This is a genomic window from Cupriavidus sp. 2SB (assembly GCF_005503625.1).
In the GTDB taxonomy this organism is placed as follows: domain Bacteria; phylum Pseudomonadota; class Gammaproteobacteria; order Burkholderiales; family Burkholderiaceae; genus Cupriavidus.
In genome coordinates this window covers 51,447-106,522 of the sequence record NZ_SCMX01000008.1, presented here as the reverse complement: position 1 = coordinate 106,522, position 55,076 = coordinate 51,447, and the positions used below count along the sequence as shown (strand labels likewise).

The following is a 55,076-nucleotide window of genomic DNA, read 5'->3' as shown; positions in this document are numbered from 1 at the left end:
GCCCGATGGCCGGCGCCAGCACCACGCCGAAGCCGAATAGCGACAGCGCCTTGCCTTGCTCGCGTTCCTCGAAGAAGCGCAGGATGAAAATATTGGGCAGCGGCTGAAGAATGCCGGCTGCGATGCCCTCGGCCACGCGCATCGCCAGCATGACACCGAAGGTCGGAGAGAATCCGCCGATCAGGCCCCCGGCGCCGAGCAGGATCAGCGTGCCGATGAACGTGCGGCGCAGGCCGTAGCGATTCAGCAGCCACGGCGTCAGCAGCATCGACAGCGTCATGGCAATCATGAAGCTGGCGGCCACCCACTGGGCGCGCTCCTGCCCCAGCGTGAAATGTCGGCTGAGGTCGGGAATGGCGACGTTGACGATGGTCGACGACACGATGGAAGACATCGTGCCGAGCATCAACGTCATCAGGATCAGCCAACGCAGGCGCGGACCATAGCGGGCGCGCAGCTCGGCGCGCGTGGGTCCGCCGCGTGGCGGCTCGGATTCACCACCCATGCCGCCGCTCCCTCCTCCGTTTGCATCCCCGCTGCCGGTACGTGCCGGCGCAGTGGATGGGCCGCTCACCCGAGTTGCCCCGTGGCGGCAATCTCGCGAATCTTGCGAACGGTGTCGAGGTCGGCCTCGTGATAGGCAGACTTCACGATCTCGGCGTAGCGGTCGTCGCCCATGGCATCCACATTGGGCATGGTCGTTTCGTAGATGAAGCGCACCAGCAACGCGACGGGCGTCGGGGTTTCGATGATCATCGAGAGCGAACCGCCTGCGTGTTCGGCGGTGGGCTTGGTTTCGTAACGCACCATGCGGCGCGGCTCGAATACCACGCGGTCGCGAATATTGGCCTGGCCGAAATGCAGCACGCGCTCGATCCAGCCTTCGCCCCGCTCGGTGACTTCCGCGCGGTCCAGGCCCAGCACGAACAGCTCGGGCGATTCGGCCCGCAGCACAAGCCCCTGCCAGAGTTGATCCGCCGAGAGCGGCTCCAGGCCAGGGTTGTTGGGGTCATTGATCTCAACCAGATGCTCGAAACGCAACTTCACTCTCCCAAATCGTAGTTCTCCGTATTATGCGGGTTTCGAGCGGGGGATGTGGTGGCGGTTGGGCTGTCTGGCTCCCCTCTCCCATGAAATGGGAGAGGGGTTGCAGGAGAGGGCTGGAGGGTCTGCTTGCCGACCACATCGCAAGTTGTACCGCTTGCCCTCACCCCCTGCCCCTCTCCCGCAAGCGGGAGAGGGGAGCAAACCGACAGAGATTGTCGATCAGACCTCTTCGTACAGCGGCAGCGTCAGGAACTCTGCAAAATCTTCCGACGTCGACATCTGTTCGAAGATCTGGGCGGCGCGGTCGTAGGTGGGGCCGGTGCCGGCCACTTCCTTGACCTTTGCCAGTTCTTCCGGAATCAGCGCGCGCACCAGTTCGGCGGTGACCTTGCGGCCATCTTCGAGCTTGCCCTTCGGCGAGCGGATCCACTGCCACACCTGCGAGCGCGAGATCTCTGCGGTAGCGGCGTCTTCCATCAGGTTGTGGATCGGCACGCAGCCGTTACCGGCCAGCCAGGCGCCCAGGTAATGGATGCCCACGTTGATGTTCATGCGCAGGCCGTGCTCGGTGATCGGCGTTTCGGGCTGGAAGTTCAGCAGGTCTGCCGCCTTCACTTCCACGTCCATGCGTTGCTTGCCGAACTGGTTGGGCTTGTCACCCAGCACATCCACGAACTCCTTCATGGCCGGTGCCACCAGGCCCGGGTGAGCCACCCAGCCGCCGTCGTAGCCGTCCGTGGCATCGCGACGCTTGTCGCTGATGATGCCTTCCATGGCGATGGCGTTCTTCTCCGGATCGTTCTTGATCGGGATCAGCGCGCTCATGCCGCCGATGGCCGGTGCACCGCGCTTGTGGCAGGTCTTCAGCAGCAGCAGTGCGTACGAGCGCATGAACGGCGCGGTCATCGTCACCTTGGCGCGGTCGGCCAGGCAGAAGTTCTTGTCCACCTTGAACTTCTTGATGCACGAGAAGATGTAGTCCCAACGGCCAGCGTTCAGGCCAGCGCTGTGGTCGCGCAGTTCGTACAGGATTTCTTCCATTTCGAACGCGGCCAGGATCGTTTCGATCAGCACCGTGGCCTTGACCGTACCTTGCGGCAGACCCACTTCCTTCTGCGCCATCACGAAGATGTCGTTCCAGAGGCGGGCTTCCAGATGGCTTTCCATCTTCGGCAGGTAGAAGAACGGGCCATCGCCGCGTGCGAGCTGCTCCTTCGCGTTGTGGAACAGGAACAGCGCGAAGTCGAAGATGCCGCCCGAGATGCGCTTGCCGTCGATGGTGACGTGCTTCTCTTCCAGGTGCCAGCCGCGCGGACGCACTTGCAGCGTGGCGATCTTGTCGTTCAGCTTGTAGTGCTTGCCGTTGCTGTCCAGCGTCAGCGTGCGGCGCACGGCAGCCTTCAGGTTGACCTGACCCTGCATCTGGTTGTGCCAGTTCGGGGTGTTCGAATCCTCGAAGTCGGTCATGTAGCTGTCAGCGCCCGAGTTGAAGGCGTTGATCACCATCTTGGCTTCGACCGGACCCGTGATTTCCACGCGGCGGCATTCCAGTGCCGGCGGCACCGGGGCCACTTGCCAGTCGCCTTCACGGATGTTCTTCGTTTCCGGCAGGAAGTCGGGGATTTCGCCGGCATCGAGGCGCTTGGCGCGCTCGACGCGCGCAGCCAGCAGTTCCTGGCGGCGCGGCTCGAAGGCGCGGTGCAGCTTGTCCACCAGGGCCAGGGCTTCCGGCGTGAGGATGTCTTCGTAGGCCGGCAGGATCTCGCCGGTAATCTTCATGCCCGCGGGCAGCGTGATAGCCATCAGTCTTCTCCTGTATGCGATGGTGATCGAGGGTTGGCCTGGCTCAGACCGTCACGCCAGCGGCAGTGACAAAGTCGAGCAGGTCGTTCATGTCGTGCCCGGTGCCGGTGGGCGCCACGTCGAGGCGCTCCGCCGGGTGTCCGGCACGGTTAATCCAGAAAGTGGTGTAGCCAAACCAGGTGGCGCCGCATGCGTCCCAGCAGTTCGACGACACAAACAAAATCTCGCTGGCCGGCAGGTTGAATGCCTGCGGACCGAGCGCATACGCTGCCGGCGCGGTCTTGTACTGGCGCACCGCATCCACCGACAGCACGTGGTCGAACAAGCCGTGCATACCTGCGCTCTTGACCGCGATGTCGAGCATCTGCGGATTGCCGTTGGACAGGATGCCCAGCGGCAGCTCCGCACGGCGCAGGCGCTTGAGCACGCTCAGATTCTCGGGGAATGCCGAGAGGCATGCGTACTCCTTGAGCATCTGCGCCTCGGTGGCCTCGTCGAGCTTCAAGCCCAGCCGATCCGCCGCATAGCGCAACGCGTCGATCGTGATGTCCCAGAACGGCTTGTAACGCGCCCCGTCCGGTGCGGCCAGCGAACGCAGGCGCGTGTAGTCGATCTGCCGTTCGCGCCAAAGCAGCGCCAGGGCCTCGCCCTTGCCCGGGAACAGTTGCTCCGCGCGCGCCGTGACGGAATACACGTCGAACAGCGTGCCGTAGGCATCGAAAACGACTGCGCGAATCTTGTTCATCGAAGGACTGAGTCAGCCTGTACACGTTTGAATGCAGTGCATTGTAGAGAGACGCTGCAGTGCGGCAAAGTCGGACCGGGTCACTTGATCTTTTACTTTTCCGCTACTAATCTTGGCCATCCTCATCAAGACTCGTATATCAGCGAGCTAACAATCGTGGATCATTTCAAGCAGCTCGAGACTTTTGTATCGGTAGCGTCACGTGGCAGCCTCTCTGCCGCCGCTGCCGCCGAAGGCGTGGCACCAGCGATCATCGGCCGCCGCATCGACGCGCTCGAAGAGCGTCTCGGCGTCAAGCTTCTGGTCCGCACCACCCGCAAGATCACGCTCACCTTCGAAGGCTCGGCCTTCCTCGAAGACTGCCAACGCATCCTGAACGACCTGCACAATGCCGAGGCCAGCGTCTCGGCCGGTGGCGTCAAGGCCAGTGGCCACCTGCGCGTGACGGCTCCGGCGGGCTTCGGCCGCAAGCACGTGGCGCCGCTGGTGCCGCTGTTCATCGAATCCCACCCGGACGTCACCCTGACGCTCGATCTTTCCGACCGCGTGGTCGACCTCGTCAACGAAGGGTTCGACTGCGCCATCCGCCTCGGCGACCTGCCCGATTCCAGCCTCGTCTCCATCCGGCTGGCCGAGAACCGCCGCGTCGTGGTGGCCTCGCCCGAATATCTGGCCCGCGCTGGCACGCCGCAACTGCCCGAAGACCTGTCGCGCCACAACTGCCTGGCCTTCGGCGCCAGCGCCAACGTGCAGCGCGGCTGGGTCTTCCAGCAGGATGGCCGCGCCGTCACCGTCAAGGTGGGCGGAACCATGGAATGCACCGACGGCGCCGTGCTTCACGCCTGGTGCCTGCAGGGCCACGGTCTGGCGTGGCGCTCCTGGTGGGAAGTTGGCCAGGAAATCGTCAGCGGCCACCTCGTGACCGTGCTCGACGAATTCCAGGCGCCACCCATCGGCATCCACGCCGTCTTCCCGCAGCGCAAGCACCTGCCGCTGCGCGTGCGTCTGTTCATCGACCATCTCAAGAACACCTACGGCAACCCCGCCTACTGGCGCCGCGCGGAACAGGCGCCGACCAGTGCCGCCGCCGAAGTGCACGCGGTGGTTGCCTGAACCACGTTTTAAATGCGTGCGCAATCGCATTTTCTTGATAAATGGCAATGACGCAGACTGCACACTGACTACAATCGAATCACACAGGCACGCACTGATCGCCTGCTTCCCCGTCCACTCGCGCAAGGAGGTCCGGTATGTTCAAGCACATCCTGTTACCCACCGACGGTTCGGAACTGTCGAAAAAAGCCATCGACGGTGGCCTGGAACTGGCCAAGGCCATTGGCGCACGCGTTACCGCCTACGTCTGCCTGGAGGAGTATCCGTATACGCCCTTCAGCGAGATCGTGGTCGAGGCCCCGCAAGCGTTCAAGGAACGCATCGAGAACCAGGCACGGCTCTACCTGAAGGAAATCGAAAGCGCCGCCGTGGCCGATGGCCTGCCCTTCGACGCCGACATGAGCACCTTCGCAGTGCCCTACCTCGGCATCATCGACGCGGCGGAGCGTCATGGCTGCGACGTGATCTTCATGGCGTCGCACGGCCGGCGCGGGCTATCGGGCCTGCTGCTCGGCAGCGAGACCCAGAAAGTCCTGACGCATACGGATATTCCAGTGATTGTTTATCGGTAACTGCACGCTTCACGAGACATCAGAAAAACGAAGCGCAGCGGTGCTGGCTAGGCGCCGCTGCCGCAGACAGTACAAACGGTACGGCGCGGCAGCGGCAACGGCAACGACGCCAGCATCGTTTTTATGATGTCTCGTAAAAAACCCGCGTCGGGGTTGCCGACGCGGGGCCAAACCAAGCGGCACGATGGTCGCGCGCCGCTTCCCGAATTACCCTTCTCTCTCCTGCTTTCCCCTTCCTCTCCCTGCCTTCCTGCCTAATTCGTCAGGCCACCTTCTTGTCTTCAAAGAACTGCTCGTCCTCGGTCGATCCCTTCAATGCGGTGGTCGATGACTGGCCGCCTTCGATGGTCTGCGTCACGGCGTCGAAGTAACCGGTGCCCACTTCGCGCTGGTGCTTGACGGCGGTGAAGCCCTTCTCGGCGGCGGCGAATTCCGACTCCTGCAACTCCACGAACGCCGACATCTGGTGGCGGGCGTAGCCGTACGCCAGATTGAACATCGAGTAGTTCAGCGAGTGGAAGCCAGCCAGCGTGATGAACTGGAACTTGTAGCCCATCGCACCCAGTTCGCGCTGGAACTTGGCGATGGTGGCATCGTCGAGGTTCTTCTTCCAGTTGAACGACGGCGAGCAGTTGTAGGCCAGCATCTTGCCCGGGAATTTCGCATGCACCGCATCGGCAAATTTCTTGGCGAACTCCAGGTCTGGCTTGCCGGTTTCGCACCAGACGAGGTCCGCCACTTCGGCGTAGGCCAGCGCGCGGGCGATCGACTGATCGATACCCGGCCTGGTGCGGTAGAACCCTTCCACGGTGCGCTCGCCGGTCAGGAACGGCTGGTCGCGCTCGTCCACGTCCGAGGTCAGCAGATCGGCCGCCTCGGCATCGGTACGGGCAATGACGAGGGTCGGCACGCCCGAGACATCGGCAGCCAGTCGCGCGGCGGTCAGCTTGGCCACGGCTTCGCGGGTGGGCACCAGCACCTTGCCGCCCATGTGGCCGCACTTCTTCACCGACGCCAGTTGATCTTCGAAGTGGACGCCTGCCGCGCCGGCTTCGATCATCGACTTCATCAGTTCGAACGCGTTGAGCACCCCGCCGAAACCGGCTTCGGCATCGGCCACGATCGGCGCAAAGAAATCGGTGTCGCCCTTGCCTTCGCTCCACTGAATTTGATCGGCGCGCTGGAACGTGTTGTTGATGCGCTTGACGACCATCGGCACCGAGTTGGCCGGATACAGCGACTGGTCGGGATACATCTCGCCAGCGAGATTGGCGTCGCCAGCCACTTGCCAGCCCGACAGGTAGATGGCCTTGAGACCCGCCTTCACCTGCTGCATGGCCTGATTACCGGTGAGCGCGCCGAGCGTATTGACGAACGGTTCGGTATTCAGCAAGTGCCAGAGTTTTTCGGCACCACGGCGGGCCAGCGTGTGCTCGATCTGGACGGAGCCGCGCAGTCGCACCACGTCCTCGGCAGTGAAATGACGTTGCACACCCTTCCAGCGCGGGTTCGTGTCCCAATCCTTCTGCAGGGCTTCGATCTGTTGTTGGCGCGACGACGTCATGTTCACTCTCCTGGGGGACGACCCTGGCGCCATCGTTTGCGGCGTCTCAGGTCATGTGTCTTATATAAGAGTGTAGGGAAGGCTTCCGCGTCGCAACAAGCCTCCCGTGCGTTTTCGCACAGGGAAAATAACTGCGTAGATTCAACGACTTACCGATGTAATTTCACGATGCGGCAAGCGCTCTTTCATGATGAGAAATGGCGCTTGTGCTACGCACCCATGTATTCCTGCAGACCAAAACATCATTCCACATCATGAAATTTTGGCAGCCTCAGAGGTCACGCGGGCGCGCTCCAGTGCGGGGGATGCCGGCGCGCCGCCGATATGGTCAACGAACTCCCCCACCATGGCCGCCATGCGCTGCGGTTGAGCCAGGGGGAGCCAGTGGTGGGCGTCGATCTGGCGGCGCCACAGTTGCGCGACCCATCGCCCAAGATCCTCGGTCAATGCGGGTCTGACGTAACGGTCCCGCGTGGGCACGATGACCTGGATCGGCGCATGCGGCCGGCGATCCCTCGGCGCGCGCAGCCGCGCGCGGAAATTGGCGCGATACAGGCGCAGGCCCTGCACCCCATCGGCGGTCTGCGTGGGGTTGGCGGCAGTGTGGAGCCCTTCGGTCATGCGTAGCCACGTGGGCCAGTGGCGGCCGAGCCAGAGCCGCCAGTGCCATTCGGGCAGCTTCGGAATATGGAAGAAAACGATGTACCAGGACGCCAGCGCCTGCCGCAGGGTGGCCGTCCATTGGCCCTTTTGGCGGCGCCCGCCTTGCCGCAGCGACTGCGCCGCGTAATCGAGACTCGGCCCCGAACATGAGGTGAACGACGCGATGCGCCCGTACAGTCGCGGATCGGTCACGAACTCCCAGCCCTGGATCGATCCCCAGTCGTGCCCGACCAGATGCACCGGGCGATTGGGCGAGACGGCATCGATCACCGCGATGAAATCGTCGGCCAGCCGCTCCAGCCGATAGTCGGCGACGTTCGGCGGTGCATCCGATGCACCGGCGCCGCGCACGTCATAGGCAATCACATGAAAGCGCGCGGCCAGCTCCTGCGCCACAGCCTGCCAGACATGGCGGTTGTCCGGATAGCCGTGGACCAGCACGACCACCGGCTGCGCGGGATCGCCCCAGGCCGAAGCCTCCAGACGGAGGGTGCCGGTATCGATGCGGAAACGGATGGGGATGAAGGCCATGGTCTCGACGGAAAGGAATGTCGGGAGCCATGCTAACGCCGCTGCAACGTGTGCACCGGCGTTTGAAACGAGGAAGTTTCAGGCTGCGGCTGCGGACGTGTCGCGTGCCTGTCGGTAAGCCACCCAGTCGCCGCTGTCGATACGCGCGAGGCCGGCTACGGCGGACTCGGCTACGGGATACAGCAGGCAGTCGGTGGCGACGCCGTTCAGCTTCACCACGCGAGATTCGCGGATGAACAGCGTGGCCTGACCGGGATACACCTCTTCGATTTCGTCGAGTACGGGCAGCAGCGTTTCGGGGATGTCGTAGATGTCACCGAAGACCGGGCCAGCGACAGGATCAAGCACGAGACCGGGATAGGTGCCGAAGTCATGGAGCCGCCCTGCCACGCTGCCCGTACCGAGCAAGGTCGGGGGTTCGATGCCGTGGCGTTCGGCAGCACGATTCAGATCGTTGACCTCGCCGGCACGGAGCGTGCCGTAGACGAATACGCGGGGCATGGAGGCTTCCTGGGTGGATGGATGGTGGGATTTTAGCTCCCCTCTCCCGGAGGGAGAGGGGAGAACACCCAGAGGCAAAATAAACATCCCTACATCTGCTTGAACAAATGCGCATACTGCCGCGCCACCGGCAGCGATTCCGGTCGATCACGCAGTTTCAGCGACAGCCGTCCCAGCGACTGATTCACCGCGCTCGCCACGCAATCGATGTTCACCACCGTTCCACGATGGATCTGCCAGAAGCGGTCCGGATCAAGCTGCTGCGTGAGTTCACGCAGGCTCGTGCGGATCAGTGCTTCGCCGCTGGTGGATACCACATTGACGTACTTGTCGGTGGCGGCGAGGTAGACCACTTCGTCCACCGGAATGATGCGTACCTCCTGCCCCACCAGCGCCTTGATGAACCGCAGGTACTGGCCACGTGCCGCAGCGGGACGCTCCAGCGATTCCAGCCGATGTAACAGTTGCGCGAGCCGGTCCGCATCGACCATCGTGCCGATGTCGGTGGTCGAAGCCTCCTCGTCTTCTTCAACCGCCTTGGCGGCCAGCCTTGCCTTGAGCCGATCCACCGTGGCTTCCAGCCGCTCGTGCTGCACCGGCTTGAGTACGTAGTCCACCGCAGCACGTTCAAATGCTTCGAGCGCAAACTGGTCGTACGCGGTGACGAAGACCACCAGCGGCGGGCGGTCGAACTCGATCAATTCGCGGGCCACGTCCATGCCGCTCATGCCCGGCATGCGGATATCGAGGAAGGCTACATCGGGTTGGTGCTCGCGCGCGGCGTCGAGGGCGGACACGCCGTCGTGCACCACGGCGGAGATCGTGGCGTCAGGCCACAGGGCTTTCAGTTCGGCCTCGAGGACACGGGCGAGCAGCAATTCGTCGTCGGCGATCAGCAGGGTCGGGGACATGGACAAAAAGGGGGCGAAATCGAAGGGGACGATCAGGGCGTGGCCGGCGTCGCACCGGTGGGTGCGGCAGCACGACCCGCATGCGTGGCGCGCATCGGGGCAATGGTCGGCTCTGCGCTGCGTGTGAGCGGCAGCGTCAGCCGCACCACCACGCCGCGCGGCGTGTTCTCTTCCATCTGCATGGTCGCCGCGGCACCAAAGATCCGCGCCAGGCGTTCGCGCACATGAGTCAGGCCAAGGCCAGAACCACCCTTGCTGCCCTGGCTATGCGTAAAGCCCACACCAGTGTCCGAAATCACCACCTCCAGGTTGCCCTCCCCGGCTTCACGGGCGGACAGCACGATGTTGCCGCCACGCATGCAGGGCTCGATCCCATGCGTCACCGCGTTCTCCACCAGCGGCTGGATCAGCATCGGCGGAATCTCGGCATCGGCCAATGCCGGCGGCAGGTCGATACGATAGTCGAGCCGCGCACCGAAGCGCATGCCCTGGATATCGAGATAGCTGCGCAGCAGTTCGAACTCCTGCGCCAGCGTGCAATGCTCGGCACGGGTGTGTGACAGCGACATGCGCAGGAATCCGATCAGCCGCTGCAGCAACTGGCGTGCTGCGCGCGGATCGGTGGCGATCAGACCGTCGAGGTTGGCCAGCGAGTTGAACAGGAAGTGGGGTTCGATCTGCGCCTGCAGCGCCATCAACTGGGCGCGCACGAGCTGTTTCTCGGCTTCCTCGCGCTGCAGGGCGTCGAGCGCGGCCTGCCGTTCGAGGTAGGCCAGCTTCTCGCGCGACCAGTAGAAATAGATCATGCTCGCCGATGCCAGCATGCCGACGATCAGGCACATGCGCAGCATGTCGCCCGTGGCGGCGGCGTCTTTCACCGGCAGGTTCAGCACCACGCGCGTGGCCCAGCTTCCGGCCACCACGCCCAGCGGCACGGCCACCACGGCCAGGCACATGAACGGCCAGCGGCGCGGCCGGTCGTTCCACCAGATCAGCACGCGCGGAATATCGATGAGTACCCAGATGGCCAGCCCGATCAACTGGCTATAGACAAAGTTCTGCACCAGCGAGCCGCCGGTCTGGAACCCGTAATTCAGGCTGACCGCGATCACCGTGTTCATGCAGAGCACGAACAGCAGGTCTCGTGCCAGGATATTGAGCCGTGACGGCACCGCGCACGACATGCGCATGGGGTCTCTCCCTCCCTTGGTTCCAGCCAGCCGCGTGTCATTCTGTGATGCACTGCAGCACAGGCGGCCCCGTGCATCGGGCTAAACCAGAGGGCCGCGTCGAGTGGACTGTACGCCGGAGCGTGACGCGAGGAAAGAGTCGTGCGACGAAGGGGCGGCAACGGGCGCCAGAGGGCCCGGCCCGCGACCGAAGGGTCTGCTTATGACCCCCGGCAGACTCGTCAGACAAACGATCGTTTCAACGCCGCTTGCCTGACCGCCGGACAGATCACGCCTCCACGACCGCCCGGTTCGATGCCTCGGCCAGCGCCGTGGACACCGTGTCGCGCGACAGATGCGGTGCAAACATGTTGATGAACGCATGCGCGTAGCCGCGCAGGTAGGCGCCCCGCCGCACCGCAACACTGGTGGTGTTGGGCGAGAACAGATGGCCGGCCTCGATCTTCACCAGACCGGCGTCCTTGCGTTGGTCATAGGCCATCGACGCGATGATGCCCACGCCCAGGTCCAGCTCGGCGTAAGTCTTGATCACATCGGCATCCATGGCGGTCAGTACGATCTCGGGCTGCAGTCCGGCTTCGGCAAAGGCGCCATCGATCTTGCGGCGGCCCGTGAAGCCGGCATCGTACGTGATGATCGGGAAATTGCTGAGGTCTTCGAGCGTGGGTTCGGGCAGGCGCGTCAGCGGATGCTCCGGCGACACCACAATCACGTGCTGCCAGCTATATGCCTCGAAGGAAGTCAGCCCGGCCTCGTTCGCCACGGCCTCGGTCGCGATGCCGATATCGGCCTGCCCCGTCAGCAACAATTCGACGATATGCGCGGGCGACGCCTCCTGCAGCGCCAGCGTCACATGGGGATACTCGCGGCGGAAGCTCTGCACTACCTTGGGCAAGGCGTAGCGTGCCTGCGTGTGGGTGGTGGCCACGGTCAGCCGGCCGGTATGTCGGCCAGCGAACTCGTCGCCGGCCTGCCGCAGGTTCTCCGCCTCCAGCAGCAGCCGCTCGACGATGCGCACGATCTCGCGGCCGGGTTCGGTCAGGCCGGTCAGACGCTTGCCATAGCGCTCGAAGATTTCCACACCGAGTTCTTCCTCAAGCTCGCGGATCTGGCGCGACACACCCGGCTGCGACGTGTACAGCGCGTTGGCGACTTCGGTCAGGTTGAACTGGCGGCGCACCGCCTCGCGGATCGATCGCAGTTGCTGGAAGTTCATTTCGCCGTTCCTTGTTCCTGTACTGCCTGCCCACGGTTGAAGACCCGCAACTGGCGCGGACGCACCGCCAGTAGTTCCCCTTCGCGGAAGCCCTGATGGCGGAAGCGTTCGAGCGGCAGCGCCACCTCGATCACATCCTGATTGTCCTCGCGCTCCAGTTCGAGCTGGGCCACCGGGCCCAGCGTCAGCGCGCGGCGCAGCGTGACGGCGATGCCGTCAGTACCCGGCGCATAGCGTTCGAGATCCAGGTCATGCGGCCGCACATAGGCCACCGCATCGCCAGCCGTCTCGTGGCCGCTGCCAATCACGGGCAGCACGGAGTCACCGGTGTGCAGCAGGCCGCCGCTATCGCCCACTTCCAGCCGGCCATGGAACAGGTTCACGTTGCCGAGGAAGCCGAACACGAACGGCGTGGCCGGATGGTTGTACACCGCTTCGGGCGTGCCGAACTGTTCGACGCTGCCCTTGTTCATCAACACGACCTGATCCGCCACTTCCAGCGCCTCTTCCTGGTCGTGCGTGACGAACACGCTGGTCACGTGCAGTTCGTCATGCAGGCGGCGCAGCCAGCGGCGCAGTTCCTTGCGCACCTTGGCGTCAAGCGCGCCGAACGGTTCGTCGAGCAGCAGCACGCGCGGCTCCACGGCCAGCGCGCGGGCCAGTGCAATCCGCTGACGCTGGCCACCAGACAACTGCGCCGGGTAGCGGTCGCCGAGCCAGTCCAGTTGCACCAGTTGCAGCAGCGACTTCACCTTCTCCTGAATCTTCGCTTCCGACGGACGCTCGTTACGCGGTTTCACGCGCAGGCCGAACGCCACGTTCTCGAACACGGTCATGTGCTTGAACAGCGCGTAGTGCTGGAACACAAAGCCCACGTTGCGCTGACGCACGTGCTGGGTGGAGGCATCCTGCCCGGACAGCACCACCTGTCCGGAGTCGGCACGTTCCAGGCCGGCGATGATGCGCAGCAGCGTGGTCTTGCCGCATCCGGACGGCCCCAGCAGCGCGGTCAGTTCACCTTCGGCGAAATCGAGCGAGACATCGTTGAGCGCCACGAAGTCGCCAAACTGCTTCTGTACGTTGCGGACCTGAATGCTCATGGTGCCTCCTGTTCCTTGCCGGCGCGGATTTCGACCAGCGTCTTGATACCCAGTGTGACCAATGCCAGCAGCGTCAGCAGGGACGCCACGGCGAACGCGGCCGCGAAGTTGTATTCGTTGTAGAGAATTTCCACGTGCAGCGGCATCGTGTTGGTCAGGCCGCGGATATGGCCCGAGACCACCGACACCGCGCCAAACTCGCCCATCGCCCGCGCGTTACACAGGATCACGCCGTACAGCAGGCCCCAGCGGATATTGGGCAGCGTCACGTGCCAGAAGGTCTGCCAGCCCGACGCGCCCAGCACGATGGCGGCTTCTTCTTCCTCGCTGCCCTGCGACTGCATCAGCGGAATCAGTTCGCGCGCCACGAACGGGAACGTGACGAAGATCGTGGCCAGCACGATGCCGGGCACCGCGTACAGGATCTTGATGTCGTGGGCTTCCAGCCACGGGCCGAACCAGCCCTGCGCGCCAAACATCAGCACGTAGATCAGACCCGAGATCACGGGCGACACCGAGAACGGCAGGTCGATCAGCGTGATCAGCAGGTTCTTGCCACGGAATTCAAACTTGGCGATGGCCCAGGCCGCCGCCACGCCGAACACGATGTTCAGCGGCACCGAGATGGCCGCCACCAGCAGCGTGAGCTGGATGGCGGAGACCGCGTCCGGCTCCACCAGTGCGGCCAGATAGGTGTCCACGCCCTTGCGCAGCGCTTCGTAGAACACCGAGGCCAGCGGGATGAACAGGAACAGGCCGAGGAACAGCACCGCAATCGTGATCAAGGTGTACTTCACCCAGGGCGACTCGGCAGTGGCTTCGCGCAGGTCAGCCGGGCTGCTTGCGCCAAGACGGGAAATTGCGCCGGCCATGTCAGTTCACCTCCGGGTTGCCATCGGGCAGTGCCGACGCACGCGCACCAGACTGGTGGCGGCGCGTCCACGCCTGCAGCAGGTTGATCAACAGCAGCAGCACGAACGAGATCACGAGCATCACCACGGCCACGGCGGTAGCACCCGCATAGTCATACTGTTCGAGCTTGGAATAAATCATCAGCGGCGCGATCTCGGACACCATCGGCATGTTTCCCGAGATGAAGACCACCGAGCCGTACTCGCCCGTGGCGCGGGCGAACGACAGCGCAAACCCGGTGAGCAGCGCGGGCAGGATGGCTGGCAGGATCACGCGGTAGAAGGTCTGCAGACGCGTGGCGCCCAGGCTGGCTGCCGCCTCCTCCAGTTCGCGCTCCACGTCTTCCAGCACGGGCTGCACGGTGCGCACCACAAACGGCAGGCCGATGAACGTCAGCGCCACCACGATGCCCAACGGGGTGAAGGCCACCTTGATGCCGAGCGGTTCGAGGTATCGGCCCAGCCAGCCGTTACCGGCGAACAGCGCGGTCAGCGCGATACCGGCCACGGCCGTAGGCAAGGCAAACGGCAGGTCAACCAATGCATCGATAAAGCGCTTGCCGAAGAAGCGGTAGCGCACCAGCACCCAGGCCACTATCAGGCCAAAGGCCGTGTTGATGATGGCCGCCACCAGCGAGGCGCCGAAGCTCAGTTCCAGGGAGGCCACGACGCGCGGGTTCGACACCGTTGTCCAGAACTGGTCCCACGTCATCGTGAACGTCTTGAGGAACGTGGCCGACAGCGGGATCAGGACGATCAACGTCAGGTAGAAAATCGTGAAACCCAGCGACAACCCGAAGCCGGGCAGCACCGTGAACCGCTGGGAGGCCGGAGCCAACCGCCTGGGCGCGTCTTGCACCGAGGGCGGCGGCGCATCCGACAGGGATATCGATGGGGGCATGTGTCTCGTCTATATGAAACCGGCGCATAAGGCGCCGGTGTACGAGACAAATTTTGCAGATGCGTCCTTATAAACAGAACGAATCTTTCCGAATTTTCTTAGATGTTTTAAATATAAGGCGATGTCGGGGTGACTTCCACGGAGGCTTCCCAGGTATCCGAGCCGTCACCTAACGCCAAAATTCGTCCATCGGAGTCGATTCGCTGCAACAAAGTGGCGAGCAAGCCCTGGCCGTTTGTCCAGTCCGCCAGTCCTGAATCGGCATTGATATGACCCAGCGCCCCGGCGTCGATCAGCTCGCTGCCCCAGAGCGTGCCCCAGCTAAACGCGGTGCGCTGCGACATCCACGGATCGTTGGTGCTGGCGACGAGAATGGTCGGAAACGGCAGCTTCCAGGTCGGGAGCAAGGCGCCGACGCCGAATTTGTCCGGATCGGCAGGCGCGACCAGCAAAGCCCCGGCGATGCCGACAGGATCGAGCGACGCCTGACGCAAGGTGGCGAGACATCCAAAACTGTGCGCCACGAGAACTGCGCCGCGCGAGGCCACGCGCAGCGCACGCGACACACCTTCGGAGACTCGCTCGGACCAGAGCGGCAGGCTTGGCCGGCCCCAGTCATGCTGTTCGATGCGTTGCCAATCGGGATACGCCGCTTCCCATCGGCTCTGCCAATGCGCTGGCCCGCTGCCATGCAGCCCCGGCACGGTCAGAATCTGCAACCCGCGTGGCACTTCGATCCGCGTAGCCGCACTGCCCGCTTTCGTCTCTCCTCGCGCGCCACGCTTGGCGCGTGGCCGTCCGCCTTCTTCCGCTCTTTCCCCTGCTCCTGCTGAAGCTCCCATGCTTTCCTCCTCCTGGCGTCTTACGTCCTGGAACTGCCTGCTTCGTGCACATGCAGATGTCGTGCCTGCACCGGGCCGCCGGCTACGGCCTCGCCCTGCCCCAGCGCGATGCCCGCATTCTGGAGCCGCTCCACGATCTCGTCGTCATTGAGCCGCCGACCGATCAGCGTCACGCCTGCCCCATCGGCACTGGCACGCAGGCCCGCGAGCTGGCGATCGGTCCACGTGCGGCGCATGTCGAGCTTGAGCCAGTCAGGCAACGCATGCGCCATCAGCGCGCCGGCTTCTGCCGGGTCCGATGCCTGCAGGCTCACGGCAAACCCGTTGCGGCGATAGTTGCCCACCACGTGCAGCAGCAGCGGCAGATCGTCGTTGGCGCTCGCCGGCACCTGGATCACAAAGCGATCGACGGGCAGCCCGAGAGATTCCAGCGCGCGCCGGAACGCGGCGCCGTGGTCATCGGCCACGGCCGCCAGCAGCCGGTTGTGAACGTTGAGCACGAGCCGGTGTTCACCGTGCGCCGCAAAGTAGTTCATCGCATGCACCAGCCGCGAGAGGCGGTCGAGCGACACCAGCGAGGCATCGTCCGCAGCCATCGCGAACAGCTTCCACGCGGCCAGCCCCACGCCGTCGCCGGCATAGGTGCGGATGGTGCCTTCGTGCGCCACCACCTGACGGTCGGCCAGCGTGGCCAGCGGCTCGAAGGCGCTCGTCAGCGAGCAGTTGAAGTACTGGCCCTGCACCTGGCCGCGCGCGTCGCGCCAAAGCTCGCGGCCAGGCACCGGCTCGCGTGGCAGGGTTTCGAGATATCGTTCGAGTGGCGCTAGAGCAGAAGCAGCGGAAGCAAGGGTCATGGGTCAAGTCCATGTCGATGCGCGAATCGCCTGATTGACCATCATAGGAGTTCCGCGACCACCGACGTGTGAAGATTCAGGGGCGTTTGATTGGGCGTCGACGGCTGGCGCATCACGCGGCGCAGCACGGCATCCTCAAGTTGCGCGAACGCCGCCGATCCCCGCTGGCGGGGTCGGTCCAGCGGCACGCGCTGATCCAGTGCAATGCGGCCATCCTCGATCAGGACCACGCGGTCCGCCAGCGCCACGGCCTCGGACACATCGTGTGTAACCAGCAGCGCCGTAAAGCCGAGCCGGCGCCACAGCGATTCGATCAATGCCTGCATGTCGATGCGCGTCAGCGCGTCGAGTGCACCGAGTGGCTCATCGAGTAGCAGCAGGCGCGGATGGTGGACCAGCGCCCGAGCGAGCGCCACGCGCTGACGCTGACCGCCGGAGAGCCGCGCCGGCCATTCTCCCGCGCGATCCGCCAGACCCACCTGTTCGAGCACGGCGGCGGCATCGTCGCGCCGTTCGCGCGGCAGGCCCAGCGCCGCGTTGTCCAGCACGCGCTTCCACGGCAGGAGCCGCGCGTCCTGGAACATCACGCGGATGCTGTCGCGCAGGGTCTTCTCCGTGCGACCCGACTGTCCATCGAGCGCGATGGTGCCGTCATCGGCCGCTTCCAGTCCGCCCACCAGCCGCAGCAGCGTGCTCTTGCCGCAGCCGCTCCGGCCGACGATGGCCACGAACTCGCCCGGCGTGACATCGAGGTCGATGCCGTGCAGCACCTCGCGGCCGTCATAACGCTTGACCACCTGCCGCACGTGCAGCGCAATGCCACCTTCAGCGCCTGCGTTCCCTTCATGGCGCTGCGCCTCGCGCGCCGTGCGCTGTTCGTCGCGAGCCGCCTCACGGGCCGCCAGCCCTGCGTCAATCCAGGCCACCGCAGCGGCTTCCATCGGATAGAGCGTTTGCATGGGGTTCTCCTAGTAATTAGTGAGCCTGGTAGCCCGGATGCCACCGCAGCCAGAACCGTTCCAGCGAGCGCGACAGCACATCGGCCAGCTTGCCCAGCAGCGCGTAGAGCAGGATGCCTACCAGCACCACATCGGTCTGCAGGAACTCGCGCGCATTCATCGTCATGTAGCCGATACCTGACTGCGCCGAAATCGTCTCGGCCACGATCAGGATCACCCACATCAACCCCAGCGAAAACCGCACGCCCACCAGGATGTTGGGCAGCGCGCCGGGCAGGATCACCTCGCGATACAGGCGCCAGCCAGACAACCCATAGCTGCGCGCCATCTCGACCAGCGCCGGATCCACCGCGCGGATGCCGTGGTACGTATTCAGGTACACCGGGAAGAACACGCCCAGCGCCACCAGGAACAGCTTGGCCGTCTCGTCGATGCCGAACCACAGGATCACCAGCGGAATCAGCGCCAGCGTGGGAATGTTGCGCACCATCTGCAGCGTGCTGTCGAGCAGTGTGGCCACCGGGCGGAATGTGCCGGTCAGCAGCCCCAGCAGCAGGCCAAGCCCGCCGCCCACCGCCAGCCCAACCAGCGCCCGCCACGTGCTGACCCAGACATGGCGCCACAGTTCGCCCGAGACGGCCAGGCCCCAGGCGGCTTCCACCACGGCCAACGGCGCGGGCAGCACGCGGTTCGACAGCCAGCCCAGTTGCGAGGCGGCCTGCCATCCGACGATTAGCAGCACGGGCACGATCCACGGCGCGATGGCCTGGCCGATGGCGTGCACGCTGCGTCGCGCAGTTGCGTCCGATCTTGCGTTCGTTCTTGTGTTGGGAATAGACATGGTGATGCCTCCCCTAGCTCTGCGACGCGCGCGGCACGATGCCCGTCGCCATCACTTCGCCAAACGGCCCGGACAGCACCTGCCCCGGCAGCTTGTCGCGCACGCGGCGCGGCAGCAGCGGGAACACGAGTTCGGCGAACCGGTACGCTTCCTCCAGATGCGGATAGCCCGAGAAGATGAAGGTATCGATACCGAGTTCTGCGTATTCCTCGATCCGCGCCGCAACAGTCTTGGGGTCGCCGACCAACGCCGTACCCGCCCCGCCGCGCACCAGCCCCACGCCAGCCCACAGGTTGGGGCTGATCTCCAGCGCCTCGCGCGAACGGTTGGCACCGCCAGCATGCAGCGCGGCCATGCGGCGCTGCCCTTCGGAATCCATCTTGGCGAACACGGCTTGCGCACGCGTAACGGTGGCATCGTCCAGGCGGCTGATCAGGTTGTCGGCAGCGGCCCAGGCTTCGTCCTCGGTCTCGCGCACGATCACGTGCAGGCGGATACCGAAGCTCACCTTGCGGCCATGCTTTTCCGCACGGGCGCGCACATCGGCCACCTTCTTTGCCACCTCGGCGGGCGGCTCGCCCCAGGTAAGGTACTTCTCCACCTGTTCGGCCGCCAGATCGTGTGCGGCTGCCGACGATCCGCCGAAATAAACCGGCGGATGCGGACGCTGCAACGGCGGGTACAGCACGCGCGCACCCTTCACCGTGATGTGCTTGCCTTCGAAACTTACCTCGCCGTTGTCATGGCTCGCGGCCAGTACGTCGCGCCAGACGCGGATGAATTCGGACGATGCCTCGTAGCGCTCGGCATGATCGAGGAACAGGCCATCGCCTTCCAGTTCGGCCACATCGCCACCCGTCACCAGGTTCACCAGCAGCCGGCCCCCGGCAATGCGGTCGAACGTGGCAGCCATGCGGGCGGCCAGCGTTGGCGTCATCAAACCCGGCCGCACGGCCACCAGGAACTTGAGCTTCTGCGTCACGGCAGCCAGCGCCGAGGCGGCCACCCACGGGTCTTCGCATGAGCGGCCAGTAGGAATCAGCACACCTTCGTAGCCCAGCGTGTCGGCGGCCACGGCGATCTGCTTCAGATAGTCGAAACCTACCTCGCGCGCGCCTTCGGATGTGCCAAGGTAGCGGCTGTCGCCATGGGTGGGGATGAACCAGAAAACTTGCATGTCGGGCCTCTTTATCGGTATGGAATCAGCGCTGGGCCTGGGCCGTGACGGGGGCAGTCCAGGCAGCCTCAGCCACCTTGATCGACTTGGGAATCAGCTTGAGTGCCACGAAGGCATCGGCGATGCGCTGTTGCTCGGCCAGCACCTCCGGCGTGACCGGCTTCGCGCCATACGAGAAACGCGAGACGGCCAGATCGAGCACGCCAGCATCGAGACCGGTTTCCTTGACCAGCACCTGAGCGGCATCCTTCGGGTTCTTCTCAGCCCATTGGCCCAACTGGAACAGTTCGTCGAGAATCACCGACACCACGTCAGGCCGGGCGTTCGCATAGGGGCGCGAGGCCAGATAGAACTGGTGATTGCTGACCACGTTCTTGCCATCGGCAGTGCGGCCATCGGCGAGCACGCGGGCACCCAACTGCTTTTCGGCGGCAGCCAGGAACGGGTCCCAGATCACCCAGGCATCCACGGCACCGCGCTCGAATGCTGCACGTGCATCGGCAGGCGGCAGATAGACGGGCTGGATCTCGCTCCAGGCAATGCCGGCCTTCTCCAGCTGGCGCACCAGCAGGTAATGCACGTTCGAACCCTTGTTCAGCGCCACGCGCTTGCCCTTCAGGTCCGTCACCGATTTCAGCGTCGAACCTTTGGGCACGACGATGGCCTCGGCCGTCGGCGCAGGCGGCTCATTGCCGATATAGGCCAGTTGCGCGCCAGCGGCCTGCGCAAAGATCGGCGGGGCTTCGCCCACGGTGCCGAAATCGATGGCGCCGACATTGAGCCCTTCCAGCAACTGCGGCCCCGCCGGGAATTCGGTCCACTTGACCGTGATGCCCTGCCCGGCCAGCCGCTTCTCCAGCGTGCCACGCGCCTTGAGCAGCGTCAGCGTGCCGTACTTTTGATAGCCGATCCGCAACTGCTTTGGGTTCACGGTCTGCGACTGGGCGCTGGCCGTGGTGGCGGTCAGGCCGTAAGCCAGGCCAGTGGCGATGACGAGGGCGCCGAGCAGCAGGCGTCGTCGTAGTGAAATCGGGCGGAAAACGGAAGCAGACATGGTGGACTCCTGAAATTGGAAATACGAAAGCGATGGCGGCACGACGCCCTGCCGGCGTGTCGGAGTCGACAGGCGGCATGCCAGACGTCAGGCTTTGGAATTCAGTTCAGGCGGGACATCGCCCCATGGCGATGCGGCTGGGCAAGGCGTGTACAGCGGCTACAGCGCGGCAAGCTGAGACGGCTAAGGCAGTATGGACAGCGGACATCGCAGGCTCCCTTTTCAGGCGCGCCGGGGCGGGCTGCAACGAGCCGCCCCGGCATCAGGCATTACCGCTTGCCAGGCAGGTAGACCTGGTCAAACGAACCGCCATCGGCAAAGTGGGTCTTCTGGGCCTTGGCCCAGCCACCGAACACTTCGTCGATCGTGAACAGCTTCACCTTCGGGAAGTTGGCCGCGTACTTGGCCGCCACCTTCTCGGAAATCGGACGGTAGTAGTTCTTGGCCGCGATTTCCTGGCCTTCGTCGGTGTACAGGAACTGCAGGTAGGCTTCCGCAGCCTTGCGCGTGCCTTTCTTGTCGACGACCTTGTCGACCACAGCCACCGGCGGCTCGGCCAGGATCGAGACCGACGGCGCCACGATGTCGAACTTCTCCGGACCCAGTTCCTTGATGGCCAGGATGGCTTCGTTTTCCCAGGCGATCAGCACGTCGCCCAGGCCACGCTCCACGAACGTCGTGGTGGCGCCACGTGCGCCCGAATCCAGCACCGGCACGTTCTTGAGCAACTGGCCGACGAATTCCTTCGCCTTGGTTTCATTGCCACCCGGCTGGCGCAGTGCATAGCCCCACGCAGCCAGGTAGTTCCAGCGCGCGCCGCCCGAGGTCTTCGGGTTTGGCGTGATGACCTGCACGCCCGGCTTCACCAGATCGTTCCAGTCCTTGATGCCCTTGGGATTGCCCTTGCGTACCAGGAACACGATGGTCGAGGTGTACGGCGAGGCGTTGTGTGGCAAGCGCTTCTGCCAGTCCGGCTTGATCAGGCCCTTCTCGGCAATGGCATCGATGTCGTAGCCCAGCGCCAGCGTGACCACGTCGGCGTCCAGCCCATCGATCACCGAGCGCGCCTGCTTGCCCGAGCCACCGTGCGACTGGCGAATCTGCACCGCGTCGCCACCCTGCGCCTTGTACGCCTTGGCAAACGCGGCGTTCACGTCCACGTACAGCTCGCGCGTGGGGTCATAGGACACGTTCAGCAGATTGGTGGCGGCGAAGGCGGTCTGGGCAGCGCCGAGGGCGGACAGTACGGCCAGGCCAATAGCCAGTTTGCGAATCATTGCAGTTGCTCCCGTCAGATATCGAATGTCGTGAAAAATATCGGCCCGGCGCGGCGTCGGTAATCGGCACGGTCGGGCTTCTGTCAGGAAGACAGGCTACCGGCCGGGCTATCTGAACGGAACGAATGGTTTCATCGATCCAAGCACGAAAAGTGCATAAGACCGGGCGGGAATATGGGTATGCGAGGGGATGGGGGAAGAGCCGTCAGCGACACGCCCAAAAGAAAAAACCCGCAGCGCCGGAGAAGCGCTGCGGGCCAAGTTTCCATTCCGGAAACGGGTAGACAAGTCATGAAGAGCGCCCCCGCATCTCCATGACGGAGTGAATAGTAGCCATTTGCCCCGATTCCTGAATTGATGCAAATCAATTGCTCGGCAAGCCGGGACGGAAAGCTGGAAAGTCGACAAATAGCTACGTTCTCGTAATAGGCAAATGGCGATCACTCCATCTGCGGGCCTCCACGAAAAAGCCCCCGCCTGCCGTGATGGCGGGCGGGGGCTTTGCCTTGCTACTGGCCGATCGGCCGATCGGCCGATCAGCGGTTCAGCGGTTCAGCGGCCTCAGTGAACCAGCCGTCCGAACGTGAACTCGCCATCCTTGTAGTCCACCGGAATCACGTCCTTGGCGGCGAACTTGCCTTCGAGGATGGCGCGGGCCACAGGGTTCTCGATCTGCTGCTGGATCGCGCGCTTCAGCGGACGTGCGCCGAACACCGGGTCGTAGCCCGCGCTGGCGATTTTCTCCAGCGCCATCTCGGTGATATCCAGCGTCATGTCCATGCGGGCCAGGCGGGCCTGCAGGCGTTGCAGCTGGATGCGGGCGATGGACTCGATATTCTTCTGGTCCAGCGCGTGGAACACCACCACCTCGTCGATCCGGTTCAGGAACTCGGGCCGGAAATGCGTGCGCACCTCCTGCCAGACGGCGCCCTTCACCGCTTCCTGCGGCTCGCCGGACATCGACTGGATGATCTGCGAGCCGAGATTCGACGTCATCACGATCACGGTGTTCTTGAAGTCCACGGTGCGCCCTTGGCCATCGGTCAGTCGGCCATCGTCCAGCACCTGCAGCAGCACGTTGAACACGTCCGGGTGCGCCTTCTCGACTTCGTCGAGCAGAATCACCGCGTACGGCTTGCGACGCACGGCTTCGGTCAGGTAGCCGCCCTCGTCATAGCCCACGTATCCCGGCGGCGCACCAATCAGGCGGCTCACGCTGTGCTTCTCCATGAACTCGCTCATGTCGATGCGGATCAGGTGCTCTTCGGAATCGAACATGAACTCGGCCAATGCCTTGCACAGTTCGGTCTTGCCCACGCCGGTCGGCCCCAGGAACAGGAACGAGCCATACGGCTTGTTCTCGTCCGACAGTCCGGCACGCGAGCGGCGGATGGCGTCGGACACCAGCCGCACGGCCTCGTCCTGCCCCACCACACGGTTGTGCAGCCGGTCTTCCATCTTGAGCAGCTTCTCGCGCTCGCCCTGCATCATCTTGGCCACAGGGATACCCGTGGCGCGGCTGACCACCTCGGCAATTTCCTCGGCGCCCACCTGCGTGCGCAGCAGCTTGTTGGGCTGCTTCTCGGCATTGGCCTCGGCCTTGTTCGCGGCCTGCAGCTTGCCTTCCAGTTCGGGCAACTTGCCGTACTGGAGTTCAGCCACCTTGTCGAGCTTGCCTTCACGCTGCAGGCGCGTGATCTCCATCTTGATCTTCTCGATCTCTTCCTTCAGCGCGGCAGCACCCTGGGCAGCGCCCTTCTCGGCACGCCAGATCTCGTCGAGGTCCGCATACTCCTTGTCCAGCCGCACGATTTCCTGCTCGATCAGTTCCAGACGTTTGCGCGATGCCTCGTCGGTTTCCTTCTTGACGGCCTCGCGCTCGATCTTGAGCTGGATGTTGCGACGTTCGAGCTTGTCCATCGCCTCGGGCTTCGAGTCGATTTCCATCTTGATGCGCGCCGCCGCCTCGTCGATCAGGTCGATCGCCTTGTCCGGCAGGAACCGGTCCGTGATGTAGCGGTGCGACAACTCGGCCGCTGCCACGATGGCCGGATCGGTGATCTCCACCTTGTGGTGCAGCTCATACTTTTCCTGCAGGCCGCGCAGGATGGCAATGGTCGCCTCCACGCTCGGCTCTTCGACCAGCACCTTCTGGAAGCGGCGCTCCAGCGCTGCATCCTTCTCGATGTACTTGCGGTACTCGTTCAGCGTGGTGGCGCCGATGCAGTGCAGTTCGCCACGCGCCAGCGCCGGCTTGAGCATGTTGCCCGCATCGATCGCACCCTCGGCCTTGCCCGCGCCCACCATCGTGTGGATTTCATCGATGAAGACGATGGTCTGGCCTTCATCCTTGGCCACGTCGCTCAGCACGGACTTGAGCCGTTCCTCGAACTCGCCGCGATATTTGGCGCCCGCCAGCAGGCCGGCCATGTCCAGCACCAGCACGCGCTTGTTCTTGAGCGTCTCCGGCACCTCGCCGTTGACGATACGTTGCGCCAGCCCTTCGACGATGGCGGTCTTGCCCACGCCCGGCTCGCCAATCAGCACCGGATTGTTCTTGGTGCGACGCTGCAGGATCTGGATCGCGCGACGGATTTCATCATCGCGGCCGATCACCGGGTCGAGCTTGCCTGCACGAGCCCGCTCAGTCAGGTCGATCGTGTATTTCTTCAGTGCCTCGCGCTGCGATTCGGCATCGGCGCTATTTACCCCGTCACCACCGCGCACGGCGGTAATCGCCGCTTCCAGCGACTTGCGCGACAGGCCGTTCTCGCGTGCGATACGCCCCGTGTCGCCCTTGTCGTCGGACACGGCCAGCAGGAACAGTTCGCTGGCGATGAACTGGTCGTTACGCTTGATCGCTTCCTTCTCGGTAGCGTTCAACAGGTTGTTCAGGTCGCGACCAACCTGGATCTCGTTGGTGCCCTGAACCTGCGGCAGCCGCTTGATGGCCGCGTCCAGCGCGGTCTGCAGGCCGGCCACATTGACGCCGGCACGCGACAGCAACGTGCGCGCAGAGCCATCGTCCTGCGCCAGCAGTGCACGCAGCAGGTGTTGGGGTTCGATGTACTGGTTGTCGTTGCCGAGCGCGAGGCTTTGCGCCTCGGCCAGTGCTTCCTGGAACCGGGTAGTAAGTTTGTCGATACGCATCAGGTGCCCTCTCTCAATAGTGAAAGTGTGTCCTGTTGCGGGGATGCGAGGTTACAGCTCGACGGCTGCTCTTGCGCGAAAGCCCTGCCGGACACGGTACTCCGGAAAGATAGGGCTTTGCCTTGACATTTCAAGCGGCGCTGTTGCAGTTTTGACAACCTTCCGGCGGAAAACCGGAAGGTTGTGCTGTGGCGCCGACAGAAAGCCAGTCAGTTGGGGTTTGGTTAGCGCTTAGTTGGGAATATCCACCGTCGCGCCGCTGACCGTGATCACGTCACCGGCTGCCGGGGTGGCGGCCATCGGCGGGACGTTGGAGGGGAGAATCTGCGGGCCGACTGCAGCAGAGTTGCTGCCGCCCCGCGCCGTGGTCCGCACCACCTGCGACGGCGGCAACGCCGTGCCGTTGCGCAGGTTGGCGTAGACCGAGTCGAGCGCCCGGTTCAGGTACAGGTGAAGCGGGATGTATCGCGCCGCATAGCCGGGCAGCACATCGATGAACCCGTCAAAGTGCTGCGCGTTCGTCACCTCGATATACGAGAGCTTGCTGGCGCTACCCTCCACCGACTTGTTCAACCCGAGATAAGGTCGCGAGGTGTGATTCACCGGCAGCAGCGCATCGTTGCGGCCATGCACGATCACGGTCGGCTTGCCGCGCAGGTTGCCGTTACGGTACGTCTCGGCAATACCGGCCTGCACTGCAGCGTTGCCCGTCAGGGCATTGCGCAGGCACAGGGCGCCGTCGAGATTGGCGTCCGCGCGGGACGTGGATGGCGAAGTCGACGCGAAATCCTTGATCGGGCCGGTTGGCAACGGGTTGGCATCGTTGATCAGCGTGACGATGCCGCTAGGCGGCACGCCATTGCCGGTGGAGAAGAACTGCGCCAGCGTTGCGGCAGGGATCGCGAGGGGCTTGAAATCGGAACCCGTCACCGCAAAGCTGTAGTTGCAGAGCCGGTCAGTGACGCTGGCGCGTGCATAGGCGTTCGCATAGGTGACCGAAATCGAACTTGCGACTTCGAGTGCCGACAGCGACGCATAGAGGTCATCCGATTCCGACTCCCAACCCGCGTTACGTAGCGCCGTCCGGGCGGCAGCCGACTGGTCGTCGGTCGTCGCGCCGGTGACCAGGTTCTTGTCAGCCAGCGACTGGCAACGGTTCGTGGCTTGCAGCAGCGCGCCAGCCGACGGGGCGTTGACAAGGTTGACATCCTGCCGCGCGCAAAGCTGGAACAGGTTCGCCGTCGTCGTGTAGTCGTACAAATGCTTGCCCGAGGCCGGTACTTGTACGCCACCGCGTCGCACCACGATGGCCGGGCTGGGTGGCATTTCCACATTCGGCTCGCCCACCGCCACCCCGTCGATCAGCCCCGTCGTATCCTGTTCCGCCGCCGCAATCGCCGCGCCGCCGCCGTTGGAAACCGCCGACGCGATCACCAGCACATTGGAGGCCGAGAACGTGGCCTGCCGCACCCCGTCCGAGCCCATCGTGCCGTACTTGTCATTGATGGCGAACAGCGTGAACTCGATGGCCTGCAGCGTGTTCTTGCCCCAGTTGGCCTCGGGATTCTGCTGCGAATGCGCGTGCTTGAACGCCTGCCGGTGCGGGTAGGCGGCGGTGAAATCGGCCAGCGACTGGCTGCCCGGCTGGGCGGCGAACTGCGCCAGCTTGCCCGCGCCGGCGCGGCCCTGCCGCGTACCGTTGATCAGCGGCACGGTGTCGCTGTCGAGGTCGTGCGGCGCCGCACCCGTGCCCTTGTCCGTGTAGGCCACGGCGCAGCCGCGTTTCAGGCCCCATTCACCTACCGCGATGCCGCCATAGATGCCGCGCGACCCTGAAGACGTAGCGCTGATGATGCAGGGATTGTTGCGGTCGAACGTATCCGGAATTTGTGCCATCAGCGTCACGTTCTGGCGACCCGTGCCGTCATCGGAGTAAGCGATGTATTCGACACCCGGCACCTTGCCTTGCCCGCTGGTCACATTGCCCTGCGCATCCACGTTCGGGCCGTAGAGCGAGCCGTATCCGCCCGCCGGATTGACATCGACGATGGCGCGGTAGTTCGTGAAGATGGCATTGCGCCGCAACTCCGCCGCCGTCGGATTGTTCGGGTCCGCGAAGACCGGCGCCGTCCCGCCAATGCCATCCTTGCCCAACCCGCCAGTGGCCAGGTCATCGCTGACGCCGTCATAGGTCTGGATGCCGATCGTCCCCACCACAAAGCTCGGCCGGTTGTTGGGGTTCTGCGTCGGACTGGGTGGAGTGCCGGTGTTCGAGGGCGGTCCGTCGTCGCTGCCGCAGGCCGCCAGCGTCAGCGCGGCCAGGGCAGCGGTAACGGCAGCAGACAGGGCGGTGCGACGGAAGGATGCGCGGGCATGGCTGGGCTGCATGGGATTGTCTCCTCGTTCTGGATCGGACTTATGGGAAAGCACGCCACAGTGCACCGGCTCGCGAGGGCCGGGCACCTTGAATCGAGACAGCAACAGCAAGGGGCCGGATTGTGGGGATGCCGCGGCGGGCCGGCTAGCGCGCGCAGCTGGGGGAAGCAGTACAACCGGCGCTTGCAGTGCAGCAAGGCCGGTTCGTCAGGACATCATAGGCGCTAAACAGCACCCGAAGGGAGGCGGCGGGATCGGGAGTGTTACCTATGTCTCCGAACGCGAGCCCGCGCTAGGAAGGCGTCAGGCGAACAACGTCCGGTACGACCAGATGCCGACGGCAGTCAGCAGCACCGAACCGCCGAGATGCAGGACAAGATGCGCCAGCGCCCAGCGATAGTCACCGGACACCAGGTTATTCAGCACTTCGCTCGAAAACGTGGAGAACGTGGTCAGCCCACCCAGGAAACCGGTGATAGCGAGCAGACGCCACTCCGGCGGCAGGTCCGGATGGCTCTGGAAGAACGCCACCGCCAATCCGATCAGGTAGCCGCCGATCAGGTTCGACGCCAGCGTACCGTACGGAAGCGCCGGGTTCGCCGCATTCCACATGACAGAAAACCCCCAGCGCAGCCAGGCACCCACGGCGGCGCCCACGCCCACTGCTGCAAAGCCAAGCGGACCCATATTGTTCTTTTCGTTTGCGTTACGGTTTGGAAGGAAATTACTGTGCGGCGTCCGGATCGGCATTCAGCGAGGCAATGCCCCACCGCGCCAGCGCCGCATCGTCGGACACGCGGGCATCTACCCAGCGCGCACCATGGGGAGTCTCTTCCTTCTTCCAGAACGGCGCTTCCGATTTCAGGTAATCCATGATGAATTCGCACGCCTGGAACGATGCTCCACGATGGGCCGAGGCCACGGCGACCAGCACGATCTGGTCCAGCGGCTGCAGCAACCCCACCCGATGGATGATCGTCACGCCCAAAAGCGGCCAGCGCTCCCGCGCGGCGGTCTCGATCTGCGCCAGCGCCTTTTCCGTCATGCCCGGATAGTGCTCAAGCTCCATCGTGCTGACCCGGGCGCCATCACTCACGTCGCGCACGGTGCCGATAAAGCTCGCTACTGCTCCTACGCCGGGATTGCCTGCGCGCAGGGCAGCCACTTCCACGCCAAGATCGAAATCCTCATGCTGCACGCGCACCGTCATGTCAGCCTCCGGTCACGGGCGGGAAAAACGCCACCTCGCAGCCTTCGGCCAGCGGGGTATCGGCGCGGGCCACCGTGTGGTCCACAGCCATCCGCAGCGCCCGCCCTTCGGCCAGCGCCTCGGCCCATGCACCGCCACGGGTGCGCAGCCAGGCCCGCAGTTCTCCCACGGTTGCCACACCGGCAGGCACCTCGGCACGTTCGGCGCCCTGCCCCACCTGTTCCCGCACGCTGGCGAAGTATCGAAGTTCGAGTTGCATCGGATCGGAAAAGACTCAGGCCAGCAGGCTGGCAAATGGAATGAACTGCACGGTATCGCCGCGCGCAATCGGCTGGTTCGGCGGATTGTCGATCAATCCGTCGCCCCATACCGTCGAGGTCAGCACGCCCGAACTCTGGTTCGGGAACAGGTCCAGCCCGCCCGCATCGTTGAGCCGCGCGCGCAGGAACTCGTTGCGACGGTCGCCCTTCGGCAGGTCGAAGTCGGCGCGCAACGCCAGACGGCGCGGCGTCACGTCTGCCACGCCTTGCAGGCGCAGCAGGAACGGCCGCACGAACAGCAGGAAGGTCACAAAGCTCGACACGGGGTTGCCCGGCAGGCCGATGAAGAAGGTCGGTCTTTCGTCGCCATTGCTACCGTTGCCCACCTGTCCGAATGCCAGCGGCTTGCCCGGCTTGATGGCGATCTGCCACAGATCCAGGCGCCCCTCGGCGGTGACCGCCGGGCGGATATGGTCTTCCTCGCCCACCGAGACACCGCCCGAGGTGATGATCAGGTCGTGGCCCTCGGCGGCACGGCGCAGCGTGTCGCGCGTGGCGGCCAGCGTGTCGGGCACGATGCCGAAATCGGACACTTCGCACCCCAGGTTCTCCAGCAGACCACGCAGCGTGAAGCGGTTAGAGTTGTAGATCGCACCGGGACGGAGCGGCTCGCCGGGCATCGCCAGTTCGTCGCCGGTAAAGAACACGGCCACACGCACGCGGCGAATCACGTCAAGCCGGGCCTGTCCCACCGAAGCGGCCAGCCCGAGCGCCTGCGGCGACAACCGCGCGCCGGTCGGCAGGATCACGCTACCCGCTTCAATATCCTCGCCGGCGCGGCGAATCCATTCGCCCGATGCCGGCACGTGATTGACGATGACGGCATCGCCATCGGCCTCACACTGCTCCTGCATGACCACGGCATCGGCGCCGGGCGGAATCAACCCACCCGTGAAGATGCGTGCGGCGGTCCCCGCTGCCAGTTCGCTGCCGACATGGCCGGCGGGAATGCGCTGCGAGACCGGCAGGCGCGTGCCTGCGGCTGGCACGTCGGCAGCGCGCATGGCGTAACCATCCATCGACGTGTTATCGGCCGGCGGCACGCGCAGCCCGCTCGTGACCGGCGCGGCCAGCACGCGGCCATTGGCGTCGAGCGTAGGGATGGATTCGATATCGGTGATGGGACGGGCGCCGGCCATCAAGGCGTCGAGCGCCTGGGCCATGGTCAGCATCGGAGGACGTGCCGCGGGTTGTGTCATGGAATCGTGGGGGTCTGGTTGGTCCCGCAAACGAAACAGCCCCCGGCGCGGAACGCTCGGGGGCCGTGGCAGCGGGGCCCGGCAAACCCGATTGTAGCGAGTTGGCGCCGAGCCGGCTTTACGCGTGCTGATACTGCAGATTACAGGCCGGTGTGCGCGGCGATGTACGCCTTGACCTTCTCGGCATCGGCGGGCATGACCTCGAAGCGCTGCGGCAGCGTCTCGATACCGTCGAATGCAGCGGGCCGCTCGGGCTCATGTCCCAGTGCCTCGCGAATCGTGTCCGCAAACTTGGCCGGCAGCGCCGTCTCCAGCACCACCATCGGCACACCCGGCGACAGATGCTCGCGCGCCACCTTCACGCCATCGGCAGTGTGGGTGTCGATGGTCACGCCGTAGCGCGCCTTCACATCGCGGATGGTCGCCAGGCGATCTTCGTGCGTGCTGCGGCCCGAGACAAAGCCGAACTGGCGGATGCGGTCGAATTCCGGCGTGCCGGCCAGATCGAACCCACCCTTCGTATCCACGTCGCGGAACATCGCGGCCAGCTTGTCGCCATCCTGGCCCAGCAGGTCGAACACGAAGCGCTCGAAGTTCGACGCCTTCGAGATATCCATGCTCGGGCTCGACGTGTGGTACGTCTGCGCCGAGGTCCGCACGCGATAGGTGCCCGTGCGGAAGAACTCGTCCAGCACGTCGTTTTCGTTCGTGGCCACCACCAGCTTGTCGATCGGCAGACCCATCATGCGCGCGATGTGTCCTGCGCAGACGTTGCCGAAGTTGCCCGACGGCACGCAGAACGACACCTTCTGGCCGGGGCCATCGGTCGCCAGCAGCCAGCCCTTGAAGTAATAGACCACCTGCGCCACCACACGGGCCCAGTTGATCGAGTTCACGGTGCCAATGCGCTGGCGGGCCTTGTATGCGTGATCGTTCGACACCGCCTTGACGATGTCCTGCGCGTCGTCGAACACGCCTTCGATCGCGATATTGAAGATATTCGGGTCCTGCAGGCTGAACATCTGCGCAGTCTGGAACGCACTCATCTTGCGATGCGGGCTCAGCATGAACACGCGGATACCTTCCTTGCCGCGCATCGCGTACTCGGCGGCGCTGCCGGTGTCACCCGACGTGGCACCCAGGATGTTCAGCTTCAGTCCGGCACGCTTCAGTGCGTACTCGAACAGGTTGCCGAGCAACTGCATCGCCATGTCCTTGAACGCGAGTGTCGGACCGTTGGACAGGCCCAGCAGTTGCAGCTTCGTCCCGCCCTCTCCTTCCACGCCCAGCGTGCGCAGCGGCGTGATATCCGCCGTGTTGTCGCCCGGGCGCGCGTTGCAGTACACCTCGGCCCGATAGGTCTTGCGCGTCAGCGCACGCAGATCCTCGGACGGGATGTCGTCACAGAAGCGCGACAGCACTTCGTACGCCAGGTCGGCGTACGGCAGCTTGCGCCACGCTTCCAGTTCGTCAGCGGTAATTTGCGGATACTGCTTCGGCAGGTAGAGGCCGCCGTCCGGCGCCAGACCGCCGAGCAGGATTTCCGAGAACGATTGCGGCATGTCATGGCCGCGCGTCGACTGATAGTTCATCGCGATTCTTTAATTCAGTTCTTCCATGCGCAGACGCGTCACCGGCGACAGCACCGTCTGCAGGCTTTCGATGCTGCGGATGGCGGCATTGATCTGCTTTTCGCGCGTCAGGTGCGTCAGGATGATGATGTCGGTCTGCGGCTCGCCCTCACGCGATTCCTTCTGCAGCATCGCGTCGATGCTGATGCCGCCTTCGGCCAGGATGCGGGTGATCTCGGCCAGCACGCCGGTCTGATCCGCCACGCGCATGCGCATGTAGTACGAGCTGGTGACTTCCTCGATGGGCAGCACCGGCACGCTCGACAGCTCGTCCGGCTGGAACGCCAGGTGCGGCACACGATGGTTGGGATCGGCCGTGTGCAGGCGCGTCACGTCCACCAGGTCGGCAATCACGGCCGAGGCGGTCGGCTCGGCGCCCGCGCCCTTGCCGTAGTACAGCGTGGCGCCCACGGCGTCGCCCTGCACCAGCACCGCGTTCATCGCACCTTCCACATTGGCGATCAGGCGCGACGCCGGCACCAGCGTCGGATGCACGCGCAGTTCCACGCCTTCCTCACGGCGGCGCGTGATGCCCAGCAGCTTGATGCGGTAGCCCAGCTCCTCGGCGTACTTGATATCGACAGCGGAGAGCTTGGTGATGCCCTCCACGTGGGCGCGATCGAACTGCACCGGCATGCCGAAGGCAATGGCGCTCATCAGCGTGACCTTGTGCGCGGCGTCGATACCTTCGATGTCGAAGGTAGGGTCCGCTTCGGCATAACCCAGTTGCTGCGCTTCCTTGAGCACGGTGTCGAAATCCAGGCCCTTGTCGCGCATTTCGGACAGGATGAAGTTCGTCGTGCCGTTGATGATGCCGGCGATCCACTGGATGCGGTTCGCGGTCAGGCCCTCGCGCAGCGCCTTGATGATGGGGATGCCACCAGCCACGGCGGCTTCGAACGCCACGATCACGCCCTTGCGGCGCGCAGCTTCGAAAATCTCGTTGCCATGCACGGCCAGCAGCGCCTTGTTGGCGGTGACCACATGCTTGCCGTTCTCGATGGCCTTCAGCACCAGTTCGCGCGCGATGCCGTAGCCGCCGATCAGTTCCACCACGATGTCGATGTCGGGGCGCGTCACCACTTCGTTGGCGTCGCTGACTACATCCACCGAGCCACCGGTCAGTTCGCGGGCGCGCTCGGTGTTGAGGTCGGCCACCACCGCAATCTCGATGCCGCGGCCTGCGCGGCGACGAATTTCCTCCTGATTGCGCTGGAGCACGTTGAACGTGCCGCTACCGACGGTACCGATGCCGAGAAGGCCGACTTTGATGGGATTCATGGACGTCTGACTCTGGGTTGCTTGATACGAAAAATGGGGGACGCCCCGGCGTTACAGCGTGCCGTGACGTTTGCGATAGTTCTCAAGGAAGCGCGCCACGCGGTTGATCGCCTCGCGCAGGTCTTCCTCGTGGGGCAGGAACACGATCCGGAAGTGGTCCGGCGCGCCCCAGTTGAAGCCGGTGCCTTGCACCAGCAGCACTTTCGACTCCTGCAACAATTCGTAGATGAACTCCTGGTCGTCCTGGATCGGGTACATCGACAGGTCGAGCTTCGGAAACAAATACAGCGCCGCCTTCGGCTTGACGCAGGTAATGCCGGGAATCTTGGTAATAAGTTCGTAAGCCAGGTCGCGCTGGCGGCGCAGCCGCCCACCGTCGCCCACGAGATCGTTGATGCTCTGGTAGCCGCCCAGCGCGGTCTGGATCGCCCATTGGCCCGGCACATTGGCGCACAGGCGCATCGACGAGAGCATGTTCAGGCCCTCGATATAGTCCTGCGCGGGGCGCTTGTCGCCCGACACCACCATCCAGCCGGCGCGGTAGCCGCACGAGCGATAGTTCTTGGACAGCCCGTTGAACGTGACCGTCAGCACATCGGTCGAGAGCGACCCGATCGACGTATGCGTCACGCCGTCGTACAGCACCTTGTCGTAGATCTCGTCGGCGAAAATGATCAGGCCATGCTCGCGCGCGATGACGACGATTTCCTTCAGCAACTCGTCCGAATACAGCGCCCCGGTCGGGTTGTTCGGGTTGATGATGACGATGCCGCGCGTGTTCGGGGTGATCTTGCGGCGGATGTCGTCGAGGTCCGGCATCCAGCCGTTGCCCTCGTCGCACATGTAGTGGACGGGCGTGCCGCCGGACAGGCTGACCGCAGCGGTCCACAGCGGATAGTCGGGCGCCGGCACCAGCATCTCGTCGCCACTGTTCAGCAGCGCGTTCATCGCCATGACGATCAACTCGGACGCGCCGTTGCCCACATAGATGTCTTCCAGCCCCACGCCCTGGATCTGCTTTTCCTGGGTGTAGTGCATGATCGCCTTGCGCGCGGCGAAAATGCCTTTCGAATCCGAATAACCCGCCGAATTGGGCAGGTTGCGCATCATGTCCTGCTGGATTTCCTCCGGCGCATCGAAACCGAACACGGCCAGGTTGCCGATGTTCAGCTTGATGATCTTGTGGCCCTCTTCCTCCATCTGCCGGGCCTTTTCCAGCACCGGGCCGCGGATGTCATAGCAAACGTTCTGGAGCTTGTTCGATTTCTGGATGGGTTTCACGGCGGAGTTGGCTGAGGTCAGGGCAAGCTGCCCGTCCCGGAGGCAGCGGTATTGGGAATCTTCTGGATTGTCCTGGGTGTCTGGCGGCGCGTATCGCCGTATGGCGTGGCGAGCGTGGCAGACCGGGAGGCAAAAGCTATAAGATATCGGATTATGACAGACTTCGGCATGGATTCTTGCATCGCAGCGTACCTTCCGGACCACTGCGCGCACGATCCTGCCACGAACCCGCCGCGCCCTCCATTCCCTGGCGCTTCCGGCGAGCCTCAGGCCTCCCGGATGCAGCGCGCGGCACGAGGCCCCCGTCTTGAAACTCCACGCAGATTCCCCCCAGAACCTCAATACCGTGACCAGCTACGGTCCCGGCTATGTCGAAATCAACGCCGTGCGGCATGAGCAGTCGGTCCTTGTGCTGCCCCAGGGTGATGTCGAACCCTGGCCCGTTGCGCGGTTCGAGGATCTCGAACCCGCGCACTTCGAGGCCCTGCTCGAAAAAATGCCAGAAGTGGTACTCCTCGGCACTGGCCAGAAGCTGCGCTTCCCGCATCCCCGCCTGACGGCCGCGCTGGCACGCCGGCATATCGGCGTGGACGCGATGGACTTGCAGGCGGCGTGCCGTACCTACAATATCCTGATGGCCGAGGGTCGCCGCGTGGCCGCCATCCTGCTGGTGGAGGATGCCGCGCCGCAGGGGTGATCGCGCGGTCCACTATCCATGCTTGACGGCCACGCCGTCTCGCGGATTGAAGACCGGTGGTTACAGGTTACGCCCGCGCCACGCTTGAAGTCTGGCTGACTGCCCCAATCTGCACCCGCCAATGGCGCAATCCCGGCGCAAGACCGGGGTGCTGCCGACACCGATGACGCACACGCCCTCCAGGAGAGCCACCAGCATGACCGTCAGTCTCAACAAGGCCGTTCCCGACTTCCAGGCTCCCGCTACCGGCGGGGACTTCCGGCTGGCCGACCAGCGCGGCAAGTCCGTGGTCCTGTACTTCTACCCGAAGGACAATACGCCGGGCTGCACCACCGAGGCCATGAACTTCCGCGACCAGCACGAGGCATTCGAGGCGGCTGGCGTGGCGGTGTTCGGCATCTCGCGCGACAGCCTGAAGTCGCATGAGAATTTCAAGACCAAGCTCGAACTCCCCTTCGAACTGATTTCCGACGGCGACGAGGCCATCTGCAATATCTTCGACGTCATCAAGATGAAAAAGATGTATGGCAAGGAAGTGCGCGGCATCGAGCGCAGCACCTTCATCCTCGACGCCAAGGGCGTGCTGCGTCACGAACTGCGTGGCATCAAGGTGCCGAACCACGTGGACGAGGTACTGGAGATCGTCAAGGGATTGTGAGGCCGGCGTGACAGTGGAACCGCTGAACCGCCAATCCAGTTGCGTGCCCGCTACGCCCCTCAGTCCGATTGCCAAACGGAAAACGTTCGGGTAGATTTGGACGCAATGCGTTCAGATCCCAGTTGCCACACTGTTGAATCGTACCGGCCCATCAGGTTGAGTCCCAGGGCTGGTAGCGGACCTGCCGTGTCGTGGGTCCGCGAAAGAAGCCGCCACACCTGTTCTTCAGGCCTGGCGGCTTTTTGTTTGCCCGTCTTCATGCACGATCCATCGCTTTCACGCTCACCCTTCCTCAACCTACTCACCTCACGGTTTCCCGGCTTCCTGCCGTTCGCTGGTCGTACGCAAGCTTTTTCTCGCCCCCGTTAGCCCCCTGAAAGGAACGCCAAGCATGCCGCTGCCTACCATGCCCGCCAAGCCTGCCCAACTGCTGGACCCGAGCGAATTCGCCCCGGTCACACTACCCAAGGCCAAAGCAGCGCAGGGTAAGAAACCTGTGCCGGCCCTCGAGCGTGTGGCTCTGCTCGAGACCGGCGACTCCCAGGCACCCGCCACACGCGCACGCGCCGGCAGCACAACCCGCGCCAAAAAGGCCGAAGCACCGGCGCCGGCCACCACCGCGCCGTCCGCACCAGCGGTCAGCCTGGTCAAGCCGGCTGCCGGTCCTACACGCCGTGCACGCAAGGATACCGGCCCGAGCAAGCTGTTCGTGCTCGACACCAACGTGCTGATGCACGACCCGAGTTCGCTGTTCCGCTTTGAAGAGCATGACGTCTATCTGCCGATGATGACGCTCGAAGAGCTCGACAATCACAAGAAGGGCATGAGCGAAGTCGCGCGTAACGCGCGGATGGTCAGCCGCACGCTCGACCAACTTGTGGGCGGCACCGATGGTGTGCTCGACGAGGGTCTGCCGCTGGCCGGCCTTGGCAATCGCGACGCCGCAGGCAAGCTGTTCTTCCAGACGCGGCTCAACGAGATCAAGTTGCCCGAGGGGCTGCCGCAAGGCAAGGCGGACAACCAGATCCTGGGCGTGGTCAGCGCGTTGCAGCAGCAGTTCCCGGAGCGCCAGGTCGTGCTGGTGTCGAAAGACATCAACATGCGCATCAAGGCGCGTGCCCTGGGCCTGCCGGCCGAGGACTACTTCAACGACCAGGTCCTGGAAGACAAGGACCTGCTGTACTCGGGCGTGATGCAGTTGCCCAACGACTTTTGGGCCAAGCACGGCAAGGGCGTGGAAAGCTGGCAGGACCCGAAGTCCGGCACGATGTTCTATCGCCTGACCGGCCCGCTGGTACCGTCGTTCCTGGTCAACCAGTTCGTCTACCTCGAGCCGATGGACGGCAGCCTGCCGCTCTACGCGCAGGTCAAGGAGATCAACGGCAAGACCGCCCTGCTTCAAACGCTGAAGGACTACACCCACAACAAGAACAACGTGTGGAGCGTGGTCGCCCGCAACCGCGAGCAGAACTTCGCACTGAACCTGCTGATGAGCCCCGATGTCGATTTCGTGACGCTGCTGGGCCAGGCCGGAACAGGCAAGACGCTGCTGGCACTGGCATCGGGGCTGGAGCAGGTGCTCGACCAGAAGATCTACAACGAGATTATCGTCACGCGTGCCACCGTGCCCGTAGGTGAGGACATCGGTTTCCTGCCGGGCACCGAGGAAGAGAAGATGCAGCCCTGGATGGGCGCGTTCGACGACAACCTCGAAGTCCTGCAGAAAAGCGACGACAGCGCCGGCGAATGGGGTCGCGCGGCCACGCAGGAACTGATCCGCTCGCGCATCAAGGTCAAGAGCATGAACTTCATGCGCGGCCGTACCTTCGTGAACAAGTTCGTCATCATCGACGAGGCGCAGAACCTGACGCCGAAGCAGATGAAGACGCTGGTCACACGGGCGGGTCCGGGCACCAAGATCGTCTGCCTGGGCAATATCGCCCAGATCGACACGCCCTACCTGACCGAAGGTTCGTCGGGCCTGACCTACGTGGTAGACCGTTTCAAGGGATGGAGCCACAGCGGCCACGTGACGCTGGCGCGCGGCGAACGCTCGCGCCTGGCAGACCACGCCGCGGACGTGCTGTAGCGTTCATCGGAACACAATTCGACTGGCAAACCCATCGGTCGGCCCATGTTCCATGGCCGGCCGATGTTCATTTCGCATAGTGTGGCGCCTCCGGCCGCGTCGGTCTCCGACTGACAGCCGGCGCTGCACGGCCCGGCTATGATGGCCGGTGTGTCCATGTCGATATGGGAGGCGTCGATGATCCGACAACAATCATTCAGCAGATACCTGTCGAGTAACAGGACGCTGTTTTCCCGCCGCGCCAGCAACACGCGGCGCCGGCGTATTGCGGTGGCCACGCTGGTGGGCGCCACCGTCCTGCTCGCCGCCGCCCTGCAACCGGCCAAGGCGGCGGAAGGCCCGGCGAGTGTGCCGGGTGCCGCCAGTGCAGCGAGTGCGGCTCCGGCACCCGCGGCGGCAAACACGCCCGCCGTGGCGGAAGAAATGGTGATCCGCACGATGGGTCCGGTTAGCTATGTCTGCGGCGGTATTGCGGAAGACCAGCGCGCCAAACTGGCCGAGAAAGAAAAGAACTTCAATATCGGAATCCTGTTCTCGCAGGGCGCCAACAGCGAGTTCATCGCCGATGTTGACGTAAAACTGACACGCGACGGCCAAACCGTTGCCGAATTCCGGGCGGGCGGGCCGCGCTGCCTCATACGTGCGCCAGAAGGCAGCTACAATATCGAGGCCCGTTACAAGGGCCAGCCCAAGACTATCAAGGTGAGCACCGGCACGCGCAACGCGCAACTGCGTTGGTAAATCGACGCAGGTAGTCGCGCAATTCGCTCTCCACGTCGCATCGAGGCTGGTCCGGCTTTTCGATCGACAGGAAGGATGCCGCCCCGCCCGCTCTCACCACCCGCTCCACATGCACACGCGTTTTCACGATCACGCGCTGCGCTGAGCGCGCTGTGCGCCAGCGCCTTGTTGCTGGCCGCCTGCGCAGGTGGCCCGCCGGCACGCCAGACATCATCCCTGCCCCGCACCCCAGGCAAGCCGATGATCGACCCCAGCGCCGGACTCGAGGAAATATCGATCCAGGCGATGTCGCTGGTCGGCACGCCTTATCGCTACGGCGGCAACACCCCCGATTCAGGATTCGATTGCAGCGGCCTGGTCCGTTATGTCGTGTCGCGCGCCGCCAACGTCAACCTTCCCCGCACCACAGATCAGATGGGCCAGCGCGGCACATCGCTGGATCGCAGTCAGGTGGCGTCGGGCGACCTCGTGTTCTTCAACACGACGGGGCGCGCGAACTCGCATGTTGGCATCTACGTTGGCCAGAACCGCTTCGTCCACGCACCCGCTACCGGCGGCACGGTGCGGCTCGAAGACATGGGCAAGTCATACTGGGCTTCGCGATACAACGGCGCGCGTCGCGTGGTGGCTGTGAGCAATCTGCCGATGACGCCCACGCCGATCCCAGCCGCCCCCGTCACCCCGACTGCACCTCCACCGGAAGACGACGACCCCATCGCGGCCTTTGCCCGCCAGTAAGTAAAAAAGCCAGGCGCGAAGCCTGGCTTTTTTATCGGATCGATCCCGCCGATCTCACAGGATCTGCTTGCCTATCCACCAGGCAATCGCCGACATGAATGCCGATGCCGGAATGGTCAGTACCCAGGCCCAGACGATGTTGCCTGCCACACCCCAGCGCACGGCCGACATCTTCTGCGCCGAACCCACGCCAACGATGGCGCCGGTAATGGTGTGCGTGGTCGACACTGGCACGCCCAGTGCCGAGGCGATGAACAGCGTCAGCGCACCCCCCGTCTCCGCACAGAAACCACCCACCGGCTTGAGCTTGGTAATCTTCTGGCCCATGGTCCGGACAATTCGCCAGCCGCCAAACAGCGTACCGAGGCCGATGGCCACGTAGCAGCTCACGATCACCCACATCGGCGGCTCGCCGCCAGAGGCCACGTGGCCGCTCGCAATCAGCAGCATCCAGATGATGCCGATGGTCTTCTGCGCGTCATTGCCACCGTGACCCAGGCTGTAGAGCGATGCCGACACCAGTTGCAGGCGGCGGAACCAGCGGTCCACGCGTGACGGCGGCGTGCGGAAGAACGTCCAGCTCACGATCACCATCATGATCGAGCCGAGCAGGAACCCCAGCAGCGGCGAGATCAGGATGAAGGCCACGATCTTCAGCAGCCCATTGCCCACCAGCGCTCCGGTGCCGGCCTTGGCCACCGCGGCGCCCACCAGGCCACCGATCAGCGCGTGCGACGACGACGAAGGAATGCCGTAGAACCAGGTGATGACGTTCCACGCGATGGCACCGACCAGCGCCCCGAATATCACGTAGTGATCGACGATCGCCACATCGATCGTCCCGGTGCCGACTGTCGCCGCTACCTTCAGATGGAAGATGAAGATCGCCACCACATTGCACATGGCCGCCATGGCCACTGCGTGGTGCGGCTTGAGCACACCCGTGGAAACCACCGTGGCAATCGAGTTGGCCGCGTCGTGGAAGCCGTTCATGAAATCGAACAGCAACGCGAGCGCGACCAGCAGGCCGATCACCCACAAGCTCATTTGTATAGTTTGCATGCCGGTGCGGTTCTCAGGCGTTTTCCAGGACGATGCCTTCGATGATGTTCGCCACGTCCTCGCACTTGTCGGTAATCGACTCGAGCTGTTCGTAGATCGCCTTCAGCTTGATCAGGCGCTTGACGTCGGTTTCCTCGCGGAACAGCTTCGACATCGCAGCGCGCATCACACGGTCCGCTTCCGATTCGAGCTGGTCGATCTGCTGGGCCGTCTTCAGGATGGTGCTGGCATTGCCCATGTCTTCGAGCAGGGCCACCGCGATCTTGACCTGGTCGCAGCACTGCACGCAGATCCGGGCCAGGTGGCGCGCTTCATCGGTCAGGTGGGTCACGTCGTAAAGCGAGATCGTTTCCGCCACGTCTTCCATCAGGTCCAGGATGTCGTCCATGGTCGTGATGAGCTTGTGGATCTCGTCGCGGTCCAGCGGCGTGATGAAGGTCTTGTGCAGCAGGTCGATCGTGTCGTGCGTGACGCGGTCAGCCTTTTTCTCCGTGGCTTGCACGCGGCGGGCATGGGCTTCGGCGTTGGGCAGGTCGTTGACCAGCGCTTCCAGCTCGTGCGCGGCGGTCACCGCACAGTCGGCATGCTGGTTGAAGTATTCGAAGAACTTGCCCTCCGTGGGCATGAATCGACCGAACATGAAATGTCCTTGTGGCGCGCCTCACGGCAGCGCTCGGTTGTGTGGCAAATGGGAGCGGAGCAATCGCACAACAGCCGCCTCGTGGGCGGCTGTCATCAAAGCGCAATATTTTACAGGGTTGCACCGCATGTAGGTGTAACCCCTACGGTGAATATCGCTCAGGTGTCGCTCAGTTGTCGTTATCGAAGAACGCCGGACCGCCACTGAAGTTGTCGAACTTGGTGAACTGGCCCAGGAATGTGAGGCGAACGGTACCAATCGGGCCGTTACGCTGCTTGCCGATGATGATTTCGGCCGTTCCCTTGTCCTGCGAGTCGGCGTTATAGACTTCGTCGCGGTAAATGAACAGGATCACGTCGGCATCCTGTTCGATGGCGCCCGATTCACGCAGGTCGGACATCACCGGGCGCTTGTTCGGCCGTTGTTCCAGGCTTCGGTTCAGCTGCGACAGGGCGATCACCGGACAGTTGAGTTCCTTCGCCAAGCCCTTCAACGACCGCGAAATCTCGGAGATCTCGGTCGCGCGGTTCTCCCCGCCGCCGGAACCTGACATCAGCTGCAGGTAGTCGATGATGATCAGGCCTAGCTGCCCGCACTGGCGCGCCAGGCGTCGCGAGCGCGCCCGCAGTTCCATAGGATTCAGCGCCGGCGTCTCGTCGATGAACAGTTGCGCATCGTTCATGCGCTGGATCGAGTGCGTCAGACGCGGCCAGTCCTCGTCGAGCAGACGACCGGTACGCAGGCGGTGCTGGTCCAGGCGCCCGACCGAGCCGAGCATACGCATGGCCAGTTGCACACCCGCCATTTCCATCGAGAACACCGCGACGGGCAGGCCTTGTTCCACGGCCACATGCTCGCCGATGTTCAGCGAGAACGCGGTCTTACCCATCGACGGACGACCTGCCACGATGATCAGGTCACCGGCCTGCATACCGCTGGTCATGCGGTCGAGGTCGATGAAGCCCGTGGGCACGCCGGTCACATCCGTGGAGCTGTCGCGATGGTACAACTCGTCGATACGCTCCACCACCTGCGTCAGCAGCGGCTGGATTTCCTGGAACCCCTTCTGGCCACGCGACCCCTCTTCCGCAATCGCAAAGACTTTCGATTCAGCCTCGTCGAGCAGCTCGCGCACCTCGCGCCCCTTGGGCGCGAAGGCCGCAGACGCAATGTCGTCGGCCACGGTGACCAGCTTGCGCAGCACCGACCGCTCGCGCACGATTTCGGCGTAGCGGCGGATATTGGCGGCGCTCGGCGTGTTCTGGGCCAGCGAGTTCAGGTAGGCCAGCCCACCCACTTCCTCGGCCTTGCCAGACACCTGGAGCATCTCGAACACCGTGATCACGTCCGCCGGCTTGGTGGCGGAAATCAGGCGGGCGATGCTCTGGAAGATGAGGCGGTGATCGAAGCGGTAGAAATCGGCTTCGGAGAGAAAATCGGCAATACGGTCCCAGGCGGCATTGTCCAGCAACAGGCCACCGAGTACCGATTGTTCGGCCTCGATCGAGTGCGGAGGAACCTTGAGACTGTCTAGTTGGGGATCTGCGGCGGGCGCGTTCATGGGGGGCAATTATAGCGGCGGGAGCCAGGCACGAAGCCGGGCCGCAAACAAAAAAGGCAGGAGCGCTGGCCCCTGCCTTTTCGTGCATCGGACGCACCGGCCAGGCCGGCGCATCGTTTGCCAGGTACGACTTAGACGTGTTCGCCCAGGACGGACACGTTGATGTCGACCAGCACGTCGGTGTGCAGTGCCACGCCAACGGTGTAGTCGCCCACCAGCTTCAGCGGGCCGTTCGGCAGGCGGACCTGCGACTTCTCCAGCTTGAAGCCTTGGCCTTCCAGCGCTTCAGCGATGTCGGCGTTGGTCACGGAACCGAACAGACGGCCGTCCACACCCGACTTCTGGGTGATCTGAACGGTCAGGCCGTCCAGCTTCTGGCCTTCGGCTTGTGCGGCTGCCAGCTTCTCGGCGGCGGCCTTTTCCAGCTCGGCGCGCTTCACTTCGAATTCGGCGATGGCCGTTTGCGTTGCACGGCGAGCGCGCTTGGTCGGGATCAGGAAGTTACGTGCGTAACCGTCCTTCACACGAACGATGTCACCCAGGTTGCCCAGGTTGATGACTTTTTCCAGCAGAATGATTTGCATCGTGTATTTCTCCTTGCGGTCCCGGGACTATCAGTTCTTGTGCAGGTCGGTGTACGGAACCAGCGCCAGGAAGCGGGCGCGCTTGATAGCCGTGTCGAGCTGACGTTGATAGTGAGCCTTGGTACCGGTCAGGCGGGCCGGCGTGATCTTGCCGTTGTCGCCGACGAAGTCCTTCAGCGTGTCCAGATCCTTGTAGTCGATCTGTTCGACGCCAGCCACGGTGAAGCGGCAGAAGCGCTTGCGCTTGAACAGCGGGTTCTGTTGCTGGAAGCGCTTCTTGTTCTTGTTGTCACGTTTGACGAATGCCATGATTCAATCCTTTTCGTATGCTTTACATCGAGTGATGTGAAAGACCAGTGTCTTGCTGTTGCGGTGCTTGCGCGCCAGGAATCCTTCGCAATCGATTACCGCTTCGAGCGGCAATCTGAGCAGTTGCTGGGCGATGGCACCAATGCCCATCGCCACCACTGCGAATTCCACCTGCCGGGGCGTTTCCGCCTCGACGACCTCGCCGCCATGCTGCAGGATGCAGTTGACGACCGGGACGCCTGCCGGCGTATAGCGCAGCGTATCGCGCTCCGCGAGCGTTGCGGTCAGCCGGAGCTGGTTCACCGCGACACTGCCGTCCGCACTCAGGCGGCGGCTTGGCCTTCCGTGGTCGTTTGCGCAGCCTTGCGGGCTTCTTCGCGCTGAACTTCCTTCATCATCGGCGAAGGTGCAGTCTCAGCCTTCTTGGTCTGGACGATCAGGTGACGCAGCACGGCGTCGTTGAACTTGAACGCGTGTTCCAGTTCAGCCAGCGTTTCCTTGCCGCACTCGATGTTCAGGCAAACGTAGTGAGCCTTGGCCAGCTTCTGGATCATGTAGGCCATCTGACGGCGGCCCCAGTCTTCCACGCGATGGATCTGGCCGTTTTGCGACGTAACGAGCTGCTTGTAGCGCTCGATCATCGCAGGCACTTGTTCGCTTTGGTCCGGATGGACGATAAATACGATTTCGTAGTGACGCATTGACGCTCCTTTTGGATGAGCCACCCGGGCGTCAAGTCCGGTGCGGCAAGGTTGAGTAGCCCGCGAGTATAGTACGGAATGGCCGGACCCCGCAAGATTGGGCCTCTGCCCCGATCAATGCGCCGCAAACGTCGCCTGCAGGCGCACAGCGTCACCCGCGAGCCCGGGATCGTTCGCCAGCACCACCGCCAACAACACGCGCGCCTTGTAAGGATTCAGGTCTCCGGCCGATACGAAGAGACCGACAGCCGGCACAGGCTTGCCCGGCATCGTCACATGACCCGCGCCGGTCCGCGAGCTGCGCACGACGGCGACACCACAAGCCGCCGCGTCGGCCAACGCCCCGGCCAACGTCTCGTGGATCGATCCATTGCCAGCAGCGGCCACTACGATCCCTGTCACCCCGGCCGAGACAAGCGCGTCGACCATCACCCTGCCCGGCTGCGCATAGCTCGCCACGACCTCGACGACGGGCCATGATGCCGGCACGGGCAGAGGCTGTGCGAAAGCCCGCGGCACGCGCACGAAACGCACGAAGGCATCCTGGACAAAACCCAGCGGACCGGCGGTCGGCGAGCCGAAGGCATCCACCGCCGACGTATGCAACTTGGCCACATCCCGCGCTGCGTGAATCTCCTGGTTCAGTACGACGAGCACACCCTTTCCGCGCGCCTCCGGACTTGCCGCTACCCGTACGGCATCGAGCAGATTCAAGGGGCCGTCCGCAGACAGCGATGTCGACGGACGCATGGCCGCCGTCATCACCACCGGCACCGGACACGCCTGCGTCAGGTGCAGGAACATCGCCGTTTCCTCAAGCGTATCGGTGCCATGCGTGATGACGATACCGGCAACATCCGGCACACCTGACCAATGCTCAACCCGGCACGCAAGCGTCTGCCAAAGGGAGAACGCCATGTCCTTGCTGTCGACCTGGGCCACCTGCTCGGTCTCGATGCGCGCCACATCGGCCAGCGCGGGCAAGGCTTGAACGAGTTGCGATACCGGAACCGTGGCCGCCTGGTAATGCGCACTGCTGGCAGCGCTACCGGACGACCCGGCGATGGTGCCGCCCGTGGCGAGCACGACAATACGAGGCAGGGAAGCTGACATGTTGTTCGAGGCGTGGATTGGCAGGACGTGGGCGGCGATTGTACCCGGCGAACTTCGACTCGAAATGCGTGGCAAACCCGACTGCGAGGCCCGCGAGGAATTTGCCGAGGTTAAGTCCGCTGCGCAAATTGTGCTTGCACTTCACTCGATACTGTATAAAATCACAGCATACTGTTTAAACATACAGTGCCTCGGCACGAGAGACCGGCGAACCATGGCTACCCTGACACCCCGGCAGCAGCAGATTTTCGACCTAATCCGCAACACGATCCAGCACACCGGCTTTCCGCCGACGCGCGCCGAGATTGCTGCGGAGTTCGGCTTCTCCTCGCCCAACTCGGCAGAGGAACATCTTCGGGCGCTGGCGCGCAAAGGCGTCATCGAATTGACGCCCGGCGCCTCACGCGGCATCCGCCTGAAGGTTGGGCGGAGTGATTCGGAACGCCCGGACCAGCTTTCACTGGCCATGGCCGGCGTGCTGCAACTGACGTTGCCATTGGTGGGCCGCGTGGCGGCCGGCAGCCCGATCCTCGCCGCGGAACATATCGACCGGCAGTATCAGGTCGACGCATCGGTCTTCGATGAACGTCCTGACTACCTGCTCCGCGTACGCGGCCTGAGTATGCGCGACGCCGGTATTCTCGACGGTGACCTGCTCGCCGTGAAGAAAGCCAGCGAAGCTGCCAACGGCAAGATCGTCGTGGCACGGATCGGCGAGGACGTCACCGTCAAGCGCTTGAACAAGCGCGGCGACTCGATCGAACTGATTGCCGAGAACCCTGATTTCTCGAACATCGTGGTGCAGTCTGGAAGCGATGAGTTTTCTCTGGAAGGTATCGCTGTGGGCCTGATCCGATCGTCAGGCTTCTGATATCCGCCTGGCGCGGTAGCACGACTCACTGAAATACGTCGCCGCTCCGCGCCAAGACCCAGGCAGCACGGCCGTCTGCCCTGGTCACCCGCTTTGCCTTGCCCATGCCGCCCCGTTTCCGTCGAACGAAGGGTGCGGACTCCTGCTGTCGCAAATTTCGAGGTGCTGCCATGCTGCCATCCCTTCCCGTCGCTTCCCGCCGCCCGGTCAAGCCCGTGCCCTTCCGTCAGATCAAGGGCGTACGCGTCTATCAGGGCGCCCAGCGGCGCACGATGGTCGGCAACATGGCCGCCATCTGCCGAATGCTCGAACTGGCAGAACCGTCCCCCAACGGCCGCTAGCCTCCGCGCCGGGCTAATCCCTCGCATCCCTCGCGCGGCAAGCCTGGCAAAGTCTTGAGGACTTTGTAAAAAGTGGAGTTGCAACCTCACCACGTGTAATTAAGGCTACGCTTACATCAGCCGGAAGCGTGGTTAAATTCACTGGCGCGCAATGCATCACTGGCGCAGTCGCGTCATGCGCAGAACCGGACCTTGTCACCCGCCAAGGCCCGGTTTTTTTTGGCATGCGTGTTACCTTGCCACCTCGCCTTTTAAAGCATAAATCAGGCGAATCTTGATGATCGGGGCTTTATGGGATTTTGAGTAAAACGCGGTGTTGGACGCGGCTTGGTCTCCCGCCATCCAAAGATGCATGCCTTACACGCTACGCTGACATGAAGACAGTATCTGCAGCAGGACAGCAATCGAAAGGACAAGAGGCCCAGTTGCCACAAAAAAATTGAAGGCAGGCTTTTCCCTTTTGACACCACAGTGAGGGCACGTGGGCTCCTCATCATCTATTTCTTTCTGGCATTCGGTGCACGAAACCTGCGCCATTTCAAACCACCTCCTTACCCGGCCGTCATCTGCCGCATCAATCGAAGATGCGGAATACAAGTCCGGATTGATGCCGTGACGAGACATTGGCCACGACGAGTTAGGGGGCGCTTTGAACGGGTAGAACTGGCCGACCGCTAAAGAGAAACAGAAGTGTTGCGACACTCTGGACCACGCGAACGCGACAGCCGGACCAAAAAAGCAAAATAGCCGCTTGGAAGCGGCTATTTTAGAGTAATTCTTTGGGGTGGCTGACGGGACTCGAACCCGCGACAACAGGAATCACAATCTGCGCCATCAAGCCTTATACAGCAAGCCTTTCAGGGCGATTCACGGGAATACTCGGGAGCAGAAAACCACGAAAACTCTCGTGTTTTTTATGGGGTATTCCCACGAATCTGGCGCTCCTCAGTCCACTCCCATTTCCCTCTCCCAGTCCTCGCACACGACCAGCGGTGATGGGTGGCCAATCTTGCATTCCAGGCGGAGCCGGGGGTGCGGATACTCGTAGGGAACGGTGACGACCAAACGGGAACATGTACGGCAGGCGTAACTCTCCCACACCCTGTAGGACGGAAGAGGCGGCGGAGGTGGTTGGAAGCCAGTGGACATATTCGGCACTGTATATCCAAACAGGTCTTCTCATTCTTGAAGCACCGCCTGAAAGAGTTACAATGCAGCCCGCTACAGGGTCGCCGAATCTGCTAAATCCAAGAAATGGAAGAGAAACTACTTGCGCTCATGTGGAGCCTTCTGATCCTCGGACAGGCCACAGCATTGCGCGCCTGGGCCGGCACATGGCTCGTACCGGGTTGTATCTTTGGGCTGTTCTGGTTCCTCTACACATTCATCCCGATCATCGCGTTGTGGAGCGTTCCGATGTACTCGGGCGGAGTCCTCTACATCCTGCTGGCCTGCATTTCGTTCTCGTTGGGCGGCCTGCTGTTCCCTTGGCGGGTAGGCTTTAAGCGTAAGGCAGAAGTGGGAAAAAATGTAGATCTCGGTTCGCCCTTCATGTTCAAGGTGTTCTACTTCATCAGCGTAGCCACCGTATTCAGCTTCATCATCGATATGGGCATTCAAGGCGCCACGCTTTTGAGAGCCGTGACAAGTCCGATGGAAGTAGCTGCCGACATGATCGGCAAACGCTACACCGACTCACTGGTGCCAAATGTTTTCGCGCAAGTCAGCATCGTCTTCCAATACCCGAGCGCAATCTTGGGTGGCTTCTTGTACACGACGAGAAAGCCTGGCGCGCGGAGATGGCCAATCCTCGTTATGGCCTTCATCCCTCCCGTGCTGGCCATGATCCTCCAGGGCGCGAAAGGGAACATTTTCCTGGTGCTGGTGCTGTTCTGGGCCGCGACGCTGATCTGCAGGATCAATCAAGGAGATCGGCGGCTGTTCTCCCGGAAGGACATCAAGCGCGCCATGTGGATCGGCGCCATGCTGTTCGGACTGGTGACTATCGGCTTCGTGGCACGCGGCCTCGACAACTACGGGACTGATACTGTCAGCAGCCTGCAAAGGCTCTTCGCTTCCTACGCGGCGGCGCACATGTATGCCTTCTCTGACTGGTTCCATCACCTGTTCTCGAACAACGTGGGAGACACCTACACCGACAACAATCTCGGTGGATATGGCATCTACACCTTCACGATGTTCGCCCGCCTGATGGGGAACAAGACCGCGCTGCCGCCCGGTGTGTATGAGGAATACTTCGTCTACAAGGAAGTGCTGCAGACCAACATCTACACGATGTTCCGGGGAATGATCAATGACTTTGGGCTGGAAGGCTCGATCTTCGTGATGCTCGTCGCTGGCATCCTGCTGCATCTGTCCTTCTGGCTCTTTCTCGTATCTCGACGCCCAGCCCTAACGCTCTCGATCTACGTCCACAGCATCGGGTTTTTCTATACCTCGTTCATCATCAGCCTGATGATCTGGAACAGCATCTACGCCAGCGTCCTGCTCGTTGCCGGAATATGCTTCATGAACAACTGGCACGCGGTTCCTAGTGAGAATTCTTCAACTGCTGGACTGCAAGACGATGTGCATCACGAAGTAGAAGCGACGCCGCAGGCTTCAAAGCTTCGGCAGGCTGCCTAGGTCGACGGCCAAGCCTCCACCATCTTACGATGCTTGGCCGCGCACTCCCCCAGCGCCTTCAGCACATCCCCCATCACCCATTCTTGCCAGGCGTCATAGTCGGCGGCGGCCGGCGCGTCCGGGATCCGGCAAGGCGCGGCCAGCGCGCTATCGAGCGGCGGCGGCTTTGGCTGCGTCGACCGCGTCGGAGAGCTTGCGCACCCGGAAATCATCAGGGCGGCAATCCACAGGCAGAGGTTTCTTCGCATTTCGGAATTCCTTTACGGCGGCATCGACCTTGGCGCCCAGCGCCGTCTGGGTAGCGTTGAACTCGTCGGCTTTCGTGCGGATGGTCGCGCTGGCCCTGCCGAGATCCTCGATCGCCTTGTTGGCGCCTGCCAGGTCCGCCTGCGCGCTGGCCGTCTTCATCCTGTCGATCTCGGCGTCCTTGCGCCATCCGTTGGCCACCCAGCCGGCAGAGAAGATGGCCACGGCCAACATCGCTGCACCGATTGCGCGCCATGGCAGCGCTTTGAGCATTAGCAGCATCCCCTGCCCTCCGGGAACGCCACCATCGGCACCGTCTGGCCGGCCAACTCGTGCGTACTGTCAGACAGAAACTGGATGTGCCCATCAGTGACGAAGGCGTGGCAGATGCCGCAGGCAAAGTCGCGTGGCTCGTCGGGGTTCTCCTGGTAGAAGGTACACCAGCACGATCCGCTTTCGTGGCCCTGCACATAGTGACCGCTGCGCACCAGCACGCTGGGCGTGAACGTTGGCCGCTCTGCATTGCCGTTCCAGCCCCAGCGCGGGCCGACCCCCTCGCCGTGGCGGATGGAATGGGTGTCCTTGCAGCCAGGGCACCAGAAGGAAAGCATGCCCGGCGCGGTCTCGCGCAGGACTTCGGACAAGTGGGTCATGGCGTTGCCGCGCAGCGCGCGTAGAGGTCCGCTGTCACGCGGATGTGTTCGAGCATGTCGGCGCGCGTAGCGCCGGCCTTCAGCGTGGGTAGCGTCTCGCAATGACGCGGTGGCACTGGCGCGGCAGGCGGATCGGCCACGGCACAGCCGGCAAGCAGCAGACTGATCAGCAGGATCTTCATTTCCGGGCCTCCCTCACCTTCCGGTTCGCCGCCTCGATGTCGCGGTTCACATCCTGCCGTTCGGCCTCGCTGAGCGGGCGCGGCGCAGCGGTTGCCGGCGCAATGGCCGGGCGTGCGGCACGCTTCACGGACTTGGCCGCTTCCACCGACGCCTCGGCAGCCTGTGCGGACGCGTTTGCGGCAGCGGCGACCTTGGGCGTCAGTGCCTGCAGGGTCTGGGTGTAGGCGTGCTGCAGGCGCGTGATCTCGGCCTGGTGATCGTCCCGCTGCTGGGCCATCAGTTCGCGGTACTGCCACACGCAGAACAGATAGCCGGTGCCCATCCCACCGCCCAGCAGTAGGATCAGCACCGTTACAGCCTCCATGCGGTGTCCGATCAGGACGAACCTTGCCCGGTACCGCGCCAGCCAATCACGTAGCTTTGCCATCAAATCGCTCCCGCATCATCTGCACCTGCATCTCCAGAGCGGAGATCTTGGCCTCGAGCTTCCCGATCGCCTGGAGCGCGTCGTTGCGCTCCTTGTAGGCGAGGTCCGCTCGCTGCTCGGCCAGCGACACGCGCTCATTGGCACGGTCGAGCTGCGCCTCCAGCCGCGCAATGATGTCGATCTGGGCCTGGCTCTGGACCCCTTCGATCCGGTCCTTTCGCCAAGCACCGCGCATGAACCACAGCGCACCGACGATCGCGGCCACCACGAAGCCGAGCGCCCCGCCCGTGCCCCCCGGCACAGTCATCACAGATAGGTCCATCACGGCTCCGTTGTTCGTGCTGCTCTGCTGGCAGTTCACGGTTGGTCAGTCGGCTGCTGCTCGTCCGGCTTGATGGACTGCTGGGCGACATAGCGCAGCGCGCCGATCAGCACGGCAAGCGCCAGCGTGATCTGGGCAAACGTCTTCGGCTCCAACACCGCCTGCAGCGACGGCAGCACCAGCTGCGCGGCCGACAGCATGGCCAGCAGCGCCGACAGCAGCACCGTGGTGCTCTTCCACAACTTGTTCCAGTTCTCGACGATCTGCATCACACGACTCCCAGTACGCGCTTGGCGCGTTCCCAACGCTGCTGCCGGTCGGCCAGTCCGTTGGTGCCGCCATTGATCCGGCGGGTGAGGGTTACGAAGTCGCCGGCATCAGCCAGCGCGTTCAGGTTCTTTCTCTGCCAGAACCAGCATGCAGAGCGCGCGGCCAGCGCGTCGCCTTGCAGCAAGGTTGGTTCGGCCTCGAGGTCGACGCCCAGCGCGATGCCGCACGCCCGGTAGTTGGCGCGCCCGGTCACTTGGATCAGCCCACGGCCCATGAATCGCTTGCCGTCGCCGGGCTGCGTGTTGCCGAGATCCGCGCGGCCTTCGTATCGCTGCTGCGCGGGCGTCGGCCCCCAGATCTCGCGCGTGTAGACGAAGCTGCCGGACTCGTGCCAGATCTGGGCGAGCCACGCAGCTTGGCGAGTCGGTGAGTCGATGCCGTACTCGGCCCAAGCGGCCGTGATATGTGCGTGCCAACGGTCAGCCATTGCCTGTGTCAGGCCAGCGGCCAACTTGAAGGTCTGTTTGTCCATGACCCCTCCAGAAATGAAAAAGCCACCCGCAGGTGGCTGTATGAATGAAGCTGCAGCGAAGCTTTATTCCTGGACTGGCTGATCCGTGCTGAACACCCGCCACGTAGCCCCATCGCGATAGACATAGACGCCAGTGCCGTTACCGGCTGTCTCACCTACCTTCCGGCCGTTCGACGCAAAAACGATGGCGCGATCGTCATAGTTCGGCAGAGTGGCTACAGTGTGTTCCGGCAGGATGATCTCCCGATCGAAGATGGACCGGCCTGCGTAGTAGTTTTGCTGGCCAGCATCGGCCTGTTCAATGTTGCCGATGAATAGGCTGCCCAGATCGCCGTTGGCCGCTATCACCTGCACGCTGTTGCTTGTGCGCTGCTGCAAGCTGGCCGCGCTACCTTCCGGTCCAAACAGCAGCTGCGCGATGTTCATGATCAGCGCCTTGTCGCTCTCCGACCCACCGTAGGACCGCATGATGAGGCTGGGCACGCCCGTGGTGGCCTCGATATAGAACTGCCCGATCATTCGGTGGCTGCGCACGTCGCGGTATTCGGCGGTGCCGAACGTGGTCATCAGATCCAGTTCGCCCAGAATCATCCCGGCCACGAACCGGTTAGCTGCATCGGCAGGGTGAACCCCGTCGCCCTGCCAGCCCAGCCGCGTCAGTTCGGCAAAGTCCTTGCAGGCGCTGTAGCCGTCGAAATACGCAGCCTCATTGGCGAGCGCCTGGGTGCGGAAGATGGCGTTGTTCGCTTGGAGCGACGCCGCGTCCCCATTGTCAGGCAGACTACCCACCACAATCTTCGAGAACGCTGGCAGGCCAGCGAAGCGGGCGAACATTGCCGGCACGTTGACGGCGGCGTTCTCTTCCTTCGCCTGGACGAACATGAGCTTCACGTTCAGGTCCGTCAGCAGGGCTGAGAGGATGGCCATGTTGGCGTAGTTCTGCTGGCTCATGATCGAGCCGCCGCGCCCGAACGACATCGGGACGATGCCATACGCCTTGAACAGCCCACCGCGCAGGTAGATCACCGTCCCGGTGGCCGTCACGCGAATCTTGTACGCCTTTGTCGGGTCGCAGGTGAACTGCACTTTCTGCAACCCCAATTGGGTATCGGACAGGCTGACTGTCTGCGTAGCAAGCTGGGCGTCGCCATCGTCCAGGTCGAGCAAATCCACCTTGGCCGACCCCATTCCAACGCCTTTGGCGAGGTAGACGCGCGCGGTCGCCCAGCCATAGCTTGCACCGGCATCGACTCGCAGCGTCGCCGCGTTCGACAGCCTGATGTGATCGCCGCCCGGCAGGTATGTGAAGTCGGCGAATCCGCCCGTGCCGTCGAATACCGTCTGGCTGATGGGCGCCGCGCCACTATCGAAGAAAGTGCCTGTCAGCACCGGCTGTGACATCCCCGGCACGCCATTGGCCGTGCCCATCGCCATGCCGCCCTGGCCGTAGCTTTGCAGCAGCAACAGGATGAACTGGCTCCAGACGTGAGACGAGACGGAATCGCCCCAGCACCCTATGCCGATGAACCCGCTAGGGTTGCCCGTGCCCGTAGCGTTGTGGTAATTGGCGAGCGCGGCGTACAGGTCGCGCAGCGTGTGCTTGCCCTCCAGCTTGCTCATGTTGGCGCGGACGTCGGCGGGCATGCCGCCTGATCCGGCTTCACCGGGAGCGCCCGGGTCGCCTTTGAAAAACGGCGCGAATCCAACGTCCATCGGCGCAGCATTGGCGCTCACAAGCTTGAGCGAGAGATTGATTGGCGTCAGATCAGGCATGGGTCACGCGCTCCACCACATTGATAGCCTCGGTATTGGACAGCGTCACCTGGCCGGCTGGGCTCTGCAGGCGGATGTCCATCACCAGCAGTTCAAGCGGCCACACCGATGACTGCGCCGCGCTGGCGGATAAGGAAACAAGTCCCGTCGCCGCGTCGGCAAACTCTGCGGCCAGATCCTGCACCAGCGTGCGAGTAAGCGCCGTGCGCAGTTGCGCAGCGATACCCCAGCCGGTGAAGTCCATCGCCTCCCCGTTGTTAAGAATCTGACCCGCATATGCGAAGTCCTGGCCGCGCTTGAAGTCTGTGGTCATCTGGGCACCACCTGTATGTTCTACTGCGGCTTCACGGGCCAGTTGATCGTGCGCGGAAATCCTGCCTGAGACGTAACGGCCCGCAGCGCTTTGCGGTACTGGCTCAGCGCCTTCAGCCGGGCCTCGTCCTCCGGCGTCAGCTCGTCAAGCACGAAGCCGTCCATCAGGGGCGCGATCAGTTGGTCCGCATCCGCAAGCAGAGCGTCACGCTTCGCCGTGGCCGTAGCGATCATCTGCGAGGTTTCCAGCGCCTCGTCCAGGGTCCATTCGTCGTTCAGCCATACGTGGGCCGGCGATGGCCGCACCTCGTCGGTCAGAAACGGCGGCAGGTCGCCCAAGCCCGAGTACTCCGGGCCGAGTTCGAATGCCGAGCCATCGGTGGTGCGGAACAGCGGCACGCCGCGGTAGTCCGGAACCAGCGTCCATGCGCCGGCAGGCCAGTTCTGGGGCACTGCGCCGCTCTCGGCCAGATACACGCGCACGCGCCGTTCTTGCGCCTGCGGTGGCTCGGCTGGCGTAGCGTAGCCAGGCACGATTGGGTTTTCCGGCTCAAGCGGGTTTTCGTCGGCTACGCCGGTGCTCAGGAATTCGCCGGTGATCGGGTGATAGTTGTGGATGTCCATTCCCGCTCCTCAGAACTTGATGATGGCCAGCAGCGCGATGTTGCGCGGGCGCGTTTCGGTCGCCGACGTGCCAGTGCTTTGGTTGTCAGTCTGGCTTCCCAGAGAGTCGTAGGTACGAACACCGCTGCGACCCTGGGCATCTTCCGCGTTGTTCGTCCGGTCGGTGTACCCATACTCGGCGGAATGGCTGACATTGCGCCAGTGCCTGTGGACTTCAGTCGCGAATCCTTGCGCGCTGGCGAACGCACGACTCGCGTCAATACCCCGCGAGTCATCCCATCCACGCAAGAACTCGCCGCGCAGTTCAGGAACATTGAACGTGGTGGATCCGTCGCCAGCGCCAAACGTGGTGCCGATCTCTGCGAAGAGGTCGGCGTAGGTTGTGCGTGATACTGCCCCACCGTTCGCCTTGAGCCACCCCGAAGGCGGTGTGTTCTTTGCGTGGAATGCCACGGTGCCAGGCAGGATATGCCCGAAATTCGGAACACCCAGCAGGCCGATCGTGACCCATGCATTGTTCGCGCCGTTGCGCATCCGCAGCAGGCCAGCATTCGTGTCGGCCCAGAACTGATACGGATAGGTCGTGGAGGGCGCTGCGGAGCCAGAGCTATTGGTAACCAGTGCCTGGAATGCCAGATTCATATCGGCGCGAAACGCGGCGCCCGCCTGGTTGGCGACGTCCATGTCGTGCTGCATATTCTTCCTCTCGCGTTAGTACGCCACCGCATCCCAGTCGAATCTGCGCGACACGGGAGTGCTGGCT

Annotated in this window: 59 protein-coding genes (2 of these 59 cut by a window edge); 10 read left to right on the top strand and 49 right to left on the bottom strand. The window is 63.5% G+C overall.

Features of this window, described 5'->3' with window-relative positions; all coding sequences use genetic code 11:
- The 4 genes from FFS21_RS06070 to FFS21_RS06055 form a co-directional block, all read right to left on the bottom strand.
- Window positions 1–505, bottom strand: the 5' portion of a protein-coding gene (locus tag FFS21_RS06070; RefSeq protein ID WP_171020331.1) for a DHA2 family efflux MFS transporter permease subunit. The gene continues 974 nt to the left of window position 1, outside the view; 505 of the gene's 1,479 nt are visible here — the first part of the coding sequence; the start codon lies at window positions 503–505; the stop codon falls past the left edge of the window.
- A 65-nt stretch (window positions 506–570) separates the two neighbouring features.
- Window positions 571–1,041: an SRPBCC family protein gene (locus FFS21_RS06065; RefSeq protein WP_137924035.1), complete on the bottom strand. Its 471-nt coding sequence runs from the start codon at window positions 1,039–1,041 to the stop codon at window positions 571–573.
- A gap of 225 nt (window positions 1,042–1,266) precedes the next feature.
- The gene (gene aceB / locus FFS21_RS06060) at window positions 1,267–2,850 is read right to left on the bottom strand and encodes a malate synthase A (protein WP_137924011.1); all 1,584 of its coding nucleotides are present in this window, start codon (window positions 2,848–2,850) and stop codon (window positions 1,267–1,269) included.
- Window positions 2,851–2,893: 43 nt separating this feature from the next.
- The gene (locus FFS21_RS06055; protein WP_137924010.1) at window positions 2,894–3,595 is read right to left on the bottom strand and encodes a haloacid dehalogenase type II; all 702 of its coding nucleotides are present in this window, start codon (window positions 3,593–3,595) and stop codon (window positions 2,894–2,896) included.
- A gap of 84 nt (window positions 3,596–3,679) precedes the next feature.
- On the opposite strand from FFS21_RS06055, the gene FFS21_RS06050 reads away from it, so the two are divergent.
- Window positions 3,680–4,708 (top strand): LysR family transcriptional regulator, encoded by a 1,029-nt coding sequence (locus FFS21_RS06050; RefSeq protein WP_370459282.1) that lies wholly within the window; start codon window positions 3,680–3,682, stop codon window positions 4,706–4,708.
- A gap of 137 nt (window positions 4,709–4,845) precedes the next feature.
- Window positions 4,846–5,280: a universal stress protein gene (locus FFS21_RS06045; protein WP_137924008.1), complete on the top strand. Its 435-nt coding sequence runs from the start codon at window positions 4,846–4,848 to the stop codon at window positions 5,278–5,280.
- A 262-nt stretch (window positions 5,281–5,542) separates the two neighbouring features.
- Here FFS21_RS06045 and aceA read toward each other — a convergent pair whose 3' ends face one another.
- From aceA to FFS21_RS05920, 25 genes are all read right to left on the bottom strand, one after another.
- Window positions 5,543–6,844, bottom strand: coding sequence for an isocitrate lyase (gene aceA / locus FFS21_RS06040; protein ID WP_137924007.1), 1,302 nt, complete (start codon window positions 6,842–6,844; stop codon window positions 5,543–5,545).
- A gap of 252 nt (window positions 6,845–7,096) precedes the next feature.
- A complete protein-coding gene (locus tag FFS21_RS06035; protein WP_137924006.1) occupies window positions 7,097–8,038 on the bottom strand; it encodes an alpha/beta fold hydrolase in 942 nt (313 codons plus the stop codon).
- A gap of 78 nt (window positions 8,039–8,116) precedes the next feature.
- Entirely contained in the window at window positions 8,117–8,539 is a 423-nt protein-coding gene (locus FFS21_RS06030) for a gamma-glutamylcyclotransferase family protein (RefSeq protein WP_137924005.1), read from the bottom strand.
- A gap of 89 nt (window positions 8,540–8,628) precedes the next feature.
- The gene (locus FFS21_RS06025) at window positions 8,629–9,450 is read right to left on the bottom strand and encodes a LytR/AlgR family response regulator transcription factor (protein ID WP_137924004.1); all 822 of its coding nucleotides are present in this window, start codon (window positions 9,448–9,450) and stop codon (window positions 8,629–8,631) included.
- 32 nt (window positions 9,451–9,482) lie between these two features.
- Window positions 9,483–10,640, bottom strand: coding sequence for a sensor histidine kinase (locus FFS21_RS06020; protein WP_137924003.1), 1,158 nt, complete (start codon window positions 10,638–10,640; stop codon window positions 9,483–9,485).
- Window positions 10,641–10,908: 268 nt separating this feature from the next.
- Entirely contained in the window at window positions 10,909–11,856 is a 948-nt protein-coding gene (locus FFS21_RS06015) for a CysB family HTH-type transcriptional regulator (protein ID WP_137924002.1), read from the bottom strand.
- Window positions 11,853–12,956, bottom strand: a complete 1,104-nt coding sequence (locus tag FFS21_RS06010; RefSeq protein ID WP_137924001.1) for a sulfate/molybdate ABC transporter ATP-binding protein — start codon at window positions 12,954–12,956, stop codon at window positions 11,853–11,855. The genes FFS21_RS06015 and FFS21_RS06010 overlap by 4 nt, the downstream gene beginning before the upstream one ends.
- Window positions 12,953–13,828 (bottom strand): sulfate ABC transporter permease subunit CysW, encoded by an 876-nt coding sequence (gene cysW / locus FFS21_RS06005; protein WP_137924000.1) that lies wholly within the window; start codon window positions 13,826–13,828, stop codon window positions 12,953–12,955. Before cysW ends, FFS21_RS06010 begins: the two co-directional genes overlap by 4 nt.
- Window position 13,829: 1 nt before the next feature.
- A complete protein-coding gene (gene cysT, locus FFS21_RS06000; RefSeq protein WP_137923999.1) occupies window positions 13,830–14,768 on the bottom strand; it encodes a sulfate ABC transporter permease subunit CysT in 939 nt (312 codons plus the stop codon).
- A 107-nt stretch (window positions 14,769–14,875) separates the two neighbouring features.
- Window positions 14,876–15,487 (bottom strand): RBBP9/YdeN family alpha/beta hydrolase, encoded by a 612-nt coding sequence (locus tag FFS21_RS05995; protein WP_249359178.1) that lies wholly within the window; start codon window positions 15,485–15,487, stop codon window positions 14,876–14,878.
- A gap of 143 nt (window positions 15,488–15,630) precedes the next feature.
- Entirely contained in the window at window positions 15,631–16,464 is an 834-nt protein-coding gene (locus tag FFS21_RS05990; RefSeq protein WP_137923997.1) for an EAL domain-containing protein, read from the bottom strand.
- A 41-nt stretch (window positions 16,465–16,505) separates the two neighbouring features.
- On the bottom strand, window positions 16,506–17,423 hold the full coding sequence (locus tag FFS21_RS05985; protein ID WP_137923996.1) for an ATP-binding cassette domain-containing protein: 918 nt from the start codon (window positions 17,421–17,423) through the stop codon (window positions 16,506–16,508).
- 16 nt (window positions 17,424–17,439) lie between these two features.
- The gene (gene ssuC, locus FFS21_RS05980; RefSeq protein WP_171020330.1) at window positions 17,440–18,264 is read right to left on the bottom strand and encodes an aliphatic sulfonate ABC transporter permease SsuC; all 825 of its coding nucleotides are present in this window, start codon (window positions 18,262–18,264) and stop codon (window positions 17,440–17,442) included.
- A gap of 13 nt (window positions 18,265–18,277) precedes the next feature.
- A complete protein-coding gene (ssuD, locus tag FFS21_RS05975; RefSeq protein WP_137923995.1) occupies window positions 18,278–19,441 on the bottom strand; it encodes an FMNH2-dependent alkanesulfonate monooxygenase in 1,164 nt (387 codons plus the stop codon).
- A gap of 25 nt (window positions 19,442–19,466) precedes the next feature.
- Window positions 19,467–20,495: a sulfonate ABC transporter substrate-binding protein gene (locus FFS21_RS05970; protein WP_137923994.1), complete on the bottom strand. Its 1,029-nt coding sequence runs from the start codon at window positions 20,493–20,495 to the stop codon at window positions 19,467–19,469.
- 269 nt (window positions 20,496–20,764) lie between these two features.
- A complete protein-coding gene (locus tag FFS21_RS05965) occupies window positions 20,765–21,772 on the bottom strand; it encodes a sulfate ABC transporter substrate-binding protein (RefSeq protein WP_137923993.1) in 1,008 nt (335 codons plus the stop codon).
- 561 nt (window positions 21,773–22,333) lie between these two features.
- Window positions 22,334–24,922 carry an ATP-dependent chaperone ClpB gene (gene clpB / locus FFS21_RS05960; protein WP_137923992.1) on the bottom strand — a complete coding sequence of 863 codons (2,589 nt, stop codon included), beginning with the start codon at window positions 24,920–24,922 and terminating at the stop codon, window positions 22,334–22,336.
- Window positions 24,923–25,153: 231 nt separating this feature from the next.
- Window positions 25,154–27,310 (bottom strand): 3-hydroxybutyrate oligomer hydrolase family protein, encoded by a 2,157-nt coding sequence (locus FFS21_RS05955; protein ID WP_137923991.1) that lies wholly within the window; start codon window positions 27,308–27,310, stop codon window positions 25,154–25,156.
- Window positions 27,311–27,601: 291 nt separating this feature from the next.
- Window positions 27,602–27,985 (bottom strand): fluoride efflux transporter CrcB, encoded by a 384-nt coding sequence (gene crcB, locus FFS21_RS05950; protein WP_137923990.1) that lies wholly within the window; start codon window positions 27,983–27,985, stop codon window positions 27,602–27,604.
- 37 nt (window positions 27,986–28,022) lie between these two features.
- Window positions 28,023–28,508 (bottom strand): molybdopterin synthase catalytic subunit MoaE, encoded by a 486-nt coding sequence (moaE, locus tag FFS21_RS05945; RefSeq protein WP_137923989.1) that lies wholly within the window; start codon window positions 28,506–28,508, stop codon window positions 28,023–28,025.
- A gap of 1 nt (window position 28,509) precedes the next feature.
- Window positions 28,510–28,767 carry a molybdopterin converting factor subunit 1 gene (gene moaD, locus FFS21_RS05940; protein WP_137923988.1) on the bottom strand — a complete coding sequence of 86 codons (258 nt, stop codon included), beginning with the start codon at window positions 28,765–28,767 and terminating at the stop codon, window positions 28,510–28,512.
- Window positions 28,768–28,782: 15 nt separating this feature from the next.
- On the bottom strand, window positions 28,783–30,027 hold the full coding sequence (locus FFS21_RS05935; protein WP_137923987.1) for a molybdopterin molybdotransferase MoeA: 1,245 nt from the start codon (window positions 30,025–30,027) through the stop codon (window positions 28,783–28,785).
- A 140-nt stretch (window positions 30,028–30,167) separates the two neighbouring features.
- The gene (gene thrC / locus FFS21_RS05930; protein ID WP_137923986.1) at window positions 30,168–31,619 is read right to left on the bottom strand and encodes a threonine synthase; all 1,452 of its coding nucleotides are present in this window, start codon (window positions 31,617–31,619) and stop codon (window positions 30,168–30,170) included.
- A gap of 9 nt (window positions 31,620–31,628) precedes the next feature.
- A complete protein-coding gene (locus FFS21_RS05925; RefSeq protein WP_137923985.1) occupies window positions 31,629–32,939 on the bottom strand; it encodes a homoserine dehydrogenase in 1,311 nt (436 codons plus the stop codon).
- A gap of 51 nt (window positions 32,940–32,990) precedes the next feature.
- Window positions 32,991–34,220, bottom strand: a complete 1,230-nt coding sequence (locus tag FFS21_RS05920; RefSeq protein WP_137923984.1) for a pyridoxal phosphate-dependent aminotransferase — start codon at window positions 34,218–34,220, stop codon at window positions 32,991–32,993.
- Between the two features lie 307 nt (window positions 34,221–34,527).
- Here FFS21_RS05920 and FFS21_RS05915 point away from each other — a divergent pair, with 307 nt between their 5' ends.
- The 5 genes from FFS21_RS05915 to FFS21_RS05895 all read left to right on the top strand — a co-directional run bounded on the left by FFS21_RS05915 (window position 34,528) and on the right by FFS21_RS05895 (window position 39,143).
- Window positions 34,528–34,917, top strand: a complete 390-nt coding sequence (locus FFS21_RS05915) for an Mth938-like domain-containing protein (protein ID WP_137923983.1) — start codon at window positions 34,528–34,530, stop codon at window positions 34,915–34,917.
- Window positions 34,918–35,113: 196 nt separating this feature from the next.
- Window positions 35,114–35,575: a peroxiredoxin gene (locus FFS21_RS05910; RefSeq protein WP_137923982.1), complete on the top strand. Its 462-nt coding sequence runs from the start codon at window positions 35,114–35,116 to the stop codon at window positions 35,573–35,575.
- 391 nt (window positions 35,576–35,966) lie between these two features.
- Entirely contained in the window at window positions 35,967–37,664 is a 1,698-nt protein-coding gene (locus FFS21_RS05905; protein ID WP_137923981.1) for a PhoH family protein, read from the top strand.
- Between the two features lie 177 nt (window positions 37,665–37,841).
- Complete coding sequence (locus FFS21_RS05900; protein ID WP_137923980.1) at window positions 37,842–38,405, top strand: hypothetical protein; 564 nt, start codon at window positions 37,842–37,844, stop codon at window positions 38,403–38,405.
- Between the two features lie 75 nt (window positions 38,406–38,480).
- Window positions 38,481–39,143 carry a C40 family peptidase gene (locus FFS21_RS05895; protein WP_137923979.1) on the top strand — a complete coding sequence of 221 codons (663 nt, stop codon included), beginning with the start codon at window positions 38,481–38,483 and terminating at the stop codon, window positions 39,141–39,143.
- A gap of 54 nt (window positions 39,144–39,197) precedes the next feature.
- Here the strand turns inward: FFS21_RS05895 and FFS21_RS05890 are convergent, their stop codons facing one another.
- From FFS21_RS05890 to FFS21_RS05855, 8 genes are all read right to left on the bottom strand, one after another.
- Complete coding sequence (locus FFS21_RS05890; protein ID WP_137923978.1) at window positions 39,198–40,205, bottom strand: inorganic phosphate transporter; 1,008 nt, start codon at window positions 40,203–40,205, stop codon at window positions 39,198–39,200.
- A gap of 13 nt (window positions 40,206–40,218) precedes the next feature.
- Window positions 40,219–40,845, bottom strand: a complete 627-nt coding sequence (locus FFS21_RS05885; RefSeq protein ID WP_137923977.1) for a DUF47 domain-containing protein — start codon at window positions 40,843–40,845, stop codon at window positions 40,219–40,221.
- 169 nt (window positions 40,846–41,014) lie between these two features.
- Window positions 41,015–42,406 carry a replicative DNA helicase gene (locus FFS21_RS05880; protein WP_137923976.1) on the bottom strand — a complete coding sequence of 464 codons (1,392 nt, stop codon included), beginning with the start codon at window positions 42,404–42,406 and terminating at the stop codon, window positions 41,015–41,017.
- A gap of 131 nt (window positions 42,407–42,537) precedes the next feature.
- On the bottom strand, window positions 42,538–42,990 hold the full coding sequence (gene rplI, locus FFS21_RS05875; RefSeq protein ID WP_137923975.1) for a 50S ribosomal protein L9: 453 nt from the start codon (window positions 42,988–42,990) through the stop codon (window positions 42,538–42,540).
- Window positions 42,991–43,020: 30 nt separating this feature from the next.
- Window positions 43,021–43,299 carry a 30S ribosomal protein S18 gene (rpsR, locus tag FFS21_RS05870; protein ID WP_137923974.1) on the bottom strand — a complete coding sequence of 93 codons (279 nt, stop codon included), beginning with the start codon at window positions 43,297–43,299 and terminating at the stop codon, window positions 43,021–43,023.
- A 3-nt stretch (window positions 43,300–43,302) separates the two neighbouring features.
- Complete coding sequence (gene priB / locus FFS21_RS05865) at window positions 43,303–43,602, bottom strand: primosomal replication protein N (RefSeq protein ID WP_137923973.1); 300 nt, start codon at window positions 43,600–43,602, stop codon at window positions 43,303–43,305.
- A gap of 20 nt (window positions 43,603–43,622) precedes the next feature.
- Window positions 43,623–44,000: a 30S ribosomal protein S6 gene (gene rpsF / locus FFS21_RS05860; RefSeq protein ID WP_137923972.1), complete on the bottom strand. Its 378-nt coding sequence runs from the start codon at window positions 43,998–44,000 to the stop codon at window positions 43,623–43,625.
- A 114-nt stretch (window positions 44,001–44,114) separates the two neighbouring features.
- On the bottom strand, window positions 44,115–45,113 hold the full coding sequence (locus tag FFS21_RS05855; RefSeq protein ID WP_137923971.1) for an asparaginase: 999 nt from the start codon (window positions 45,111–45,113) through the stop codon (window positions 44,115–44,117).
- A 214-nt stretch (window positions 45,114–45,327) separates the two neighbouring features.
- Between FFS21_RS05855 and lexA the strand changes: the two genes are divergently transcribed.
- The 3 genes from lexA to FFS21_RS05845 all read left to right on the top strand — a co-directional run bounded on the left by lexA (window position 45,328) and on the right by FFS21_RS05845 (window position 48,971).
- The gene (gene lexA, locus FFS21_RS05850) at window positions 45,328–45,984 is read left to right on the top strand and encodes a transcriptional repressor LexA (protein ID WP_137923970.1); all 657 of its coding nucleotides are present in this window, start codon (window positions 45,328–45,330) and stop codon (window positions 45,982–45,984) included.
- A 170-nt stretch (window positions 45,985–46,154) separates the two neighbouring features.
- Window positions 46,155–46,325, top strand: a complete 171-nt coding sequence (locus FFS21_RS31945) for a hypothetical protein (protein WP_171020329.1) — start codon at window positions 46,155–46,157, stop codon at window positions 46,323–46,325.
- Window positions 46,326–47,579: 1,254 nt separating this feature from the next.
- Window positions 47,580–48,971 carry an O-antigen polymerase gene (locus tag FFS21_RS05845; protein ID WP_137923969.1) on the top strand — a complete coding sequence of 464 codons (1,392 nt, stop codon included), beginning with the start codon at window positions 47,580–47,582 and terminating at the stop codon, window positions 48,969–48,971.
- A gap of 147 nt (window positions 48,972–49,118) precedes the next feature.
- Here FFS21_RS05845 and FFS21_RS05840 read toward each other — a convergent pair whose 3' ends face one another.
- The 12 genes from FFS21_RS05840 to FFS21_RS05785 form a co-directional block, all read right to left on the bottom strand.
- Entirely contained in the window at window positions 49,119–49,490 is a 372-nt protein-coding gene (locus FFS21_RS05840) for a hypothetical protein (RefSeq protein ID WP_137923968.1), read from the bottom strand.
- The gene (locus tag FFS21_RS05835) at window positions 49,490–49,870 is read right to left on the bottom strand and encodes a ubiquitination-like system serine protease family protein (RefSeq protein ID WP_137923967.1); all 381 of its coding nucleotides are present in this window, start codon (window positions 49,868–49,870) and stop codon (window positions 49,490–49,492) included. The genes FFS21_RS05840 and FFS21_RS05835 overlap by 1 nt, the downstream gene beginning before the upstream one ends.
- On the bottom strand, window positions 49,867–50,052 hold the full coding sequence (locus FFS21_RS05830) for a hypothetical protein (RefSeq protein ID WP_137923966.1): 186 nt from the start codon (window positions 50,050–50,052) through the stop codon (window positions 49,867–49,869). The genes FFS21_RS05835 and FFS21_RS05830 overlap by 4 nt, the downstream gene beginning before the upstream one ends.
- Window positions 50,049–50,480 (bottom strand): hypothetical protein, encoded by a 432-nt coding sequence (locus FFS21_RS05825; RefSeq protein ID WP_137923965.1) that lies wholly within the window; start codon window positions 50,478–50,480, stop codon window positions 50,049–50,051. Before FFS21_RS05825 ends, FFS21_RS05830 begins: the two co-directional genes overlap by 4 nt.
- On the bottom strand, window positions 50,464–50,802 hold the full coding sequence (locus FFS21_RS05820; RefSeq protein WP_137923964.1) for a hypothetical protein: 339 nt from the start codon (window positions 50,800–50,802) through the stop codon (window positions 50,464–50,466). Before FFS21_RS05820 ends, FFS21_RS05825 begins: the two co-directional genes overlap by 17 nt.
- A 35-nt stretch (window positions 50,803–50,837) precedes the next feature.
- On the bottom strand, window positions 50,838–51,071 hold the full coding sequence (locus tag FFS21_RS05815; protein ID WP_137923963.1) for a DUF7940 domain-containing protein: 234 nt from the start codon (window positions 51,069–51,071) through the stop codon (window positions 50,838–50,840).
- Entirely contained in the window at window positions 51,071–51,604 is a 534-nt protein-coding gene (locus FFS21_RS05810; RefSeq protein ID WP_137923962.1) for a glycoside hydrolase family 19 protein, read from the bottom strand. Before FFS21_RS05810 ends, FFS21_RS05815 begins: the two co-directional genes overlap by 1 nt.
- Before the next feature lie 63 nt (window positions 51,605–51,667).
- Window positions 51,668–53,377 carry an SGNH/GDSL hydrolase family protein gene (locus tag FFS21_RS05805; protein WP_137923961.1) on the bottom strand — a complete coding sequence of 570 codons (1,710 nt, stop codon included), beginning with the start codon at window positions 53,375–53,377 and terminating at the stop codon, window positions 51,668–51,670.
- Window positions 53,370–53,690 carry a hypothetical protein gene (locus FFS21_RS05800; protein ID WP_137923960.1) on the bottom strand — a complete coding sequence of 107 codons (321 nt, stop codon included), beginning with the start codon at window positions 53,688–53,690 and terminating at the stop codon, window positions 53,370–53,372. The genes FFS21_RS05805 and FFS21_RS05800 overlap by 8 nt, the downstream gene beginning before the upstream one ends.
- A 20-nt stretch (window positions 53,691–53,710) precedes the next feature.
- Window positions 53,711–54,313 carry a tail fiber assembly protein gene (locus FFS21_RS05795; RefSeq protein WP_137923959.1) on the bottom strand — a complete coding sequence of 201 codons (603 nt, stop codon included), beginning with the start codon at window positions 54,311–54,313 and terminating at the stop codon, window positions 53,711–53,713.
- 9 nt (window positions 54,314–54,322) lie between these two features.
- The gene (locus FFS21_RS05790; RefSeq protein WP_249359176.1) at window positions 54,323–54,997 is read right to left on the bottom strand and encodes a phage tail protein; all 675 of its coding nucleotides are present in this window, start codon (window positions 54,995–54,997) and stop codon (window positions 54,323–54,325) included.
- Window positions 54,998–55,024: 27 nt separating this feature from the next.
- Window positions 55,025–55,076: the end of a phage tail protein gene (locus FFS21_RS05785; RefSeq protein WP_137923957.1), read on the bottom strand. 3,122 nt of this gene lie beyond the right edge of the window; only the last 52 of its 3,174 coding nucleotides appear in the window; its start codon lies off the right edge, out of view; its stop codon occupies window positions 55,025–55,027.

What these genes read in the sequence shown, in the direction of transcription:
- FFS21_RS06030 (WP_137924005.1), bottom strand. Translation starts at nt 8,539, where the DNA reads ATGCCCCGCGTATTCGTCTACGGCACGCTCCGTGCCGGCGAGGTCAAC.
- FFS21_RS06020 (WP_137924003.1), bottom strand. Translation starts at nt 10,640, where the DNA reads ATGCGCATGTCGTGCGCGGTGCCGTCACGGCTCAATATCCTGGCACGA.
- FFS21_RS05835 (WP_137923967.1), bottom strand. Translation starts at nt 49,870, where the DNA reads ATGACCCACTTGTCCGAAGTCCTGCGCGAGACCGCGCCGGGCATGCTT.
- FFS21_RS05885 (WP_137923977.1), bottom strand. Translation starts at nt 40,845, where the DNA reads ATGTTCGGTCGATTCATGCCCACGGAGGGCAAGTTCTTCGAATACTTC.
- FFS21_RS06055 (WP_137924010.1), bottom strand. Translation starts at nt 3,595, where the DNA reads ATGAACAAGATTCGCGCAGTCGTTTTCGATGCCTACGGCACGCTGTTC.
- FFS21_RS05830 (WP_137923966.1), bottom strand. Translation starts at nt 50,052, where the DNA reads ATGAAGATCCTGCTGATCAGTCTGCTGCTTGCCGGCTGTGCCGTGGCC.
- FFS21_RS06010 (WP_137924001.1), bottom strand. Translation starts at nt 12,956, where the DNA reads ATGAGCATTCAGGTCCGCAACGTACAGAAGCAGTTTGGCGACTTCGTG.
- FFS21_RS05895 (WP_137923979.1), top strand. Translation starts at nt 38,481, where the DNA reads ATGCCGCCCCGCCCGCTCTCACCACCCGCTCCACATGCACACGCGTTT.
- rpsF (WP_137923972.1), bottom strand. Translation starts at nt 44,000, where the DNA reads ATGCGTCACTACGAAATCGTATTTATCGTCCATCCGGACCAAAGCGAA.
- FFS21_RS05810 (WP_137923962.1), bottom strand. Translation starts at nt 51,604, where the DNA reads ATGGACAAACAGACCTTCAAGTTGGCCGCTGGCCTGACACAGGCAATG.
- FFS21_RS05800 (WP_137923960.1), bottom strand. Translation starts at nt 53,690, where the DNA reads ATGACCACAGACTTCAAGCGCGGCCAGGACTTCGCATATGCGGGTCAG.
- FFS21_RS05910 (WP_137923982.1), top strand. Translation starts at nt 35,114, where the DNA reads ATGACCGTCAGTCTCAACAAGGCCGTTCCCGACTTCCAGGCTCCCGCT.
- FFS21_RS05925 (WP_137923985.1), bottom strand. Translation starts at nt 32,939, where the DNA reads ATGAATCCCATCAAAGTCGGCCTTCTCGGCATCGGTACCGTCGGTAGC.
- moaD (WP_137923988.1), bottom strand. Translation starts at nt 28,767, where the DNA reads ATGCAACTCGAACTTCGATACTTCGCCAGCGTGCGGGAACAGGTGGGG.
- FFS21_RS05805 (WP_137923961.1), bottom strand. Translation starts at nt 53,377, where the DNA reads ATGCCTGATCTGACGCCAATCAATCTCTCGCTCAAGCTTGTGAGCGCC.
- FFS21_RS31945 (WP_171020329.1), top strand. Translation starts at nt 46,155, where the DNA reads ATGCTGCCATCCCTTCCCGTCGCTTCCCGCCGCCCGGTCAAGCCCGTG.
- clpB (WP_137923992.1), bottom strand. Translation starts at nt 24,922, where the DNA reads ATGCGTATCGACAAACTTACTACCCGGTTCCAGGAAGCACTGGCCGAG.
- FFS21_RS05935 (WP_137923987.1), bottom strand. Translation starts at nt 30,027, where the DNA reads ATGACACAACCCGCGGCACGTCCTCCGATGCTGACCATGGCCCAGGCG.
- FFS21_RS05845 (WP_137923969.1), top strand. Translation starts at nt 47,580, where the DNA reads ATGGAAGAGAAACTACTTGCGCTCATGTGGAGCCTTCTGATCCTCGGA.
- aceB (WP_137924011.1), bottom strand. Translation starts at nt 2,850, where the DNA reads ATGGCTATCACGCTGCCCGCGGGCATGAAGATTACCGGCGAGATCCTG.
- cysT (WP_137923999.1), bottom strand. Translation starts at nt 14,768, where the DNA reads ATGCCCCCATCGATATCCCTGTCGGATGCGCCGCCGCCCTCGGTGCAA.
- FFS21_RS06045 (WP_137924008.1), top strand. Translation starts at nt 4,846, where the DNA reads ATGTTCAAGCACATCCTGTTACCCACCGACGGTTCGGAACTGTCGAAA.
- cysW (WP_137924000.1), bottom strand. Translation starts at nt 13,828, where the DNA reads ATGGCCGGCGCAATTTCCCGTCTTGGCGCAAGCAGCCCGGCTGACCTG.
- moaE (WP_137923989.1), bottom strand. Translation starts at nt 28,508, where the DNA reads ATGACGGTGCGCGTGCAGCATGAGGATTTCGATCTTGGCGTGGAAGTG.
- FFS21_RS05970 (WP_137923994.1), bottom strand. Translation starts at nt 20,495, where the DNA reads ATGTCTGCTTCCGTTTTCCGCCCGATTTCACTACGACGACGCCTGCTG.
- ssuC (WP_171020330.1), bottom strand. Translation starts at nt 18,264, where the DNA reads ATGTCTATTCCCAACACAAGAACGAACGCAAGATCGGACGCAACTGCG.
- FFS21_RS05990 (WP_137923997.1), bottom strand. Translation starts at nt 16,464, where the DNA reads ATGACCCTTGCTTCCGCTGCTTCTGCTCTAGCGCCACTCGAACGATAT.
- FFS21_RS05840 (WP_137923968.1), bottom strand. Translation starts at nt 49,490, where the DNA reads ATGCTCAAAGCGCTGCCATGGCGCGCAATCGGTGCAGCGATGTTGGCC.
- FFS21_RS05965 (WP_137923993.1), bottom strand. Translation starts at nt 21,772, where the DNA reads ATGATTCGCAAACTGGCTATTGGCCTGGCCGTACTGTCCGCCCTCGGC.
- rpsR (WP_137923974.1), bottom strand. Translation starts at nt 43,299, where the DNA reads ATGGCATTCGTCAAACGTGACAACAAGAACAAGAAGCGCTTCCAGCAA.
- FFS21_RS05825 (WP_137923965.1), bottom strand. Translation starts at nt 50,480, where the DNA reads ATGGCAAAGCTACGTGATTGGCTGGCGCGGTACCGGGCAAGGTTCGTC.
- FFS21_RS05905 (WP_137923981.1), top strand. Translation starts at nt 35,967, where the DNA reads ATGCCGCTGCCTACCATGCCCGCCAAGCCTGCCCAACTGCTGGACCCG.
- FFS21_RS05795 (WP_137923959.1), bottom strand. Translation starts at nt 54,313, where the DNA reads ATGGACATCCACAACTATCACCCGATCACCGGCGAATTCCTGAGCACC.
- FFS21_RS05955 (WP_137923991.1), bottom strand. Translation starts at nt 27,310, where the DNA reads ATGCAGCCCAGCCATGCCCGCGCATCCTTCCGTCGCACCGCCCTGTCT.
- FFS21_RS05890 (WP_137923978.1), bottom strand. Translation starts at nt 40,205, where the DNA reads ATGCAAACTATACAAATGAGCTTGTGGGTGATCGGCCTGCTGGTCGCG.
- crcB (WP_137923990.1), bottom strand. Translation starts at nt 27,985, where the DNA reads ATGGGTCCGCTTGGCTTTGCAGCAGTGGGCGTGGGCGCCGCCGTGGGT.
- rplI (WP_137923975.1), bottom strand. Translation starts at nt 42,990, where the DNA reads ATGCAAATCATTCTGCTGGAAAAAGTCATCAACCTGGGCAACCTGGGT.
- FFS21_RS05985 (WP_137923996.1), bottom strand. Translation starts at nt 17,423, where the DNA reads ATGCAAACGCTCTATCCGATGGAAGCCGCTGCGGTGGCCTGGATTGAC.
- thrC (WP_137923986.1), bottom strand. Translation starts at nt 31,619, where the DNA reads ATGAACTATCAGTCGACGCGCGGCCATGACATGCCGCAATCGTTCTCG.
- ssuD (WP_137923995.1), bottom strand. Translation starts at nt 19,441, where the DNA reads ATGCAAGTTTTCTGGTTCATCCCCACCCATGGCGACAGCCGCTACCTT.
- FFS21_RS05900 (WP_137923980.1), top strand. Translation starts at nt 37,842, where the DNA reads ATGATCCGACAACAATCATTCAGCAGATACCTGTCGAGTAACAGGACG.
- FFS21_RS06035 (WP_137924006.1), bottom strand. Translation starts at nt 8,038, where the DNA reads ATGGCCTTCATCCCCATCCGTTTCCGCATCGATACCGGCACCCTCCGT.
- FFS21_RS05820 (WP_137923964.1), bottom strand. Translation starts at nt 50,802, where the DNA reads ATGGACCTATCTGTGATGACTGTGCCGGGGGGCACGGGCGGGGCGCTC.
- FFS21_RS06015 (WP_137924002.1), bottom strand. Translation starts at nt 11,856, where the DNA reads ATGAACTTCCAGCAACTGCGATCGATCCGCGAGGCGGTGCGCCGCCAG.
- FFS21_RS06025 (WP_137924004.1), bottom strand. Translation starts at nt 9,450, where the DNA reads ATGTCCCCGACCCTGCTGATCGCCGACGACGAATTGCTGCTCGCCCGT.
- FFS21_RS05815 (WP_137923963.1), bottom strand. Translation starts at nt 51,071, where the DNA reads ATGCAGATCGTCGAGAACTGGAACAAGTTGTGGAAGAGCACCACGGTG.
- aceA (WP_137924007.1), bottom strand. Translation starts at nt 6,844, where the DNA reads ATGACGTCGTCGCGCCAACAACAGATCGAAGCCCTGCAGAAGGATTGG.
- lexA (WP_137923970.1), top strand. Translation starts at nt 45,328, where the DNA reads ATGGCTACCCTGACACCCCGGCAGCAGCAGATTTTCGACCTAATCCGC.
- FFS21_RS05855 (WP_137923971.1), bottom strand. Translation starts at nt 45,113, where the DNA reads ATGTCAGCTTCCCTGCCTCGTATTGTCGTGCTCGCCACGGGCGGCACC.
- FFS21_RS05790 (WP_249359176.1), bottom strand. Translation starts at nt 54,997, where the DNA reads ATGGACGTCGCCAACCAGGCGGGCGCCGCGTTTCGCGCCGATATGAAT.
- FFS21_RS05880 (WP_137923976.1), bottom strand. Translation starts at nt 42,406, where the DNA reads ATGAACGCGCCCGCCGCAGATCCCCAACTAGACAGTCTCAAGGTTCCT.